Source organism: Actinoplanes subtropicus, from assembly GCF_000721705.1.
In the GTDB taxonomy this organism is placed as follows: Bacteria; Actinomycetota; Actinomycetes; order Mycobacteriales; family Micromonosporaceae; genus Actinoplanes; species Actinoplanes subtropicus.
In genome coordinates this window covers 113282-159728 of record NZ_JOJL01000050.1, presented here as the reverse complement: position 1 = coordinate 159728, position 46447 = coordinate 113282, and the positions used below count along the sequence as shown (strand labels likewise).

At 70.0% G+C, this 46447-nt stretch carries 41 protein-coding genes and 2 tRNA genes (1 of these 43 only partly in view); 23 read left to right on the top strand and 20 right to left on the bottom strand.

Going from position 1 to position 46447, the window contains the following annotated elements; translation table 11 throughout:
* Nucleotides 1-627: 627 nt before the first annotated feature.
* Nucleotides 628-2685, top strand: coding sequence for a Shedu anti-phage system protein SduA domain-containing protein (locus IH26_RS0147420; protein ID WP_030442902.1), 2058 nt, complete (start codon nucleotides 628-630; stop codon nucleotides 2683-2685).
* 237 nt (nucleotides 2686-2922) lie between these two features.
* Here the strand turns inward: IH26_RS0147420 and IH26_RS0147415 are convergent, their stop codons facing one another.
* Nucleotides 2923-5355 carry an ATP-binding protein gene (locus IH26_RS0147415; RefSeq protein ID WP_157437772.1) on the bottom strand — a complete coding sequence of 811 codons (2433 nt, stop codon included), beginning with the start codon at nucleotides 5353-5355 and terminating at the stop codon, nucleotides 2923-2925.
* Nucleotides 5356-5683: 328 nt separating this feature from the next.
* Nucleotides 5684-5908, bottom strand: a complete 225-nt coding sequence (locus tag IH26_RS0147410) for a hypothetical protein (RefSeq protein WP_030442900.1) — start codon at nucleotides 5906-5908, stop codon at nucleotides 5684-5686.
* A 181-nt stretch (nucleotides 5909-6089) separates the two neighbouring features.
* On the opposite strand from IH26_RS0147410, the gene IH26_RS0147405 reads away from it, so the two are divergent.
* The 4 genes from IH26_RS0147405 to IH26_RS59025 all read left to right on the top strand — a co-directional run bounded on the left by IH26_RS0147405 (nucleotide 6090) and on the right by IH26_RS59025 (nucleotide 9655).
* Nucleotides 6090-6287, top strand: a complete 198-nt coding sequence (locus IH26_RS0147405; protein ID WP_051809814.1) for a helix-turn-helix transcriptional regulator — start codon at nucleotides 6090-6092, stop codon at nucleotides 6285-6287.
* 590 nt (nucleotides 6288-6877) lie between these two features.
* Nucleotides 6878-7750, top strand: coding sequence for a replication-relaxation family protein (locus tag IH26_RS0147400; RefSeq protein WP_030442898.1), 873 nt, complete (start codon nucleotides 6878-6880; stop codon nucleotides 7748-7750).
* A 98-nt stretch (nucleotides 7751-7848) separates the two neighbouring features.
* The gene (locus IH26_RS54915) at nucleotides 7849-8073 is read left to right on the top strand and encodes a hypothetical protein (protein ID WP_034217648.1); all 225 of its coding nucleotides are present in this window, start codon (nucleotides 7849-7851) and stop codon (nucleotides 8071-8073) included.
* Between the two features lie 16 nt (nucleotides 8074-8089).
* A complete protein-coding gene (locus IH26_RS59025) occupies nucleotides 8090-9655 on the top strand; it encodes a recombinase family protein (RefSeq protein ID WP_084599775.1) in 1566 nt (521 codons plus the stop codon).
* On the opposite strand, the gene IH26_RS0147380 is transcribed toward IH26_RS59025, so the two are convergent.
* Nucleotides 9615-9688, bottom strand: a tRNA-Ile gene (locus IH26_RS0147380). The two genes, IH26_RS59025 and IH26_RS0147380, sit on opposite strands and share 41 nt — an antisense overlap.
* Before the next feature lie 47 nt (nucleotides 9689-9735).
* The gene (locus IH26_RS0147375; RefSeq protein ID WP_030442895.1) at nucleotides 9736-10998 is read right to left on the bottom strand and encodes an FAD-dependent oxidoreductase; all 1263 of its coding nucleotides are present in this window, start codon (nucleotides 10996-10998) and stop codon (nucleotides 9736-9738) included.
* A 185-nt stretch (nucleotides 10999-11183) separates the two neighbouring features.
* Here IH26_RS0147375 and IH26_RS0147370 point away from each other — a divergent pair, with 185 nt between their 5' ends.
* Entirely contained in the window at nucleotides 11184-13079 is a 1896-nt protein-coding gene (locus tag IH26_RS0147370) for an ABC transporter ATP-binding protein (protein WP_030442894.1), read from the top strand.
* Here IH26_RS0147370 and IH26_RS0147365 read toward each other — a convergent pair.
* Complete coding sequence (locus IH26_RS0147365; protein WP_030442893.1) at nucleotides 13076-13333, bottom strand: type 2 periplasmic-binding domain-containing protein; 258 nt, start codon at nucleotides 13331-13333, stop codon at nucleotides 13076-13078. The two genes, IH26_RS0147370 and IH26_RS0147365, sit on opposite strands and share 4 nt — an antisense overlap.
* Before the next feature lie 237 nt (nucleotides 13334-13570).
* Here IH26_RS0147365 and IH26_RS0147360 point away from each other — a divergent pair, with 237 nt between their 5' ends.
* Nucleotides 13571-18709 (top strand): LamG-like jellyroll fold domain-containing protein, encoded by a 5139-nt coding sequence (locus tag IH26_RS0147360; RefSeq protein WP_030442892.1) that lies wholly within the window; start codon nucleotides 13571-13573, stop codon nucleotides 18707-18709.
* A gap of 63 nt (nucleotides 18710-18772) precedes the next feature.
* Here IH26_RS0147360 and IH26_RS0147355 read toward each other — a convergent pair.
* Nucleotides 18773-18845, bottom strand: a tRNA-Asn gene (locus IH26_RS0147355).
* A gap of 183 nt (nucleotides 18846-19028) precedes the next feature.
* Here IH26_RS0147355 and IH26_RS0147350 point away from each other — a divergent pair.
* Nucleotides 19029-19319 (top strand): hypothetical protein, encoded by a 291-nt coding sequence (locus tag IH26_RS0147350; protein ID WP_030442891.1) that lies wholly within the window; start codon nucleotides 19029-19031, stop codon nucleotides 19317-19319.
* A 126-nt stretch (nucleotides 19320-19445) separates the two neighbouring features.
* Complete coding sequence (locus IH26_RS0147345; protein ID WP_034217675.1) at nucleotides 19446-20006, top strand: class I SAM-dependent methyltransferase; 561 nt, start codon at nucleotides 19446-19448, stop codon at nucleotides 20004-20006.
* Between the two features lie 3 nt (nucleotides 20007-20009).
* Here the strand turns inward: IH26_RS0147345 and IH26_RS56765 are convergent, their stop codons facing one another.
* Together IH26_RS56765 and IH26_RS64820 are read right to left on the bottom strand one after the other, a co-directional pair.
* Entirely contained in the window at nucleotides 20010-20540 is a 531-nt protein-coding gene (locus tag IH26_RS56765; RefSeq protein WP_051809812.1) for a hypothetical protein, read from the bottom strand.
* Nucleotides 20537-20920, bottom strand: coding sequence for a hypothetical protein (locus IH26_RS64820; RefSeq protein WP_425394464.1), 384 nt, complete (start codon nucleotides 20918-20920; stop codon nucleotides 20537-20539). The genes IH26_RS56765 and IH26_RS64820 overlap by 4 nt, the downstream gene beginning before the upstream one ends.
* A 252-nt stretch (nucleotides 20921-21172) precedes the next feature.
* On the opposite strand from IH26_RS64820, the gene IH26_RS0147335 reads away from it, so the two are divergent.
* The 9 genes from IH26_RS0147335 (at nucleotide 21173) to IH26_RS0147290 (ending at nucleotide 30979) form a co-directional block, all read left to right on the top strand.
* Nucleotides 21173-22519: a cellulase family glycosylhydrolase gene (locus IH26_RS0147335; protein ID WP_030442888.1), complete on the top strand. Its 1347-nt coding sequence runs from the start codon at nucleotides 21173-21175 to the stop codon at nucleotides 22517-22519.
* A gap of 230 nt (nucleotides 22520-22749) precedes the next feature.
* On the top strand, nucleotides 22750-23202 hold the full coding sequence (locus IH26_RS0147325; protein ID WP_245666012.1) for an RNA polymerase sigma factor: 453 nt from the start codon (nucleotides 22750-22752) through the stop codon (nucleotides 23200-23202).
* Between the two features lie 89 nt (nucleotides 23203-23291).
* Nucleotides 23292-24485, top strand: a complete 1194-nt coding sequence (locus IH26_RS0147320; RefSeq protein WP_030442886.1) for a type 2 periplasmic-binding domain-containing protein — start codon at nucleotides 23292-23294, stop codon at nucleotides 24483-24485.
* Nucleotides 24482-25072 carry a hypothetical protein gene (locus IH26_RS60675; RefSeq protein WP_030442885.1) on the top strand — a complete coding sequence of 197 codons (591 nt, stop codon included), beginning with the start codon at nucleotides 24482-24484 and terminating at the stop codon, nucleotides 25070-25072. The genes IH26_RS0147320 and IH26_RS60675 overlap by 4 nt, the downstream gene beginning before the upstream one ends.
* Before the next feature lie 31 nt (nucleotides 25073-25103).
* Complete coding sequence (locus IH26_RS56760; RefSeq protein WP_030442884.1) at nucleotides 25104-25289, top strand: hypothetical protein; 186 nt, start codon at nucleotides 25104-25106, stop codon at nucleotides 25287-25289.
* Nucleotides 25282-25851 (top strand): flavoprotein, encoded by a 570-nt coding sequence (locus tag IH26_RS0147305; protein WP_051809808.1) that lies wholly within the window; start codon nucleotides 25282-25284, stop codon nucleotides 25849-25851. The genes IH26_RS56760 and IH26_RS0147305 overlap by 8 nt, the downstream gene beginning before the upstream one ends.
* Complete coding sequence (locus tag IH26_RS0147300; RefSeq protein WP_051809806.1) at nucleotides 25848-27527, top strand: glycoside hydrolase family 3 protein; 1680 nt, start codon at nucleotides 25848-25850, stop codon at nucleotides 27525-27527. Before IH26_RS0147305 ends, IH26_RS0147300 begins: the two co-directional genes overlap by 4 nt.
* A gap of 35 nt (nucleotides 27528-27562) precedes the next feature.
* Nucleotides 27563-30121: an ATP-binding protein gene (locus tag IH26_RS0147295; RefSeq protein ID WP_030442881.1), complete on the top strand. Its 2559-nt coding sequence runs from the start codon at nucleotides 27563-27565 to the stop codon at nucleotides 30119-30121.
* Between the two features lie 48 nt (nucleotides 30122-30169).
* Nucleotides 30170-30979, top strand: coding sequence for a class I SAM-dependent methyltransferase (locus IH26_RS0147290; protein WP_030442880.1), 810 nt, complete (start codon nucleotides 30170-30172; stop codon nucleotides 30977-30979).
* 4 nt (nucleotides 30980-30983) lie between these two features.
* On the opposite strand, the gene IH26_RS0147285 is transcribed toward IH26_RS0147290, so the two are convergent.
* Both IH26_RS0147285 and IH26_RS0147280 read right to left on the bottom strand, forming a co-directional pair.
* A complete protein-coding gene (locus IH26_RS0147285; RefSeq protein ID WP_051809804.1) occupies nucleotides 30984-31484 on the bottom strand; it encodes an SRPBCC family protein in 501 nt (166 codons plus the stop codon).
* Between the two features lie 84 nt (nucleotides 31485-31568).
* On the bottom strand, nucleotides 31569-31973 hold the full coding sequence (locus tag IH26_RS0147280) for a protein-tyrosine phosphatase family protein (RefSeq protein WP_245666011.1): 405 nt from the start codon (nucleotides 31971-31973) through the stop codon (nucleotides 31569-31571).
* 201 nt (nucleotides 31974-32174) lie between these two features.
* On the opposite strand from IH26_RS0147280, the gene argS reads away from it, so the two are divergent.
* Nucleotides 32175-33863 (top strand): arginine--tRNA ligase, encoded by a 1689-nt coding sequence (argS, locus tag IH26_RS0147275; protein WP_030442877.1) that lies wholly within the window; start codon nucleotides 32175-32177, stop codon nucleotides 33861-33863.
* 55 nt (nucleotides 33864-33918) lie between these two features.
* Nucleotides 33919-35700, top strand: a complete 1782-nt coding sequence (locus IH26_RS0147270; RefSeq protein WP_030442876.1) for a bifunctional metallophosphatase/5'-nucleotidase — start codon at nucleotides 33919-33921, stop codon at nucleotides 35698-35700.
* Between the two features lie 167 nt (nucleotides 35701-35867).
* On the opposite strand, the gene IH26_RS0147265 is transcribed toward IH26_RS0147270, so the two are convergent.
* The 4 genes from IH26_RS0147265 to IH26_RS0147250 all read right to left on the bottom strand — a co-directional run bounded on the left by IH26_RS0147265 (nucleotide 35868) and on the right by IH26_RS0147250 (nucleotide 39154).
* Nucleotides 35868-36710: a MerR family transcriptional regulator gene (locus tag IH26_RS0147265; RefSeq protein ID WP_030442875.1), complete on the bottom strand. Its 843-nt coding sequence runs from the start codon at nucleotides 36708-36710 to the stop codon at nucleotides 35868-35870.
* A 43-nt stretch (nucleotides 36711-36753) separates the two neighbouring features.
* Complete coding sequence (locus IH26_RS0147260; RefSeq protein ID WP_030442874.1) at nucleotides 36754-38088, bottom strand: serine/threonine-protein kinase; 1335 nt, start codon at nucleotides 38086-38088, stop codon at nucleotides 36754-36756.
* 73 nt (nucleotides 38089-38161) lie between these two features.
* Nucleotides 38162-38731, bottom strand: coding sequence for a YdeI/OmpD-associated family protein (locus tag IH26_RS0147255; protein WP_030442873.1), 570 nt, complete (start codon nucleotides 38729-38731; stop codon nucleotides 38162-38164).
* A 75-nt stretch (nucleotides 38732-38806) separates the two neighbouring features.
* On the bottom strand, nucleotides 38807-39154 hold the full coding sequence (locus tag IH26_RS0147250; protein WP_030442872.1) for a hypothetical protein: 348 nt from the start codon (nucleotides 39152-39154) through the stop codon (nucleotides 38807-38809).
* Nucleotides 39155-39473: 319 nt separating this feature from the next.
* On the opposite strand from IH26_RS0147250, the gene IH26_RS0147245 reads away from it, so the two are divergent.
* The gene (locus tag IH26_RS0147245; RefSeq protein ID WP_030442871.1) at nucleotides 39474-39836 is read left to right on the top strand and encodes an STAS domain-containing protein; all 363 of its coding nucleotides are present in this window, start codon (nucleotides 39474-39476) and stop codon (nucleotides 39834-39836) included.
* A 54-nt stretch (nucleotides 39837-39890) separates the two neighbouring features.
* Here the strand turns inward: IH26_RS0147245 and IH26_RS0147240 are convergent, their stop codons facing one another.
* From IH26_RS0147240 to IH26_RS0147220, 5 genes are all read right to left on the bottom strand, one after another.
* On the bottom strand, nucleotides 39891-40220 hold the full coding sequence (locus tag IH26_RS0147240) for a hypothetical protein (protein ID WP_157437771.1): 330 nt from the start codon (nucleotides 40218-40220) through the stop codon (nucleotides 39891-39893).
* Between the two features lie 462 nt (nucleotides 40221-40682).
* Nucleotides 40683-41522 (bottom strand): 5'/3'-nucleotidase SurE, encoded by an 840-nt coding sequence (surE, locus tag IH26_RS0147235; RefSeq protein ID WP_030442869.1) that lies wholly within the window; start codon nucleotides 41520-41522, stop codon nucleotides 40683-40685.
* Entirely contained in the window at nucleotides 41519-42451 is a 933-nt protein-coding gene (locus IH26_RS0147230) for a 1-phosphofructokinase family hexose kinase (RefSeq protein ID WP_245666010.1), read from the bottom strand. The genes surE and IH26_RS0147230 overlap by 4 nt, the downstream gene beginning before the upstream one ends.
* Nucleotides 42452-42514: 63 nt before the next feature.
* Nucleotides 42515-42823: a hypothetical protein gene (locus IH26_RS0147225; protein ID WP_030442867.1), complete on the bottom strand. Its 309-nt coding sequence runs from the start codon at nucleotides 42821-42823 to the stop codon at nucleotides 42515-42517.
* A gap of 44 nt (nucleotides 42824-42867) precedes the next feature.
* Nucleotides 42868-45105 (bottom strand): HelD family protein, encoded by a 2238-nt coding sequence (locus tag IH26_RS0147220; protein WP_425394463.1) that lies wholly within the window; start codon nucleotides 45103-45105, stop codon nucleotides 42868-42870.
* Between the two features lie 46 nt (nucleotides 45106-45151).
* On the opposite strand from IH26_RS0147220, the gene IH26_RS0147215 reads away from it, so the two are divergent.
* Nucleotides 45152-45475, top strand: a complete 324-nt coding sequence (locus IH26_RS0147215; protein WP_245666008.1) for an ArsR/SmtB family transcription factor — start codon at nucleotides 45152-45154, stop codon at nucleotides 45473-45475.
* Complete coding sequence (locus IH26_RS0147210; protein ID WP_030442864.1) at nucleotides 45472-45915, top strand: SRPBCC domain-containing protein; 444 nt, start codon at nucleotides 45472-45474, stop codon at nucleotides 45913-45915. Before IH26_RS0147215 ends, IH26_RS0147210 begins: the two co-directional genes overlap by 4 nt.
* Here IH26_RS0147210 and IH26_RS0147205 read toward each other — a convergent pair.
* Nucleotides 45912-46447: the 3' portion of an alpha/beta fold hydrolase gene (locus IH26_RS0147205; protein WP_034217640.1), read on the bottom strand. The gene runs 430 nt beyond the window's last position; only the last 536 of its 966 coding nucleotides appear in the window; its start codon lies off the right edge, out of view — the gene reads right to left on this strand; the stop codon is at nucleotides 45912-45914. The genes IH26_RS0147210 and IH26_RS0147205 overlap by 4 nt on opposite strands.

The following is a 46447-nucleotide window of genomic DNA, read 5'->3' as shown; positions in this document are numbered from 1 at the left end:
GGAAATCCTCGTTGTACTTCGAAGGGCGGGGCACCGGAACATCCTTCCCCCAGACCACTGTCTGGTTTCAAGGTGTCCGGTTCGAGGGTGGAACTTCAGGACATCGACCTGCCGACCGCAACGAACTGAGCGACCCACCGCCTGGGCACCGACCAGGCAACGGCAACGTTGACCTGCCGTTACCCGACCCCCGGAACGGAGGGCCGACGGCCGCGACCCCTCCGTTTGGGTATCCGTTTCGGGTGGGCCCGCACCCCCAGAATGCGAAATCCTTTCTGAGCGTGGTCGGTGATCCACTACCTGTACGGTCGGCCAAGTCGATCAAGCGTTGATGTCGCATCCTGACAGAGATCGGGTTGTTTCGGACCCGAGGTCGTTCGGACATTTGATGGACGGCCTTCCCGGTCACGGACCTAGCTCGAAGCCGCATGCCTCCATCCGTCTCCGGAGAAAATCATCAAAGCACTGTCCAGCCTGCGGGCCGACCCGCGAACCACCGTACAGACCCGGCCATGCCCGGCGTCAGTCGGAATTGGCGCTCGCCTGACCTTCCAAACGATCCCTGCCTCTGAAGTTCCAAGCCGTTCACACCTGCCGGATGAGTCGACGAGCCTCCATCCTGAGTGCATGACGCAGTCAGCCGCCTCTCCGAGACCACTGAGCACGCAAAGGATCACGACAATCACAAGGCGTGACCTCTTCGAGTACATGTGCGGTGAGGGCGGCCCCTGGTGGGGAAGGCTCGACGAGATTGGCTTCTTAGAACCGCTGTACGCCTTGGATAGGCTGGCGTCGACGGACGACCGCTTCACGACGGCGCGGGAAGACATCATCCAGCACCGGATCAACAACCCGCTCGATTGGCCCGACCACTGGGTCTTCGAATACCCGCAGTTCCGGCTCCTCGAGGGCCCTGACGAGATTGTTCTCGGCTTCCTAACGCGGTCCGTGCATCCCGAGGTACAGCTTGACCTTGATCAGTCCTCACGACGTGTCGCGGAGCTGAATCGCCTCCTCGGGCCAGACGGCTGGACCCTCCGCCCCTTCGAATTCATATCGGGGCGGCCGATCTACTCGGCCGTTCCGGCACCGCCCACCGGTCCTTTGGTCTCAGTGCCGCTCGAGGACGACGACGCCGGCAGACTCGACCTCGTCCTCGGACAGACGTACAGCCTCCTCGAACACGACGGCGAGGAAGTCGCCCGCGATCTCGTCCGCGCGGCTGTACTGACGCTGCGCCGCGACGGCGGCTACTACCACCCCATTCCCGGTGACAGGTGGACCGACGCCACATATGAGGCAGTCCTAACCGTGCCTTCGGACGCCTTGCCAGCGTACACGGAGGCGGTCACCGACGTGATCTGGCAAAGACTGGAGACTGTACTTGTCCGTTTCGAGCGTAAGGATGTCCAGTCCCTCGCCATCGAGGGCGACGTAGTGCCGCTGCCGAGCGTCCCACAGGACTGGAGGAATCAGATGACGGAGCTCGACATCCCGATCCTGCAGCACTTCCGTCTCGGCAGCCCGTCCAAGGAGTTCGACGTCACAACGCAGGACCTCTCGGATCTCGAGATCCGCGGTCAAGGGTTTCCTTACTTCTACGACACACGCAGAGGTCGGCTGATCACGGAGTTCCGTCTCGACGACCGTCCTCAGGTGGCAACATTGCTCCATGTCGCCCTCATCAATAAGGATGGTGCTCTTTCGCCACGGATCAAACTCTGGAAGAGGGACAAGACCAAGTTCTTGAAAATGGCTGCCATGGAAGCAATTCCCGGGACCGAGGTCCCGCAGATCGTCAAGGCACTCGTCGACGTCAGCGATGTCCACGAAAACTTCTGGAAGGTCATAGACTTCCTCCAAGGCTGCATAGCACTGGACACCCCTCAGAACAGCTCGCGGTTGGTCGTCGGCGACGAAGCTGAACTGGCCCGGCTCCTGGCCGGCCAAGACCGTACGATGCTCCTCGAAGCCGTCAAGACGGCCGTCGGCGGCACTCTCACGGAGAAAGACATCAGGCTGATCAGCAACCGCAAGGCGCAACTCGATCGATTCCGACAACTCCTGACCGATCCGGACTACTTCGAGCAGAAACGCCAACGGGCTGCGGGTCCTGAGGCAGTCTGGCAAGGCCTCTTCGAAGAGAATCCCTGGATCTTTGGGTACGGACTCAACCTTGTTGCGAGCGAACCGCTGAACGAAGGCAAGCTGGAGCGCATCACGACCGGCGCCAGCATTTTCACCGGTGCAGGAAAGCGCAGTGACGCGGTCATGCGCTCCAAGGGTTTCATCAGTAGTCTACTACTCTGCAAAATCAAGACCCACAAGACGCCTCTACTGGCCAGCACGCCATACCGGCCTCCAGACGTCTACCAGGTCTCTAGGGACGTCGTCGGCGCGGTAGCGCAAGTACAGAAGACCGCTCACAAAGCCCTGCGCCTCGTAACCGGCGAACTGCACAAGTTCTACAAGGACGACGGCACCCCAACCGACATCGAGATTTCGACCACTCGCCCACGACAGGTAGTGGTGATCGGAAGCCTCACCGAGTTCTCCGAACGCGGCTCGACGAACCCCGAAAAAATCACTTCATTTGAGCAGTACAGGCGATCCATTCAAGACGTCGAAGTCATCACGTTCGACGAGCTCTACGAACGCGCCTGCTTTATCGTAGAGGATCGCTGAAGCGTACAGCGGCAATGCGCACACGTTGACCTCAAAGACGCGGGCAGCCGCGTAGCCCAACTGACGCACATCCGGCTAAGGTCGTTCGACCATGCGAACAGGTGACTCAGGTTTGCGTAGGTCGGGACTATCAGTGGGCCCGAGACCTCGGAATGTGAAATTGGTTCTCAGTGTCGTAGGGAACCCATTGCCTGTAGGGACAGCCCGGTCACGCAAATGCTGAGGCGAGGTTCCAAACTAGTCCCGATGCCTCCAAGCATCCGGGTCAGCTACGCGACCGACTCTAGTGATGTCAGACGCGAGCTGACCGCTGACGCTTGGCCAATCCCACGTCGTTGCACCGCGAGGAATGCGGGACCATTGCTTGTCGAGGTACAGCCGGAAGTATTCCGTCCGTGTTACTCGATCCGTGAGAGAGTGTACGTCCTCTATAAGTCGACGGTACTGCTCATCCACGATCGGCGTATCCGTGATGACGGCATCAACATATGCAAAGTACGCCAACAATACCTTGGTCGTGTAGGCGCCAACGGTCGTGATCCGATAATAGATCGCCTGACCATCAGAGGTGAATCGAGGTGTGGCGTCAAGAAGACGGTGAACCAATGCGTAATCGAGCGCAGCGACGACCTGGTCGGAGTTGAAGCCAATCTGCTGGCAGTAACTGTGTATGGCGTCCGCAGCAACATAACCCTCCTGCTGGAACTGCTCTCCCAGAATTTTGGTCTGCGTGAGGAGGACTGGCAGAAGGAAGTGCTCTCGACCATCCGGCTGCGAGATTCTGAACAGGTTAGCAATCGGAGAAGAGTCCGGATCATAGTATCGATAATCACCGAAAAGTAGAGCCCGCAGAAACTCGTGCACGGCAATGACGTACCTGCCTTGGTCCCGGTAGATATCGATGATCTTGCCGGTATGCACGTGTCCGCTGCCGATAAACTCCTTAACGAACGTCAGCGCATGGCGCATGTTGCCGCCAGCGATGTTGTCAATAAGAGCTATTAAAGGCTCGTTCCTTCGGAAATTGTCAGAAAGCACTTCCAGGAAGTCGATGAGGTTCTCGCTGTTGACCGTGACACCGATCGGAAATGAGCCGAGTCGGCCGGTCTCGTTTAGCTGCTTCAGGGCGAAGTCCACTCGCCGCTGAAGCATTACGTCGGCCCTGGGCGGCGAGATCGTAAACACTCGGGGCTGGTACCCGGAAAGCGCACCTCGCCGGCTTGAGGCGTAGAACGTTTCTGGCCGCAGGGTAACGAAGACGGTGGCTGGCCAACTCTGGGCAAGTTCGTTGGCTATCAAGAAGACCTGTTCTTGATCCTCGTCGCTGCGTTGATCGATGTTGTCCAGGAAAACAACGATCTGACGCCGTCTACTGTTTCGCAACCTTTCAAGGCTCTTGCTCAGGTGTTCGGCACGGTTCTCTACCAGCCGCTGCAGAAACATCAAGCGCTCGCGTTCGTACATTACGGGATCGACATCACGGAGCCTGCCGAGGAAGCGCTTTTCCTGTAGCCTCAACTCGTCACGATAGACGTCTTCAACGAAGTCAAAATCCTCGATATCAACGTCATGTCTGCTTAGCAACTGGCGCCCGGACTCGTCGATCACGAATCGTCGAAGGTCGCCCAGATTCGTTGATGCGCCGAAGTCTATATAGATAGTGAAGGCGTTCTCAAAAAGCTCCGGCGCCTCTACATAAACCAGGCGCTGAATGAAGGTCGTCTTCCCGACACCCACGTCTCCGAGTAAGACGATAGGGCGCGAGGCGGCCGCAGCAGCTAGCATGTCCTGAGTCAGCGCTGGCGAAACGCCCTTCTTTGTCATTACTGGCGTAGCCTGAGGTCCTTGCTCTTCTTTGAGAAGCTCGTACCGCGATTGCAGGATTTGCTTACTAACCATTGCATACTGCGAAAGCGCTCCGCTGCTGGCATAGCAATCTCGGAGGAAGTCTGACCGGAGCTCCTCAAGCCTTGCAACGTCGATTAGGAATAGATCTCCCAAGATGTCAAGGCTTGATTGCAAGTCGTTCCGGCGCTGCACGCCAGGATAGTTGGCTAGGTGTACCGAAAGTGGCGCGGGTGGTGGGACGGGCGTTACTCGGAGCGTCGAATATAGGCGCTTAGCGTCGATGCCATACGGTGACACGCTATCCCATAGCCTCCTGAAGTCTGTGCGCATGTCTTCGAGGGAGGTGTAAACGAGCGCTCGTCCCTTGCGCGGCTGAATATTGTCCGTGCGGACGGCTAGAAAGATGACGAGTTGCACCCCATTGCTGACTGCAGCGGGAGCGATGCCTTCGTTGGCTGCATAGCGAGTGACCTGCTCCATCGCGTCACGGAGAGCCTTACCGCCCGCGCCGTCCGTAATGCTCTGGATTGAGTGCACGCCGGTAGTTGTCCCTGCAGGTAGGTCGAAGTAGGTTCCTTGTCGTTTCGCCTCTACTATGAACTTCGGACCAGGGCTTCCGAGAACATAATCCATAAAGCCCGCGCCTGACGGTTCCTCGGTGCGGATTGAAGCTCTCGGCCAACAAAGGACTTTTTCGAGGAGGTCGTTGATTAGCTTCAGGCGCGTGTCTGACTCGTTGAACCGGCCGTCTGCCGCATGCACGTCGGCCCACTGGATGAGGTCATCCAGTGCAGCCTTGCCAGCGTCATACTCGTTGGGCACTTTGACCGGCCTTCGGCTCGTTCGACACGTCGACTCCAGCATCTGTGACGGTTGAGGACCGGCGGACGAGGGATACGTCAGCCATTGGTGCCTCGTAGGTTGATGTTAGGACGAGACGGTGGCGGCGTTGTAACGGGTGGATCGGGAGCTGTTCGCCAGTGGGCTTCGGGTATCGCTGTACGGGTGTCTTGACCTCTGGCTCGCCGAGCGTGACCTGGCCGAGCGCTACGGTGTGCGATTCGACTCGGAGAAGGCCGCTGACCCGGCCCCTCCTTCGGCCCCCAAGCCTGGGCCTGACCTCGGCTAACGTCTGTGCGCGTTCCGTGCCTCAACCGCTCAGGTAGTCGGTCAGTGGATATCGGCGGCCGGCGCAACCTTCGGCGTTGTACCGGCCGTTAACCGGGATCTCCGCGTCCGCTAGGAACGAGGTCAGGACGGCGGCTAGCGCTTCTAGCTTGTCGTCTTCGACGAAGGCGTAACCGCTCGCGGAGAAGCAGTCCGCGACTTGCTGAGTGATGCGCCGCATCGGGTCGAAGTTCTGGTCACTCGACATGTTGGCCTCCCGAAACTTCAGTTCGGCTCGCGTGGTGCAAGATCGGCGACGGTCGGGCTGTACCCACCGACGGTGCGGCGTTGAATCGCACGCGTATCCGGAACAGTGCCATATCCGTTGTCTAGTAGACAACCCCCCGATTGTCAGGCCGACAATGCCTGTGATCGGAGGATCGGCATCGATGGACGAAGTCATGGCCGCCGCCGAGATCGCCGACTATCTCGGCGTGACTCGCCAGCGTGTGGCCGTGCTGGTCGACCGCGCCGACTTCCCGGAGCCGATCGCGCACCTTTCCGTGGGCAGGATCTGGCGTACCTCCGATGTACGCAACTGGGCGGCCAAGCGGCCGAACCGGATCCAAGAGGACGAGCGGCAGTAGGACGCGTGTCCGACCCTGACGAGCCGGCCACCGCGGTCTGACAAGAGCTGACAGGTTCTAACAGCCCTGCTCAACGGCTCGTTGCCTGTGCGTAACCTCGTTGACCCGGATTGCCTCCGCGACCTACCGTGGATGTCTCGTTCCGACCCAGCCGAGCACCGTCCAAAGGTGGGCTGCCGGCTTTGACCTGGCCGCCGTCGGCGGGCCGGGAGGGAGGTCCTCCAACACCCGCGCGATTCACGCGCTGCGTTCGACTCTCACAGCTGTGAGGAACTCTGTGTTGGAGGACAAGACGCCGTCAACGGGCGTCGCCGCCCGCGAGCTCATCGTTCCTGTTCCACCTGTTGTGAGCCGTCGCGTCGTCTGGTCGCGCAACGGCTCTTCGCCCATGCCCCCTGGATCGGCTCCGCGTCCGATCCGCTGTGCTCAAGCGGGGTACCAAGGCGGTCCTGCTTCAGAGTGACCCCCTTGAGCGCCATGCAACGGCCGACAGACCTGGTCACCGGCTCGCCGGGCGGATGACCAGGACGCCGAAGACCCAGGGGGTCTTCTTCCCCAAGGGCACGAACGAACTGAAGGAGGCGATGCTTATGACCACACCCCCAGATCAAGTCCTCGCAGTCCAGCACCAACTCACCGAACGGGACTGGCGACTGCTCGGCTGGCTGCACGACCACGGCGTGCTGACCAGTTTCCAGATCGCCCACGCCCTGTTCCCGAGCCTCAACTACGCCCAGCGCCGCCTCACCACTCTCACCGAGCTGCGCCTGGTCGAGCGGTTCCGGCCGTTCCGTCTCTCGGGCGGCAGCTACCCGTACCACTACGCCCTCGCCCACCTCGGCGCGCTGATCGTCACCGCATCGAGGGGACAGGCGCCGCCGAGGCGGGGCGACAGCACCGCTCGGCTGCATCGGATCGCGACCAGCCGTAACCTCGACCACCGGCTTGGCATCAACCAGTTCTTCACCGACCTCGCCGGCCACGAACGCACTCACCCCGGCACACGCCTGCACCAATGGTGGCCCGACACCCGCCTGCAATCCTTCAGCCCGCCCGGCACCATGACTATCGCGACGATCCACGCCGACGGGCTGGGCGTCTGGTCCGAGCAAGACACGACAGTGGCGTTCTACCTCGAACACGACACCGGCACCGAAGCCCTGCCCGTCCTGATCGACAAGCTGCACGGCTACCGGGAACTCCGCCGCCGCGGCGGTCCGGCCTGGCCGGTGCTGTTCTGGCTGCACTCCACCACCCGCGAAGCCCACCTCCATGAGCGCCTGACCGGCACCCGGGCAGCCGTGCCCGTCGCCACCGCCGCCCGCGACCGCACGACCAACAACAGCCCCGCCGACGCGATCTGGCACGTCCACGGTCACCCTGGCCCGCCGCTACGCCTGTCCGACCTGCCGATGCCCGACCCCGTGAACCTGGCCGCGTTCGACGACCCGGCCGTGGCTTGACAGAACCGGCGGATGGAGCGGGGATCGACCGACATCCGCCACCGCAAGATCAACGAAAGGGGGATCCCGATGCCGCACACCACGACACGAGGAGCCCTATGCCACCAACCCCCGAACACAACCCGAAGAAGAGCCGGGCCACGCGAGACCGGCACGGCCGCCGGACCCGCTCGACCACAACCGGCAGCACCCGAACCGGACCCCGGCACACGCTCGGCCCGCCGAAGACCATCCCGATGACCGAGCAGCAGTACCAGCAGGCCGTCCAGCTCTGGACGGTCCTGATCGCGCAATGGCTGACCGATCACCCGCCCGAGCCGTAACCGGAGACCGAGCCTGATGCCCAGCAAACGCACGAAGAGGACCCGCCGCCGCGAGCCCATCACCCCGGACACGCGGCTGCGGGTCGCCCTCTACACCCGGCGTTCCACCGACGACGAGCACCAGCCCTACACCATCGAAGCCCAAACCGACCGCCTCACCGCCTACGTCACCTCGCAGCCGGGCTGGCAGATCGTCGCCCGCTTCACCGACGACGCCTCCGGCGCCACCATGAACCGGCCCGGCCTCACCGACGCGCTCAACGCCGCCCGCAACGGCGAGTACGACCTGCTGCTGGTCTACCGCCTCGACCGGTTCAGCCGCCGCATCCGCGACCTGGCCACCCTCATGGACGACCTCGAAGACGTCAGCGTGCACTTCCGTTCCGCCACCGAACCCTTCGACACCGCCAGCGCCGCCGGGCGGCTATTCGTTCAGATGCTCGGCGCGTTCGCCGAATTCGAACGCGAAGTCATTATCGACCGCGTCATCGCCGGAATGGAGCGGAAAGCCGGGAACGGCGAGTGGACCCATGGACCACGACCCTATGGCTACCTGATTGACCCCGAAACCCACCGGCTGCTCCCGCACCCCGACGAACACCACGTCGTGCGGAGCATCTTCACCACCTACGCGCGCACGCGGATGGGCACCCGAGCGATCGCCGATCGGCTCAACGCCCAAGGCGTACGCACCAAGCACGGCAAGCCGTTCTCCGGGCACACCATCAACGCCATGCTCAGCAACCGGCTCTACCTGGGCGAGACCTTCTTCCGCGACGTCGTCACCCCGGACGCGCACGAGCCGCTCATCGACCCGGACACGTTCGAGGAATGCCAGCGGATCCTCACCGCACGCGGGCAACCCGGCTCGTCGCGGGCGTCGTCGAACTCCAGCTACTTCCTAACCGGCCTGATTACCTGCCCGGAGTGCGGCAGCAAATTCATCGGCGCCTCCGCGACCGGCAAGCTGCCCCGCTACCGCTACTACACCTGCTTCTCCCGCACCCGCTACGGCCGCGCAGGCTGCCAAGCCCCACGCATTGACGCCGACCTGCTCGATCCCGCCGCCGCAGAAGCGCTTGTCGCCTTCTTCGCCCGCACCGACCTGATCACCACCGCGATCGCCAACCAACACCGCCTGCGCGCAGAAGAAATCGCTCAGCACACGGCCGAACTCGACAGCCTCACCGGAAGAGCCGCCGCGACCCAGGCCGCGATCGACCGCTACCTGACCGCCTTCGAGAACGGCACCCTCGACGAAACCACCTGCGGCCGCCGCGTCACCGACCTCACCACCCAGCTCGACCAGCTCCACCAACGCCGCGCCGAGTTGACCGAGGCCACCGTCCTACCGCGGGCACCCGACGCAGCCGAGATCGAGCGGATCCACCGGCACCTCACCGACGTCCTGAACAGCGGCACCCTCGGCCAACGCAAAGCCGTCATGGAAACCCACATCGCCGAAATCCGGTTCGACGGCGACCGGCTGGTCCCGATCTACCGCATCCCGGCGGACGCGTTTCGCGCACGGGGTCAGGTTGTGGGGCGGACGGGACTCGAACCCGTGACCGATCGATTATGAGTCGACTGCTCTAACCCGCTGAGCTACCGCCCCTTACCGGCGGCGATCCTAACCCGCCAATCAACTCGCAGGCCACCGATCTACGCCGCCACCCGTGCGCCCAGCCAGGCGAGTACCGCTCCGGCCGTGCGCCAACCGCCCGCCAGCGCCCCCTGGATGGACGGGCTGTCGCGGTGGTCGCCGGCCACGAAGAGGCCGTCGCCGAGGTCTACCGGCTTGCGCAGAGTCGCCTGTGGGACGCGGGCCGAGGGTAGCGCCTCGGGGATGCTGGCGACCTTCAGGAGCTGCCACGAGCCGGTCGGCCGGCCGTACATCCGGGCCAGTTCCACGCGGATGACGGCCTCGGAGGCGCTGGAGGGGGCCGAGACGCCGACGACCGTGGCGGCGATGAGTGACCTGCCGCTGGGTGCGTACTCGGGCGCGGCGTTGCTGACCACCGCCGTGTTGGCGATGATCTCGCGGCGGTCGCCGTCCAGCAGCACCGTCGGCTCGTCCAGCGGGGCGCGGTCGGCCCCGAAGTAGAACGTGGTCAGGCCGTGCATGTCGGGGGGCGGCAGCTGGGGCAGGAGGGTGGACGCGGTGGACGGGTCGGTGGCTACCACGACCGCCCGGCAGCGGATCTCGCCGCCCTCGGTGATGACCGTGCCGGGGCCGATCGAGAGGGTGCGGGCGCCGATCAGCAGTTGCGGGTAGGGGAGTGGGCCGGCCACCGCGGCGGGCAGGGCGGCCATCCCGGCCGCGGGCACGCCGAAGCGGCCCCGGGTGAAGGATCGCAGCAGCATCGCGAAGACGTGGCTCGACGTGTCCAGGGAGCGGTCGGCGAAGACGCCGGACAGGAACGGCCGCAGCACCTCTTCGATCATCCGGTGGGACAGGCCGGCCCGCCGGAGCATCTGCTGGGTGGTGGTCTCGCGCTCCTGCAGCAGCCGGGCCGGCGGGGTGGTCGCGCAGCGGGTGGCGAGCGCGGCGAACTTGAGCCGGTCGCTCAGCGTACCCACGCCCGAAGTCAAAGCCCCGGCGGCGGAGAACGGGTTGTGCAGCGGGTTGTCGAGCCGGCGCAGGTCGCCGCCGTGCCGGACCAGCACGCCGGAGGTGAAGTAGCGCATGTCCAGCGCGGCGATGTCGATCAGGGCGGGAATGCGGGGGTACGCCGTGTTGAGCACCTGGAAGCCACGGTCGAGCCGCCAGCCGTCGATGATGTCGGTGGTCACTCGGCCGCCGATGCGGTCGGCCGCCTCGACGAGCAGCCACTCGACGCCGGCGCGGTCCAGCCGGCGCGCGGCGGCGAGACCGGCGAGTCCGCCGCCGACGATGACGACGTCCACCTCCACGGGCTGCGACACGGTCACCTCACAAGGGGACGAAACAGGCAATGCCCAGCCTAACGGCGGTCGCTGGCCCAGGAGGCGAAACCTTGCACCTGGATGAACCGGACTGAGTGCCGCGCATTGATGACGGTCGGTTGAGTCGCCGTCGACAAAAGGTGATGGTGTGAAGGGGGCGAGCCAACCACGAGGAGGACCGGAAAGTGAGCGCCAGCACAGACCAGAACGACCCGGTGCTGCCCGAGTTCCGGCCCTCCTGGTGGGAGACCGGGCTGCGCCGGCGCGCCGAGACCGGCCTGCTGGGGGTGTTCACCGAGCTGCCCGGTCTGGTCGTCAAGGCGGTCCTGGTCGCGTGGCGCGCCGACCGGTGGCGGACGGCGGCGGCGACCGGCGCGACCCTGGTGTCGGGGGCGATGGCCGCGTTCGGCCTGCTGGCCACCCAGCGGGTGCTGATCCAGCTGTTCGCCGGCGGGCCGACCCCGGACCGGGTCCGGGCCGCGCTGCCGGCCCTGATCCTGCTGGCGATCGCCACCGCGACCCGCGGCGCCCTGGGCATGGCGATCGGTTACGCGCTGAACGGGCTCACCCCGCGGGTGCATCAGGCGGTGGAGCGCGAGTTGTTCGAGCACACCACGGCGGTCGAGCTCGCGGCGTTCGACGACGAGGCGTTCGCGGAGGGCATGGAACGGGCGACCCGCGGCACCGAGGCGGCGATCGAGCTGGTGCAGAACACGATGAACCTGTTCGCCGGGGTGGTGTCGCTGCTCGCGGTCACCGTCGCGGTCGTGACGATCAACCCGTTTCTGCTGCTCGCGCTGCTGGTGGCGACGGTGCCGACCGGGTACGCGGCGCTGCGCGCGGGACACGAGAAGTTCAAGAGCTATCTCGCCAGCTCGACCCGCCGGCGGCGGCAATGGGTGCTGCAGACGCTGATGGCCGAGCGGAAATCGGCGGCGGAGCTGCGCTCGTACGGGCTGCGGAAGTTTTTGCTTGGTCTTTACGACCGGGTGATGGGGGCGCAGATCGCGGTCGAGCTCGCGGTGGCGAAGCGGGTCACGACCACGACCAGCATCGGCGCCGCCGTCGGCGGGATCGCGCTGACCGGCGTGTACGTGCTGCTCGGGGCGCTGCTGCTGGACGGGCAGATCCCGCTGGCCGCGGCGGCGACCTGCGTGGTGGCGGTGCAGGCGGCCCAGCGGGCGCTGTCGTTGCTGACGTTCCAGATCGACCGGGTGTACGCCAGCGGCCAGTTCTTCAACGAGTACGTCAAGTTTCTGGGTGCCGCCGAGGACTACCTGACCCTGGGTCTGGAGCGGGACCGGCCGTCGCCCGGGCGGCTGGTCGAGCTCGGCGTGCACGGGGTGTCGCTGCGCTATCCGGATCGGGACCGGCCCGCGGTCGACGACCTGACGCTGACCATCCGGGCCGGCCAGACCATCGCCCTGGTCGGCGAGAACGGCTCGGGCAAGTCCACGCTGGCCGCGATGATCGCCGGGCTTCGGGTGCCGACCGGCGGGCGGATCACCTGGAACGGGCGGCCGCTCGCCGACTGGGACCCGGCGCAGCTGCTCGGGCAGATCGCGGTGGTGCTGCAGGACCACCACAAGTGGCCGTTCAGCGCGACCACGAACATCGCGATGGGCGACATCGACACCGACGCCCATCCGGTCCGGGTGGAGACCGCGGCCGGCCTCGCGGCGGCGCACGAGATGATCCGGGAGCTGCCGCACGGCTACGACACCCTGCTGGATCGTACGTTCAAGGACGGGCAGGACCTGTCCGGCGGCCAGTGGCAGCGGATCACCGCCGCCCGCGGTTTCTACCGCGACGCGCCGCTGCTGATCATGGACGAGCCGTCCTCGGCGCTCGACCCGCGCGCCGAGGACGCGTTGTTCCAGGCCCTGCGCGGCCGGCAGGGCGACAAGACGACCATCCTGATCACCCATCGACTGGCGAACATCACCCACGCCGACCAGATCTACGTCCTGCACGAGGGCGCCCTCGAACAGGCCGGCACCCACCTCGAGTTGATGGCCGCCGCCGGGCGGTACGCGGAGCTGTTCACCTTGCAGGCGGCCGGCTACCAGATCGACCGTTAGTTCGTCACGTTCTCGAGGGCGGCTCGGACCTGCGCGCGCAGCCAGGAGTGCGGCGGGTCGGCGTCGTACCGCTGGTGCCAGGTGCAGACGATCGGCGGCCGCTCGACCGGGAGCGGCAGCGGCTCGGTGGTGAGGCCGAAGGCGTCGATCGGCGGGCGGCACATGGCTTCGGGGGCGGTCATCAGGCAGTCGCTGCGGCTGAGCACGTGCAGCGCGATCGCACCCGGCCTCGCCGGGCAGCTCACCGGCGTCATCGGTTGCCTTAGACAACTACCTCGCCGGAGGCAAGTAGCCGGGCGGCCGGTCCGCCCGGCTGAACGATCGGCGCAAGGCCCCTGGTCAGAGCGTTGCGTCGAGCACCTCGGCCGATGCCCGCGGGTCGCGGTCCTGCCGAGGATGACGGGGACGGCGCCCGACGCCGCGAGGTCTGCGAGAGGACATCGATGCATCCCCGCCACGGGTCCGTCCGAGGCCGCCAGGCGTGGCGGCGGTTGATCGCCGCCGCCGTCGTGCCGGTCGTCACCATCGCCACGGTCGCGGTCGCCACCATGCACGCGGAGGCCGCCACGGCGACCTACGCCTCGGTCGTCGAAGCCGACAAGCCGGCCGCCTACCTGCGTCTCGACGACGCCGGCGGCACGGCCGCGGACTCCTCGGGCCACGGCCACGACGGGACGATCGCCGCCGACGTGACGCACCTGCCCGCCGGCGCGTTGGCCGGCGAGACCGACGGCGCGGTGCGCACGGGGCCCACGATCCCCGCGGTCACGTTGCCCGCGGACGGGCTCCCCGGGGCGGCCGAGTCGCAAACCGTGGAATTGTGGGTCCAGGGCCAGCCATCGGACCTCTCCGGCTGCGGCTCGGCCCGGTACCTCACGGTCAACGGACTCTCGTTCTACGCCGACAACGGCTGCGTCGGCGGGGCGGCCCTGCGCCTGTCCGACGCGACCGGCAACCGGGCCGAGGCGCCGAACCGACTGGCCGGCCTCAGCGACGGCGCCTGGCATCAGATCGCCTTCTCGTACGACGCGGCCGCCGGCAAGGTCGTCCTCTACGTCGACGGCGTGGCGGTCAGCACCACCGCGGGCGTCACGCTCTCCGGCGCGGCGGCGCCGCTGCGCACCACCTTCGGCGGCGGCCTCGACGAACTCGCCGTCTACCCCTCGGCGCTGAGCCCGGCCCGTCTCGCCGCGCACTTCTCCGCCGCCCTGGCCGGTGGCGGTTCCTGCGCGGCCACCCCGTCCTCGGCGTACGAGCAGAGCGTGCTGGCCGACACGCCGGCCCGGCTGTACGCGCTGGACGAGCCGAACGGCGGCCGGGTCGCGCTGGACGCCTCGGGCAATTGCTTCAACGGGTCGCGCGCCACCGCCGCGGTCACCACGACCGGCCCGTTCGTCGCCGGCGACCAGGCGCTGCGCGGCGACGCGGCCGGCAACGGCCTCGAGGCGTCCTCGGCCGGACTGCCGACCCCGGCCGAGTCGCAGACCGTCGAACTGTGGGTCAAGGGCGACCTGATCGGCACGACCTGCGGCTCCGCGTCGTACCTCAAGATTGACGGGCTTGCCCTGTTCGCGGACAACGGCTGCGTCGGCAGTGGGGCGCTACGGCTGGCCGACGCCAACGGCAACCAGGCGGCCGTGCCGGACCAACTCGCCACGCTCACCGACAATTCGTGGCATCAGATCGCGTACGAATACGACGCCACCACGCGCACCGTGACCTTCTACGTCGACGGCGTGGCGGCCGGCGCCACCACCGGCGTCTCGCTGGCCGGCACGGCCGCCCCGCTGGAGACCACCTACGGCGGGACCGTCGACGACGTCGCCGTCTACCCGGCGGCGCTGCCCGCCGCGCGGATCGCGGCCCACTTCACCGCCGCGCTGAACGCCGGCCCGGCCTGCGCCACGCCGCCCGCCACCGGATATGCCGGCGCCGTGGCCGCCGACTCGCCGGTCCGGTACTACCCGCTCGACGAGCCGACCGGCGCCCGGGTCGCGCTCGACCTGTCGGGCAAGTGTCTCAACGGCTCCCGGGCGACCGCGGCCACCTCGGTCCAGGGCGCGACGGGCAGTGACCAGGGGCTGCAGGGCGGCCCGGCCGGCGACGGACTCGCCGCCTCGCCCGCGGGCCTGCCGGCCGCGACCGAATCGCAGACCGTGGAGCTGTGGGTCAAGGGCACGCTGGCCGGCACCATCTGCGGCGCGGCGACCTACCTCAAGGTCAACGGCCTTTCGCTGTACGCCGACAACGGTTGCGTGGGCGGGGCGGCGCTGCGGCTGTCGGACAGCACCGGCAACAAGGCCGAGGCGCCGAACCAGTTGGCCGCGCTCACCGACGGCGCCTGGCACCAGGTCGCGTACACCTATGACACGACGACCCGGACGGTCGTCTTCTACGTCGACGGGCACGTGGCCGGCACGAGCACCGGCGTGACGCTGACCGGCGCGGTCGCCCCGCTGCGGACGACCTACAGCGGTGCGATCGACGACGTCTCCGTCTACCCGGCGGCGCTGCCGGCCGACCGGATCGCCGAGCACTACGGCCGGGCATTGGCCGGGGCGAGCGGCGCGGTCCTGGAAGGCACCGTCAGCTACGGCGGCCACGGGGCGGCCGGCAGCCGGGTACAGGCCTGCCGGGAATCGGCGGGCTGCACCACCGCGGTCACCGACGGCGCCGGCGCGTACCGCATGATCATCAGCCCGGGCAGCTACGGCCTGACGGCGTTCCCGCCCAGCTCGGGCGACGCCTCCGGCGGTGCCCCCGTGACCGTGCCGCTGACCGTGGGCGCGGACGAGGCGCACAGGACCGCCGACCTCACCCTGCCGGTACCGGCCCTGCCGCCGGGTGCCTCGCTGACCAGCCCCAGCCTGGGCACCCAGACCGGCGTGCCCACCGTCTTCTGGGGCGAGCCGTCGACGCTGAGCCTGACCGGCTGCGCCAACGGGACCGGCTTCGTCTACCTCGAGGCCACCGACACCGGCACCGGCCAGGTGCGGCAGCGGTTCTTCCCGCTGCGCGAGCAGCCCAAGGGCTCCGGCAAGTACCTCGCGCTGATTCCGGCGCTGGCGCCCATGCACGGCACCGCCAAGGTCATCCCGGTGATCAACTGTGCCGCCCTGCCGCCCTTCACGCCGACCGGCGGCGACGGCGCGGGCGGCACGCCGGTGTTCGTCGCGATCACCGAGGACACCGCGGTCACCGGCTTCACCTTCGGCGGCAAGCCCGCCACGTTCCACCGCAACCAGCCGCACGTCTACACGCTGACCAGCCCGCCCGGCTCCGGCGACGTCCCGGTCGTGGTCACCTTCGCCGACGGGACCAGCCGTACGCTCGGCACCTTCCACTATTCGCACGTCACCGCGATCACGCCCGGCGACAAGGCCGGCGACGTGGTGAGCGTGACCGGCACCGGATTCACCCCGACCACGCAGGTGATCGTGGGCGACACCCCGGCGCCCAAGGTCAGCTACGTCTCGGAGACCCGGATCGACGTCACGCTCCCGGAGAGCGAGTTCGCCACGAGCCGGGTCCTGGTGACCTCGGACGGCGGCGTCGCCGAGGGCCCCGCGGTCAACTACAAGACCGTCTACAAAGACATCAAGGACACTCAGGGCGGGTTCTCCATCATCAAGATGGCGGCGGACGCCGTCAAAGCGGTGACGACCGGCGGTATCACCGAAGAGGGAGGCGCCGAGGCCGGGGTGACGATGGTGCAGGCGCTCCTCGAGGGGTCACTCGGTGGCATCGACGCCTCCATGCTGCTGCCGGAACTGGCGCTCGGTCCCGAGGCGATCATTCCGGTGCTCTGTGCCGTGACCATCGCGATCCTGCTGAACAAGATGCTCGACGAGCTGGTGGACGGTTTCAGCGAGAAGATCGATCCGAGCGGGACGGTGGTGGACAGTCGCGGCACGCCCGTCGCCGGATCGACCGTCACGCTGCTGAGCCGGAACGCGTCGGGCGGGTTCGACCCGGTCCCGAACGGCAGCGACCGGATCTCGCCGACCGACAATCCCGAGACCACTGGCGACGGCGGCGCCTTCCACTGGGACGCGGTCGCCGGCACCTACCGGGTCTCCGCGAGCTCGGACACGTGCCGTACGGCATCGGGGGAGTCCGCCACCGCGACCACCGAACCGTTCGACATCCCGCCGCCGAAGGTCGGGCTGGTCATCGCCCTGCCGTGCACCGGGCCGGCGGCACCCACGCCGTCCGTGAGCTCGGTGAGCCCGCCGGCCGTGCCGGACACCGGCGGGTCGGTGCTGACCGTCGGCGGCGCCAACCTGGGCGGGACCACCGCGGTGGCGGTCGGCGGCAAGCCCGCGACCTTCACGGTGCTGTCGCCCTACGCACTGAGCGTCACCGCGCCGGCCGGCGCCGATCTCGCCCACGTGCTGGTCACCACGCCCGCAGGCACGTCGACCGCGAGCGATGCCGACACGGTCCGCTACTTCACGAGTCCCACCACGCCCGCCCTCTCGCCCTCGGCCATCACCGCGACGGCCGCGCCCAACCCGGTCCGGTACGGCGACCCGGTCGCGATCGCGGCCAAGGTGACCCGGACGACGGGCACCCCGGCGGCGACCGGGGCTGTCACGGTCGGCGAGAACGGCGTCGAACTGGCCCGGGCCGGCCTGGACGCGGCGGGCGCGACGACGATCGCCATGCCGCTGCTGCCGGTCGGCACGCACACCTTGATGGTCGCGTACCCGGGCGACGGCGTGACCCAGCCGAGCCAGGCGAGCCTCGCCCTGACGATCGGCCAGGCCGCTCCGGCGGTCACGGTCACTGCCGACAAGCTTCCCGCGTACGGCGATCCGGTCACGATCACGGCCGTGGTCGGCGGCGCGGGCGGGGGCACGGCGCCCACCGGCTCGGTCACCTTCACCGAATCCGGGCACGCGCTGGGCCAGGCGCCGATCGTCGCGGGCGGCCGGGCCGCGATCATCCTCGACCGACCGGCCGTCGGCGAGCACACCATCACCGCCGCGTATGCGGGCGACGCCAACTATGCCGCCGGGAGCGCCGTGACCCGGGTGGTGGTGGGCCCGGCGCGGACGACGACCACGCTGGCGGTGTCGCCGAGCCCGGCCCGGGAGAAGACGCCGGTCACCCTGCTGGCCCGGGTCACGTCGCCGGCCGGCGTGCCGCGCGGATCGGTGACCTTCACCGGCGACGGGGTCCTGCTCGGCCGCAAGACGCTGACCAGCGGCGGCACGGCGACGCTGACCGTACCCGGCCTGTCGGCGGGCACCCATCATCTGACCGCCAGCTACATCGCCGCCTTGCCGTACGCGTCGTCGAGCGGCACGGCAACCCTCGTCGTCACCGGCCGAGCCCTGAGCCTGACCGCCGGCACCACCCATCCGAAGTCCGGTCAGAAGGTCACCCTCACCGGCCACGCCACCGGCTTGTGGCCGTCCGGCACCACCCTGAAGATCACGACCTACCGGGACCGCAAGCTCACCGTCATTTCGTGCGGCAAGACCATCGCATCCTGCACGGCGACCGTGTCGCACTCGGTGGGCGCCTGGACCTACCTGCTGGTCGCCTTCGACCGCGCCGGCCGCCCGATCCAGCGATCGGCACCCATCACCGTCACCTGGACGCGCTCCGGCGACAAGAGATGACCATAAGAGGGGGTTGCGGACCGGCTATGCTGGTCGGCGACGAAGAGGACCCCTGGTAAGAAGCTCCCCGAATAGGACTCGAACCTATAACCTGCCGGTTAACAGCCGGCTGCTCTGCCAATTGAGCTATCGGGGATCGTGCAGCACCCGTCTTGCCCGGTGCCGGAGAACAGAGTACATGACCCCCGGCCCCCGGCGCGAAGGGGATACCCGGCGCGCCGCAGCGGGGTGAAACACCTGGTCCAGGAGTACCAAACGGGCAGGATGGGTATGGCACCGCAGAGACGCACGCGCGTCACTATCGGAAGGAGCCGCCACCATGCGCGGAAAGCTGATGTTCCTCACCGGCCTCGCGGCGGGCTTCGTCCTGGGCAGCCGCGCCGGCCGGGAGAAGTACGAGGAGATTCGGGACAGCGCCAAGAAGCTGTGGGAGAGCCCGTCGGTGCAGGAAGCGGCCGGCGTCGCCCAGGCGCAGGCCACCAAGCTCTACTCGGAGGGCAAGGACAAGCTGCAGTCCTCCAAGCTGGGCGAGAAGCTGCAGGCCACCACGAACTCCACCCCGGCCGACTCGCTGGCCGGCTCGAACAACAAAGGCTCCGGCACGGTCTGAGGGCAAGATGGGAAACGGCCGCTCCCGGCTCGGGGGCGGCCGTTTCCCGTTTCCCGTGAACGACCGTGTACGACGTGAACGAACCAGAGGAGAAGCGCGGTGACCGACGAGAATCTCTGGCGGCGGATGGTCGCCGAGAACCCGGAGCATTCGCGGCGGTACATCCAGCGGTTCCGGGATCTGGCGGCCGGCGGCATGGACCTCGGGGGCGAGGCCCGGATGGTCGACGCCATGGTGGGGCGTGGGTCGCGGATTCTCGATGCCGGGTGCGGCACCGGGCGGGTCGGTGGGTTTCTCGTCGACGCGGGGCACGAGGTGGTCGGGGTCGATCTCGATCCGGAGCTGATCGCCGTCGCACGGGAGGAGCATCCCAAGGGCGAGTGGCTAGTCGGCGATCTCGCCGAATGGGACGTGCCGGGCGAGTTCGATGTGGTGGTGTGCGCCGGCAATGTGATGACCTTCGTGGCGCCCGGCACGCGGGTGGAGATCCTGCGCCGGCTGGGTGGTCGCCTGCGGGAGGGCGGGCGGCTCGCGGTCGGCTTCGGCGCCGATCGTGGGTACGAGTTCGATGCCTTCCTCGCCGATGCCGCGGCCGCCGGCCTCCGCCCCGACCTGCTGCTGAGCACCTGGGATCTCCGCCCGTTCACCCCTGGGTCGGATTTCCTGGTGGCGCTGCTCAGGGCGTGACGGTCACGTCGTCGACGAGCCGTTCTGGGTGGTGCCCTGCGGTATCGTCCCGGCCTGTTGCTGCTGGGTGGTGCCGGTGCCGGTCCCGTTCTGGGTGGTGCCCGTCCCGCCCTGCTGGGTGGTGCCGGTGCCAGTGCCGCCCTGCTGAGTAGTGCCGGTGCCGCCCTGCTGGTTGCCGAAGCCGCCGCCGGGGCCGCCGTTGCCGCCGCCCGGCATCCCGCCGCCCGGGCCCTGCTGGGTCGAGCTGCTGCTTCCGCTCTCCACCGCCATCCCGATCCCGAACCCGGCCCCGCCGGCCAGCGCCGCGGTCAGCGCCACCGCCGCGATCACCTTCTTGGCGGTCCACTTGCCCTCGGCGGCCGGGGCCGCCGGGGATACCCCGCCGCTCGGCGTCCCCGCCCACGGGTCCGTGGGCGGGGCCCATTCCCCGGAGATGGGGGCCGTGACCGGCTCCGGCAACGACGTGGGCTGGCCGTAGGGGGCGCCGTACGACGGCTCGCCGTGCTGCCGGGGTGCGACCTGATCAGTGGTCATCTTTCGTCCTTCCCGAGATCAGTTGCTTCTCGAAAAGGTGCGGGAGTCAGCTGTCGGCAGGCTATGCCCGACCCATCCGCCGACTGAGACTTACTCGGCGCGGATGGTGTCACCCCGACGTCGGTCAGCGCGCCGGCCCGGCGATTCACCACGGTGCTGGTCCGCGGAATCCCGGTCACCGGGACCACCATGCCCGTGCTCCCGCCCACCGTCACCGCGGGAGCGATCGCCCGCGGGTCACCGGCCGGCCGTACCTTGTAGACGACCGTCCCGTGCGCCGGAACCGCCCCCTCGATCGTGTCCCGGGCCTGCGTCACCCCGCCCGTCCACACATCCCCCAGCCGATAGGCCGAGGCCGGCGGCAGTCCGGTGCTCGCCACCGGTCGCGAGCCGGTCCGTCGAGTTGTACAGCGCGATCGCGTGTTCCCCCGAGGCGAGCGGCTTGTCCAGCACTACCCGCCCCCGGGTCCCGAGCGGGTCCGGATCGATCCCGACTATCAATGGGAGCGCTACCGATTGACGGTGGCCGATGCGGTCGGTAGGTTTCCGCTTGTCGAGAGACATCCCGAGGGCGAGCGCGTTGCCGACTGGCGACGGGCTGGGGTGACGATTCCCCCTTCCCGAGGCAGGTCATGAAAAGACAGCTCACTCTCATCGGCGCCGTTGTCCTCGCGCTCGTCGCATCGGTGCTCACCTTCACCGGCCCGGCGTTCGCCGCCACCGGGCTGCACATCAGCGGCACCAATATCGTCGAGTCCAACGGCTCGACGTTCATCATGCGCGGCATCAACCACGAGCACACCTGGTTCACGAACCAGACCAGCTCGTTCGCCAACATCAAGGCGACCGGGGCGAACACCGTACGGGTCGTGCTCAGCGGCGGCCGGTGGACCGCCAACAGCGCCACCGACGTGGCCAACGTGATCGCGCTCTGCAAGCAGAACAAGCTGATCTGCGTGCTCGAGGACCACGACACCACCGGGTACGGCGAGGACGGCGCCGCGTACACCCTGGACCAGGCGGTGAACTACTGGATCGGGCTGAAGAGCGTGCTGGCCGGCCAGGAGGACTACATCGTCATCAACATCGGCAACGAGCCGATCGGCAACACCAACCCGGGCCAGTGGACCGCGGCCACCGTCGCCGCCGTCCAGAAGATGCGCAGCAACGGCTTCCAGCACATGCTGATGGTCGACGCGCCGAACTGGGGCCAGGACTGGCAGTACACGATGCGGGACAACGCGCAGACCGTGCTCGACGCCGACACCCTGCACAACACCATGCTGTCCATCCACATGTACTCGGTCTTCAACACCGCCTCGTCGATCACCTCGTACCTGGACACCTTCGCGTCCAAGGGCTGGCCGCTGGTGATCGGCGAGTTCGGCTGGCAGTACGACTCCAGCCAGGTCGACGACCAGACCCTGATGTCCGAGGCGGTCAAGCGCGGCATCGGCTACATCGGCTGGTCCTGGGCCGGCAACAACGACCCGATCCTGGACATGACCAACAACTTCGACCCGAACTCGCTGACCACCTGGGGCCAGCGGATCGTCAACGGCGCCAACGGGATCAAGGCGACGTCGAAGCAGGCCACCATCTACGGCACCCCGCCGACCACCCCGACGACGGCGCCCACCACGCCGCCGACCACCAGCCCGACGACGACGCCGCCGACCGGTGGCTGCACGGCCACGTACTCGATCGTCGGCAGCTGGCCGGCCGGCTTCCAGGGTGAGGTCAAGGTGACCGCCGGCAGTTCCGCGATCAACGGCTGGACGGTGACCTGGACGTACGCCAACGGACAGGCCGTCGCCCAGGCCTGGAACGCCACGGTGACCAGCAGCGGCTCGGCGGTGACCGCCAAGAACGTCAGCTACAACGGCAAGCTGGCGGCCGCCGGCAGCGCCACGTTCGGCTTCCTCGGCTCGTGGACCGGCACCAACTCCGTGCCCACGCTCGCCTGCGCCGCGAGCTGAACCAGCGCCATCCCCTCCGCGCCCCCGGGGTCGCTCGGGGGCGCGGTTCGCTGCTGTCCGGTTGTCATCGTCGGCATCCGAGCCCGGCGTACCAGAAGCAGGACTGCTACGAGTGGACCGTACGCACGATCTCGTCGGTGAGGTCGGCGTCGCCCACCTGCTTGACCTGCAGGTAGACGCCGCCGGTCAGCACCTCGCTGAACGAGCTGCTCACCGCGATCCGGCCGGCGGTGCTGCGCCGCTGTGGCCGGTTCCTGCCGTGCTTCCAGGACGCCGAGGAGGCGTGCCAGGACGCGCTGCTCCAGGTGGCCCGCACGATCGACCGGTTCGAGGGCCGGTCGCTCTTCTCCACCTGGCTGTACGTGGTGGTCGCGAACAGCGCGCGGCAGACGTACCGCTCGCTCAAGCGGCGCGCGGCGGAGGGCTACGGCGAGCCGCCGATCGACCGGCCCGACCCGCGCACCACCAGCGTCATCGCCGGCTCCCGGCTCGACCTGCTGGACGCGCTGGAGCGGCTCGAGGCGCGCCGCCCGGACCTGGTGGCGCCGATCGTGCTGCGCGACGTCTGCCAGCTCGACTACGCCGAGATCGCCACGCACCTCGGCATCCCGGTCGGCACGGTCAAGTCGCGCATCCACCAGGCCCGTGCCGACCTCCGTGAATATCTGCTGGCGCCGATGTAGGCCGGGCTTGTGCGGCCGTGTACGATTCCTCCACCCTCTACTGACCTGTGTCCGAGCACGGTCTGGCGTCCATCGAGTACGGTCAGTGAATGGCCGAGCTGTACTCGCGACGCTCGTTCCTGGCGGGGGTGCTCACGGCGGGCATGCTGTCCACGTCCGCCGGCTACTTCCTGACCAGACGCAAGAAGATCACGCTGACGCTGGCCACCGGAGCCGACCCGACCGGCGGCCGGCAGTTGCTGGTCAGCATGTGGAACCGGCTGAACCCGAACACGCAGATCGCGGTCTCCGAGGTCAACAGCTCCACTCAGGACCAGTTCCTCAAGTTCAATCAGACGCACGCCGACATCTTCAACCTCGACGTGATCCACATTCCGCGGTTCGTGGCCGAGGGCAAGATCATTTCGATCGACCCGCACAACGACCTCTCGCTGCTCGCCCCGGTGCAGCAGCTGTGCCAGCGCACCGGGACCGATCAGTTCTGGGCGGTGCCGTTCAACTCCGATGTCGGCATGCTGTTCCGCCGGGTCACCGACAAGCGCTCCGACGTGGCGCCCTCGCTCAAAGCGGTGATGACGGCGTCGGTGCGGGGACCGGCTCAGTTCGTCGGGCAGCTCGACACCGTCGGCAGCCAGACCGACGAGGCGTTCGTCTGCAACGTGCTCGAGCAGGCGCTGGCCCAGGACGAGTCGATCCTCGACGACAGCGGCACCCTGTCGTACAGCCTGGGGCAATGGGTGAGCGCGCTGGCCCCGCTGGCCGACGCGATCCGGCGCAAGCGGGTCGTCGCGGCGGCGGGCGAGGACGACACCACCCGCGACTTCGAGCAGGACAGCCTGCGGTACATGCGCAGCTGGCCGGTCCGGTACCCGCCGATCGACCGGGCCGAGCGGGTGAAGCCGGCCACCGCGGAGATCCGGATCGGGCGCCTGCCGCTCGGCATCCTGGGCGGCCAGAGCCTCGCGGTGGCGAAGGACAGCCCGCACCGGTCCGAGGCGATCCGGGCGGTGCACTTCCTCACCGACATCCCGGCGCAGAAGCTGCTCGCCTCGTTCGGGTTCGCGCCGACCGGGGTGGACGCGTACATCGACGACGCTCTGCAGCAGGCCCTGCCGCAGCTGAGCCTGATCCGCAACGCGGTCGAGGGCTCCCGCCCGCGCCCGATCCACGCGAACTACGCCGAGTTCGCCCGCCGCTTCGCCGGCCACCTGCGGGCCTACCTGCACGACAACGAGCCGCTGACCCAGCAGTTCATCGCGGACATCCAGGGGGCGTTGCGGTGACCGGCTCGGGCATCCAGGCGTGGCAGCTGTCGCTGATCGTGACCCTGCTGATCGTGGCGCTCGAGCCGCTGGCCCACCTGCTGCTGAGCCGCCGCCCCAACCTGGCGATCAGCCGCTGGTTCCGCACCGCGATGCTGTCCCTGCTGGTGATCCTCACGGTGGTGGTGGCGGTCGCGGCCCTCGGCCCGGACCTGGCCGACAAGCTCTCCAGCGTGGCGGCGGGCGTGGTGGCGGTGATCGCGTTCGTGCTGGCGCTGCGCTCGTACCAGTCCCAGGACGCCCCACCCAGCGGTACGGCCGCCCCCGACCCGCCCACCGCCGCTCCCGCGCCGCCACCCGCGCCGCCGGCCGTCGCGCCGCCGCCCACGCCCCCGGCGATCAGCTCGTCGCCCGCCGGCCCGTCGCCCGCCGGCCCGTCGCCCGCCGGCCCGTCGCCCGCCGGCCCGTCGCCCGCCGGGCCACCGTCGGGCGGCCCGCCGCCCGCTGAGCCGCCGTCGCCTCGACGCACGCCGCCGGCCTGGCGGCAGCCGTTCCTGTCCGTGCTGATCGGCCGCTGGCTGTCCGGCCGCAAGACACCGCGTCGCTGAGCCCGGCCGGCGCGACCCACGAAGGACGACGATGACCGGGTTCCATGACTGGCAAGAGGTTCGTGCCGAATTGCGCGACGGCGACGAGGACGCGGTCGCCGCCGAGCGGGCCCGCGCCGAAGCGAGGATCGAAGAATTCCGCCGGGGCGGCGAAGGTGACGAAGCGTTGGGGCGTGCGGAGGCGAGATCGTCCGGCAAGATGGGGAACTATGGGTGATTTGCGGGTGGTGGTTTGTGGGGGCGGCGCGGCCGCCGGCGTCGGGAAGCTGATCGTCGTGGCGATCGCTCGTGGGTGGTCGGTGGAGGTGACCGCCACGCGGAGCGCGCTCGAGTTCATCGAGCCCGCCGAGGTCGCCCGGCTCAGCGGCAAACCCGTGCGCACCACGTACAAGTTCGCCCCGGACGGTCGCCGGATCTCGCCGGCCGCCGACGCGCTGATCGTGGCGCCGGCGACCTTCAACACCGTCAACAAGCTGGCGTTGGGCATTGCCGACACGTACGCCCTCAGTTCGGTCGCCGAGGTGATCGGGCGCGGTGTGCCGACGGTCGTCGTGCCGGCTGTCAACTCCGCGCTCGCCGCCCGGCGGCCGTTCCGGAACGCGATCGAGAGTCTGCGTGCGGAGGGCGTACGCGTCCTCTTCGGTCCGGAGGACGACTTCGAACCACTGCCGCCCGGCCGCAACGACCCCGAGCTCTTTCCCTGGCTGCTGGCGCTCGACCTGGTCGAGGAGGCAATCGGTTTGACATCCGTCGATCGAGGCGTTCCGATGAGGTCATGACGAAGCGGCTCGCGGCGGTGATCGCGGTGACCGCGCTGGGGTTGAGTGTCCCGGCGCAGGCTCAGGCACACGGGACCGACCCCCTGAAGGACATGACCCTGGCCGAGAAGGTCGGGCAGATGTTCGTCTCGTATGTCTACGGCGACAGCGCTACCGCGCCCAGTGCCGCCGACGCCGCCGCGAACCAGGCGAAGTTCGGCGCCGACGTGAGCACCGGCGCGCAGGCGGTCGCCAAGTATCACCTGGGCGGCGTCATCTACTTCACCTGGAGTCACAACCTCAACAGTCCGAACCAGATCGCCGGGCTCTCCAACGGGCTGCAGGCGGCGGCGATGGCGGACACCGGCATCCCGCTGCAGATCAGCACCGATCAGGAGGGCGGGGTGGTCAACCGGATCGGCGCCCCGCTCGCCGTCTCGCCCGGCAACATGGCGCTCGGTGCGACCTTCGACCCGCGCACCGCCGAGAGCGCCGCGAAGGTCAGCGGCGAGGAGCTCAAGGCCCTGGGCATCAACACGGTGGACGCCCCGGTGGTCGACGTCAACACCAATCCGAGGAACAGCGCCGACGGCGTCCGATCGTTCAGCGACCGCACCAACCACGTCTCCCTTTTCACGAAATTTGCGGTTAAAGGCTACGAAGCGGCAAAAATCGGGACCCAGGCCAAACACTTCCCGGGCCTGGGCGACACCACCGTCAACACCGACAACGGCGTAGCGATCACCAACGAGACCCGCCAACAGATCTTGGCCACGCACGTACCGCCGTTCCGGGCCGCGATCCGACAGGGCGTGACGAGCGTGATGGCCGCCCACATCATCGCCCCCGCGCTCGACCCCACCAACAGGCCGGCCAGCCTCTCCAAGCCGATCATCACCGGCCTGCTGCGCCAACAGCTCCACTTCAACGGCGTGGTGATCACCGACGCGCTCGATGCGGCCGCCCTCCGGGACTACACCGACCAGCAGATCGTCGTCGACGCGGTGAACGCCGGCGTCGACGAGTTGCTCATGCCGCGCAACGTCCCGCTGGCGATCCAGTCCCTGCTCGACGCGGTCGCCGACGGCACCGTCCCCGAGCAGCGCATCGACCAGTCCGTGCGGCGCATCCTCAAGACCAAGACCTTTCCGCCGTACGTCTCGGACACGCCGACCGTCGGCACGCCGGAGCACCTGGCCACGATGGCGGCCGCCGCGGCCCGCTCGATCACCGTGTTGCGCCGGGACGCCACGCTGCCGCTCCGGGCCGGCCAGCACGTCCTGGTCACCGGCTGGGGCGTGACCACCACGACCAACCTGGCCGCCGCGCTCGGCGCCACTCGTTTCTACACCGGCTCGCCGTCCGACGCGGTGATCGCCCAGGCGGTCGCCGCTGCGCAACAGGCCGACGTCACCGTGGTCACGACGTACAACGCCTGGAGCGACACCACCCAGCAGAAGCTGGTCGCGGCCCTGCTCGCCACCGGCCGGCCGATCGTCGTCGCCGCCGTGGGCGCGCCCTACGACCTGGCCTCCTTCCCGTCCGCACCCACCTATGTGGCCGCCTACGACTACCAGCCCGTCTCGGTCACCGCCCTCGCGAACGTCCTGCAGGGCAAAGCGCGGGCGACCGGTCGTCTGCCGGTGACGATCGACGGTCTTTACCCGTACGGGAGCGGTTTGTCCGATAGGCGCTAGGCCCTCGACGATCACCGGCTTAGCCTTTTCGCGACATGGACTTGCTGGAACGCGCCGACGAGCTGACCACCCTGCACCGGCTGCTCGCCGAGACCACCGCCGGCGGCCGGGTCGCGGTGCTCAGCGGCGAGGCCGGCGCGGGAAAGTCCACGCTGGCCACCGCGTTCGCCGAGGCCGCCGGCCCGCGGGCGCACGTGCTCTGGGGCGCCTGCGACCCGCTGCTGACCCCGCGCGCCCTCGGCCCGCTGCACGACATCGCCCGGGTGCTGGGCGGCCGCCTGCGCGACCGGATCGCCGACGGCACCCGCAGCGAGGTCTTCGACCTGCTGCTGGAGGCGCTCGACCGCCCGCCGCAGTCAGCCCGCCCGGTCGTGGTGCTGGAGGACCTGCACTGGGCGGACGAGGCCACGCTGGACATGGTCTCGTTCCTCGGCCGCCGGCTCGCGCTGTGCCGGGCGCTGCTGCTACTCACGTACCGCGACGACGAGCTCGCCCCCGACCACCGCCTGCGCTCGGTCCTCGCCGGACTCCCGGCCGACCGGACCCGCCGGGTGATCCTCCCGCCGCTGTCCCGGGCAGCGGTGGACCGGCTGGCCGGCCGGCACCGCCCCGAGGTGTACGAGGTGACCGGCGGCAACCCGCTGCTGGTCACCGAGGTGCTGTCGGCCGCGTCGGAGGGCATCCCGCCGACCGTCCGTGACCTCGTGCTCTCCCGGCTCGCCACGCTCGGTGAGCCGGCCCGCGCGGTGGCCCGGCTGGTCTCGGTGGTGCCCGCCCGGGCCGAGGCCGACCTGCTGGCCGGCCGGGCCGAGGCGGTCGACGAGTGCCTGGCCCGGGGCGTGCTCACGATCAGCGGGGACGGCGTGGCCTTCCGGCACGAGCTGCTGCGCCGGGCCGTCGAGGGCGCTCTCTCCCCGGTACGCCGCCAGGCCCTGCACGCCGAGGTGCTGGCCGCCCTGATCGAGCGCCCGGGCGTCGACCCGGCCCGGCTCGTGCACCACGCCCACCACGCCGGCGACGCCAAGTCGACCCTGCACTGGGCGCCGATCGCCGCCCGCCAGGCCGCCCAGCTGGGCGCGTACCGGCAGGCCGCTGCGCACTACGCGCTCGCCCTCCCGCTGGCCGCCGAGCACCCGGCGGAGGAGCGGGCCGAGCTGCTGGAGGAGTATTCGCTGGCCGCGTACCACGGCGGGCTGGGTGCCGAGGCGATAGACGCCCGGCTGGCCGCGCTGGGGCTGCGCGAGGAGCTCGGCGACCCGCTGCGGATCGGCGACGACCTGCGCTGGATGGCCCGGCTGAGCTGGTGGAACGGCCGGCCGGACGACGCCCGGCAGTACGCCTGGCGGGCGGTCGCGGTGCTTGAGGCGGCGCCGCACGGGCGGGAGCTGGCCGCGGCGTACAGCAATCTCTCGCAGTTGTTCATGCTCGGTAACGAGGAGCCGGTCGCGATCGAGTGGGGCCGCCGCGCCCTTGACCTGGCCCGGCGGACCGGCGACCTGAACACCGAGGTGCACGCGATGGTCAACATCGCCTCGGCGCAGCAGCAGGTGGGCGACCCGGAGGGCGTCGCCGGGCTGCAGGCCGCGCACGACCGGGCGATCTCGGCGGGGCTGGACGACCACGCCGGCCGCGCCCTGGTCAACCTGGGCACGGTCGCCGCCGACCGGTACGACTTCGACCTCGCCGAGGACACCTTCCAGCGGATCCTGCCCTTCCTGCTGGCCCGCGACCTGGACGGGTACGCCCGGCACCTGCTCGGGCACCGGGCCCGGGTGGAGCTGATCCGCGGCGACTGGCAGGCCGCCGACGAGGACGTCGAGCAGTCGCTGTCCGGCGTGCCGATGCCGGGCGCGTTCCTGGTGCCGTCGATGACCGTGCGGGCCGTGCTGCTGGCTCGGCGCGGCGAGCCGGGCGCGCACGAGGCGGCCGACGCCGCGGCCGAGCGCGGTTACCGGACCGGTGAGGTGCAGTTCGTCGTCCCGGTGGCGATCACCCTGGCCGAGCTGCACTGGCTGGACGGCGATCTCGACCGGGCGGCGACCGAGGCGCGGCGCGGCTACGACCTCGCCATCGAGGTCGGCCAGCCGTGGTTCCTCGGCGAGCTGGCCTTCTGGCTATGGCGGTGCGGCCGGCTCGAGGCGGCGCCGGAGAACGCCGCCGAGCCGTTCCGGCTGCTGATCGCGGGTGATTGGCGGGGCGCCGCCGACGCCTGGACGGCACGTGGCTGCATGTACCCGCGGGCCGAGGCGCTGTCCTACGGCGACGCCGACGCGACCGCCGAGGCGCTGCGGATCTACGAGCGGCTCGGCGCGGTGGTGCCGGCCCGCCGGCTGCGCGGGCTGCTGCGCGAGCGGGGGATGCCGGTGCCGCGCGGGCCGCGGCCGGCGACCACCACCGACCCGGTCGGGCTGACCGGCCGGCAACGGGAGGTGCTGGCGCTGCTGGCCGAGGGGCTGAGCAACGCCGAGATCGCGGCCCGGCTCACGGTGTCCACCAAGACCGTCGACCATCATGTGTCGGCGGTGCTGGGCAAGCTAGGCGTACCCAATCGGGGCCAGGCCGCCGCCGAAGCCCGGCGGCGCGGCCTAATATAGGGAGCTTTCCCCATGTGGACCTAGGGGTCCACTTCCTACCGTCGAGTCATGACCGAACTTGCGCTCGACGGCCTGAAGACCAAGCAGCAGCGGACCTGGAGCAGCGGCGACTACGGGGCCGTCGCCGCCCTGATCCAGCCCATCGCGGAATACCTGGTCCAGGCCGCCGACCTGTCGGCCGGGGCGCGGGTGCTGGACGTGGCGGCCGGCACCGGCAACGCGTCGATCGCCGCGGCGCGCTGCGGGTGCCGAGTCACCTCGACCGACTTCGTCCCGGCCCTGCTGGTCCGGGGCCGCGAGCGGGCCGAGGCCGAGCGTCTGCCGATGGATTTCGACATCGCCGACGCCGAGGACCTGCCCTACCCGGACGGCTCCTTCGACGCCGTGATCTCGGTCGTCGGCGCGATGTTCGCGCCGAAGCAGGAGCGGGTCGCGGCCGAGCTGGCCCGGGTGTGCCGGTCCGGCGGGACGATCGCGATGGCCAACTGGACGCCGGGCGGCTTCATCGGGGAGATGTTCCGCACCGTCGGCCGGCGGGTGCCGCCCCCGGCGGGCCAGCGCGGGCCGGTCGAGTGGGGCAGCCCGGCCCGGCTGCAGGAACTGATCAGCGACCGGGCGCTGGAACTGCGGGTGCTGCCGCGCACGTTCGTCTTCCGGTTCGCCTCGACCGTGCACTTCGCCGACTTCTTCCGCGCCAACTACGGGCCGACGGTCAAGGCGTTCGAGGCGCTCGGCGAGCGGGACGGGAAGCTGCTCTACGACGATCTGGTGGACCTGGCCGCCCGGTGGAACGTGGCGACCGACGGCACCGCCAAGATCCCCGCTGATTACGTGCAGATGCTGGCGATTCGCCGGTAGCTGCTCATCCGGTCTCTTCCAGGGGGGCGGTGAGCCGGTTCGGCGCAATGGGGGCGCCGAACCGGTGCCGGATGGTCGATCCCGCCAGCGCGGCGGTGACCACCGCGACCCCGGCGCCGGCCAGCTTCTCCAGCTCGGGCCGCAACAGCGGGGTGGCCAGCTTGGCCAGCCCATGCATCTCCAGCTCCACCCGGTAGGTGACCTCGGTGCCGCCCGGGACGGGCCGCACGAAGACGGTGTCGACGCAGGTGGCGCCCTCGCTGCGGCCGTGCAGCACGAGCCGCCCGGGGTCGCTGCTGATCAGCGTGTAGGTCAGCTCGGCGGTCACCCCGTACAGCTTGCGGACGTGCCGCCAGTGCGCGCCGGGCGCGATCGGGCCGGCGTCGAGACGGCTGGTCCGCACGCTCGACCGGTCCCATTCCTGGGCGTTCGCGAAGTCTTGCAGGTAGGCCAGCACCGCCCCCGGGGCGGCTGTCACGGCGAACGTGCGCTCCACGACGATCATCGGACCCCCAGGCGTCGGCGTGCTGTCCCAGCGTAATGGCAGCTTCTGATCAGCGCCCATGTTTCGCCCGCGAGGCCGACACGCCTATCGATTCCCGTCGAATCCGCGCACAAACCGCTTCTGCCACGGCGTCTCCACCGCGCGCGGGTGATAGCGCGCCCGCACATAGGCCACCGCCTCCGCCGGCGGCACGCCGTCCAGGATCGCGAGGCAGGCCAGCGCGGTTCCGGTGCGCCCGCGGCCGCCGCCGCAGGCGATCTCGACCCGCTCACTCTCCGCGCGGTGCAGGCTTTCGAGCAAAACCTTGCGGAGGTACGCCGGATCCGCCGGCAGACGAAAGTCCGGCCACTTGACCCAGCGCGACGGCCACCCGAACTCCGGCGGCTTTTCGCCCAGCAGGTACACGCCGAAGGCCGGTGCATGCCCGGACGGCATCGGGTCGCGCAGGCCCCGCCCGCGCACCAGCCGCCCCGACGGCAACGCCAGCACCCCGGCCTCGCCGGTCGGCCAAAGTTGCTCGTTCCGCACCGCACCATCCTGCTACAGTCCGGCGCATGCACAGCTTCAGCGACCGACGCCGGCGATCAGACGACCGCCGCTGCTGAGTTGTGCCCTTCTGCCGGCGGGTCGAGCCCGCCGGTCTGCGTGTGACCGGTCGACCCGCTTTCCGCGTACGTCGATAGGTTGCCGATGAATCTCGAAGCTCTCCTCGCCGATCGGCTCTCCGCGGCCCTGGCGTCGGTGGCCGGCGGACCCGTGGACCCGGTCGTGCGGCAGTCGCAGCACGCCGACTTTCAGTCCGGGGCCGCGCTCGCGCTGGCCCGGCGGCTGGGCCGCCCGCCGCGCGAGGTCGCGACCGAGGTGGCGGCCAAGGCCGACCTGGCCGGCCTCGCCACGATCGACGTCTCCGGGCCCGGCTTCCTCAACCTCACCGTCGACGACGCGGCGCTGGCCGCCGGGGTCGACGCGCTCGACGACGACCGGCTCGGCGTCCCGCCGGTGGCCGCGCCCGAGCGGATCGTCCTCGACTACTCGGGTCCGAACGCGGCCAAGGAACTCCAGATCGGGCACCTGCGGTCGACGATCATCGGGGACGCCCTGGCCCGGCTGCTTGAGTGGCTGGGGCACGAGGTGATCCGGGCGAACCACCTCGGCGACTGGGGCACGCCGTTCGGGATGCTGCTCGAGCACATGGCCGACCTGGGCGGCGGGGAGAACGAGCACTCGCTCGGCGACCTGACCGACTTCTACCGGGCCGCGCGGCGGAAGTTCGACGAGGATACTCAGCCTTCAGTCCGGTCAGGGGCGGTGGCGGGGCGGTCGGACGGGGGATTCAAGGCCCGGGCGCGGCTGCGGGTGGTGGCGTTGCAGGCCGGGGACGAGCCGACCCGGGCGTTGTGGCGGCGGCTGATCGAGCAGACCGAACGGACCTTCCTCGACGCGTACGGGCGGCTCGGCGTCACCCTCACCAGGGGCGACTTCGTCGGCGAGAGCTTCTACCAGGAGCAACTCTCGTCGGTGCTGTCCGAACTGGACGAGCAGGGCCTGCTGGTCCCGAGCGAGGGCGCGTTGTGCGTCTTCCCGGCCGGGTTCGCCGGGCGGGACGGCGAGCCGCTGCCGCTGATCGTGCGCAAGAGCGACGGCGGTTTCGGGTACGCCGCGACCGACCTCGCCGCGCTGCGGCACCGGGTGCGGACGCTGGGCGCGACCCGGCTGCTCTACGTGGTCGGCGCGCCGCAGCGGACCCACTTCCGGATGGTCTTCGAGGTGGCCCGGTCGGCCGGCTGGCTGCCCGCCGGGGTGACCGCCGAGCACATCGAGTTCGGCTCGATCCTCGGCGCCGACGGCAAGATGTTCCGCACCCGGGCCGGCGACAACGTCACGCTCGGCGCGCTGCTCGACGAGGCGGTCGAGCGGGCCAGTTCGCCGGCCATCGGGATCGGCGCGATCAAGTACGCGGACCTGGCCGGCGATCGGCGCTCCGACTACGTCTTCGACTGGGACCGGATGCTGGCCAGCACCGGGGACACCGGACCGTACCTGCAGTACGCGTACGCCAGAATCCGTTCGATCTTCCGGAAGGCCGGCGCCGAACCCGGACCGGTCGTCCTCGCCCACCCGGCGGAACGCCGGCTGGCCCTCGCCCTGCTCGGCTTCGAGGCCGCGGTGCACGCCGCGGCCGGCCGGCGGGAGCCGCACCGGCTCGCGTCCTACCTGCACGATCTCGCGGTCGCGTTCACCGGCTTCTACGAATCGTGCCCGATCCTGCGGTTGGCGGGACCGTACCGGGCGAGCCGGCTCACGCTGGCCGACCGGACCGGCCGCACGCTGGCCCTCGGCCTGTCGCTGCTGGGTATCGATCTCCCCGAGGAGATGTAGCAAGCGGGATGGCGACGTTCTTCTTCGTCGATGCGTCGGCGGTTAGGGTGCCTGGATGACCTCACCCACCGGTGTTTCACGGCGCGCAGTGATCGCCGCCTCGGCAGCTGCCGCCGCGGCCCCGCTCGCCTTCTCGCAGGCCGCGCAGGCCCAGGAAAAGGGCCCGCAGACCTTCCACCTCACCGTGCTGGGCACGTCGGACACTCACGGCAACGTCTACAACTGGGACTACTACCGGGACGCCGAGTACGACGATGCCGCGCACAACGACGTCGGGGTGGCCAAGCTGGCCGCGCTGGTCAACAAGATCCGCGCGGAGGCGACCGGGGCGACGCTGGTGCTCGACGCCGGCGACACCATCCAGGGCACGCCGCTGGCCACCTACTACGCCAAGCAGGAGCCGATCACCACGACCGGTGAGAAGCACCCGATGGCCCGGGCCATGAACGTCCTGCACTACGACGCGGTGACGCTGGGCAACCACGAGTTCAACTACGGCCTGCCGCTGCTGAACCTGTGGATCCGCCAGCTCGGGTTCCCGGCGCTCGCCGCGAACTGCGTCAGCGCGACGACCGGGCGGCCGGCGTACACCCCGTACATCATTAAGAAGGTCTCGCTCGGCAGGCACGCGCCGACGTTGCGGGTGGGCATCCTGGGTCTCACCAACCCGGGCGTCGCCATCTGGGACCGCGCCAACGTCGAGGGCAAGCTGGAGTTCCTCGACATGGTGAGCACCGCGGCCAAGTGGGTGCCGGAGATGCGGAGCCGCGGGGCCGACCTGGTGATCGTCTCGGCGCACGGCGGTGACTCGGGCGTCTCCAGCTACGGCCCCGACCTGCCGAACGAGAACCCGGCCGCGCTGATCGCCGCGCAGGTGCCCGGGATCGACGCGATCCTGTTCGGCCACGCGCACCTGGACATCCCGCAGCGGTTCGTGGCCAACATGACCACCGGCGAGCAGGTGTTGATGTCCGAGCCGTCGAAGTGGGGCCAGCGGCTGACCAGGATGGACTTCGACCTGGTCCGCGACTGCGGCCGGTGGAAGATCACCACCAAGGCGGCGACCACGCTGAACACCAACACGGTCGACGCCGACCCGGCGGTGCTGGCCGCGGTGCGGGCGCAGCACGCCAAGACCGTGGCGTACGTGAACCAGAAGGTCGCGACCTCCACCGAGGAGCTGTCGGCGGCCACCTCGCGGTACCAGGACACGCCGATCCTCGACTACATCAACAAGGTGCAGACCGACGAGGTGACGTCGGCGCTGGCCGGCGGCGCCTACGCCACGTTGCCGGTGCTGTCGATCGCGGCGCCGTTCAGCCGGACCGCGGTGTTCCCGCAGGGCGACGTCAAGATCAAGGACGTGGCCGGGCTGTACATCTACGACAACACGCTCGAGGCGGTCGTGCTGACCGGGGCCGAGGTCAAGGCGTACCTGGAGTACTCGGCGAAGTACTTCGTGACGCTGGCCCCGGACGCCCCGGTCAACCCGGACACGATCACCGACCCGGCGGTGCCGGACTACAACTACGACACGCTCTCCGGCGTCGACTACGACATCGACATCAGCAGGCCGGTCGGCTCGCGGATCACCCGCCTGCAGGTCAACGGCGCCGACGTCGACCCGGGAGCTCGGTTCGTGGTGGCGGTGAACAACTACCGGCGCTCCGGCGGCGGCAACTTCCCGGGCATCGTGAAGACCCAGGTCTACAACGAGCAGAAGGAGATCCGCCAGCTGCTCATCGACTGGGCCCAGGCCAAGGGCCAGATCAACCCGGCCGACTTCTACGTCGAGAACTGGCAGCTGGTCCGCAACGGCGTACCCATCCAGTTTTAGGCACGCCGCTGTTGCCGTGGACGCTGAAACCACGGGGCGGCCCGCGCGATCGCCTGTCAATGAGATGGGCCCGGTTTTTGGCTCCGCGGGGTTTGCGGTGCCGAAAACCGGGCCCATCTCATTGACCTCAAAAGGCGATCGTCGCCCGCGAAGCGAAGCGGAGCCAGCTAGTTCTGGACCGGGACCTGCATCTCGGTCACCCACTTGTCGAACTCGCCGGGCGGGCAGTCGAGGTAGACCTCGCGGGCGTAGCCGGGGTCGACCGTGCGGTAGCCGTTGTCGTCGATCCAGTTGGCGATCTTCTGGCCGGTGCGGAAGGCCTCCGACATCGAGCCCTCGTGCAGCGCCGTCGCCGCCTGCTCGACCGCCGGCAGCACCGTCACCGCGAAGCCCGGGTCGGACCCGACCGCCACCTCGCCGATCGGGAACGCCGCGTGCACGGTGATCGTCTCGTCGCCCGGCCCGGTCGGCGCCGGCAGGTAGTAGGCGATCGGCGACCCGGTGATCGGAATGCCGCCCTTCTCCATCAGCTCCATCAGCCGCGGATAGAGCGGAGTGAGATTCTCGGTGATCGACGTCGGATCGTCGTAGCTGGTCGCCGTCGCGGACAACTCCGCGACCCGCAGCGGCGGCAGGCTCTTGAGGACCACGTCCCCGGTGTCCATGTGTCCCTCGCTCTCGATCAAACGGAGACGGGCGTCGACCAGCGCCAGCCGCACGGAGTCCCGCTGCACCTGCGCCTCCAGCTCGGCCCGCCGCAGGCGCAGCATGCCGCGCAGCTCACCGGCGTCGACCTTCTCGTCGATGAGCGTCTGCACCTGCTGCAGGGAGAAGCCGAGATCCTTGAGGGCGATCACCCGGTTGAGCAGCCTCAGCTGGCTCGCCGTGTAATACCGGTAGCCGGTGTGCGGGTCGACGTGGGCGGGCGGCAGCAGGCCGATGGCGTCGTAGTGGCGCAGCATGCGCACCGACACCCGGCCCAGGCCGGCGAAGTCTCCGATAGCGAACATCGTCCTCGTACCTTCCGGCCTGACACGGTGTGAGAGTCAACCGCTAATTCGTCCCCGCCGGCGGGGTCGTCGTCGGTGCGGTCGTCGGAGTCGTCGTCGGCGGGGTGGTCGGCGGCGTCGTGGTGGGCTTCGTGGTCGGCGGCGTCGTGGTGGGCTTCGTGGTCGGCGGCGTCGTCGTCGGCTTGGTGGTCGGCGGGGTCGTCGTGGGCCTGATGGTCGAGTTGGTCCGGGAGTTGTGCGGCTTCACACTCGCCGAGGGCTGCTGGATCGGCGCCACCGATTCATGCTGGGTCGGTGGCTCGGTCACGCTGATCGGATTGCCCGTCTCGTTCGGCGAGCCCTTCGAGTGGAAGATGATCGCGAGGGTCAGGCCGAGCGCCAGCACGGCCATCGCCGCGATCGCCACGGCGAGCGCGGTCTGGCTGCGCGGGCGGCGGGCCGGCGGCGGCGGAGAGGACCGCGGCAGGTCGCGGGGGATCGGCACGGTCCGGCTCGGCGCCGCCGGGCTGAGCGGGGCGACCATGGTGGTGCCGGTCATCCGCTTCCAGTCCAGCGGGCCGGCCGCCTCGAACGCCGCCTCGGCGAACTCGGCGGCGGTGGCGAACCGGTCGGCCGGCTGCTTGGCCATCGCCCGGGCGATCAGGTCACGCACCTGCGGCGGCACGTGCGCCGGCAGCGGCTCGGGCTCCTCCTCCAGGTGGCGCAGCGCGACCTGGAGGGCGTTGTCGCCGTCGAACGGCGGGTGGCCGGCGATGCAGTGGTACGCCACCGCGCCCAGCGCGTAGATGTCCGTGGCGGCGGTGACCTTGCCCTTGGCGACCTGCTCGGGCGCCATGTAGAGGGCGGTGCCGACGATCGCGTTGAGCTGTGTGACGCTGGTCACGGCAGCCGAGCGGGCGACGCCGAAGTCGACCAGCACGACCGCGCCGGTCGGCCGGACGATCAGGTTGCCCGGCTTGACGTCCCGGTGGACCACGCCCACCTCGTGCGCGGCGTGCAGCGCGTCGGCCGCCTGGGCCACGATCGACATGGTCTCGGTGACCGGCATCGGGCCCTGGCGCACCCGGGCGGAGAGCGGCTCGCCCTCCACATACGCCATCACCAGGTAGGCGACCTTTTCCTCGCCGGCCTCGTCGGCGCCGGCGTAGTCATACACCTCGACGACGCCGGGGTGGCGGAACGACGCCATCATCCGCGCCTCGCCGTAGAAGCGGGCGGAGAACTCGGGGTCGCTCAGCATCGCGGTCTTGAGCACCTTGACTGCGATGACCCGGCCGAGCACCACGTCGGTGCCCTTCCACACCTCGCCCATGCCCCCGGTCGCGATGCGCTCGTCCAACCGATACCGGTTGCCCAGGAGGAACCCCGCTGACAGCACCGCTGGACCTTATCTAATCGGGTGGCATAGCCACAGCACACGAACGTCGCTCAACTCTACAGACGCCCCTCCGCTAGCGGGGGGCCAGCGGGGGCACCCTCTTGCCGGCCGCCGAATCCGCGATGAGCTGGGCCAGCCGCCGCTCCCGGGTCTCCGGGCGCTTGGCGCTGATCACCCAGTGGGTGGCCGCCCGGCGGTAGTAGGCGGACTGCCCGGAGAACCATCCCCACGCCTTCGCGTCGGCCTGGAACCGCGCGGTCTGCTCAAGATCAAAGGACCCGGCCTGCTCGTACGAGTAGGCCGGCGCCTGATCGACTTTGCGGTGCTCGAAGGCCGTCACCCCGGCCGGCGTCATGAGCCCGCGCTCGGTCAGTTCGGCGATCTTGGCAATGTTGACCGCGCTCCACACGCTGCCCTTGCGGCGCGGCGTGAACCGCACCCGGTAGCGCTGCTCATCGAGGCCGCGGGCGACGCTGTCGATCCAGCCGAAGCAGAGCGCCTGCTCGATCGCCTCGGGGTGGCTGACCCCGCTCCGCCCCGAGCCCTTCTTCCAGTACCCGACGAACAACTCGGGCGCGGAGTCATGATTCGCCTCGAACCAGACCCGCAGGTCGGCGGCGGTCTCGAAGAACAGTGCGTCCACCGGGACAGGGTAGGGCCGCCGGGCGACAAAGGGACTCCGCCCGGCGGCCGATCGCCCTTCGCTTTCGGGCGGCGGTCAGCCCTGGCCGGTGACGATCACCGCGGTCTCGGCCAGCTCCTGCTCCTCCTGGGCGGCCTCGCGGGCCAGCGCCCGGCGCCCGTACGCCCCGGCGGCCCAGCCCACGGCGGCCCCGGCCAGCGCGGTCAGCACCAGCAGGCCCCACGGCCGGCCCGGGCGGCGCCCGGCCAGCGCGTCCGCGGCGGCGTTGGCCCGTCGCCAGGCCTCGCCCGCCCAGTCCTGACCCTTGTCGCCGGCGATCGACGCCGCCTTCGTGGCGCTGTCGCCGGCCGTCGACATGGCCGAGGAAAGGTACTCCCAGGCCTGATCGGCGGTTCGCTCGGCTTTGCTCTTCGTCGAGAACATCGTCGGTTTTCTCCCTCGCGCTCGCCGGTACTTCGTTCACCTGCCCCTATGCAGCATGCGGCAAACCCGTCCGCTGTGGACGCCATCACGTTTCGGAAACGACTGGACGGACCCCGGTAGTCTTGATGCGGTTCACACGGGTCACTCAGGTGGCTAACAGGTTCAGGGCCTAACCTTCTGGTCAGTCTCACCGAACCTTTTGGGGGTGGTCTTGCACCCCCGGCGTGACACCGCGCACAGTTTTGCACTACGCTGCGTCGCGGCCCGCGCACAGAGGAGCTGACGCCCGGGTGAGTCCGGGCGGGTGGAGGGAATTGGCGTGACGCTGTCGATAATGACGTCGACGCTTGCCGACGGTGTGGTGGAGGTCTCGCCCAGCGGCGAGATCGACGTGGAGAACGCGTACGAGATCCGCGAGGCGGTGGCGGCCCAGCTGGGCGATGTTCAGCTCGCCCGCATCGAGCTCAACCTGCACGACGTAACCTTCATCGACTCGGTGGGCATCAGCGCGCTCGTCGCCGCCTTCCAGCTGGCCGCGGTCAGCGAGGTCAAGCTGATCGTGACCCGGCCCAGCCGCTTCGCCCACCGCCAGCTCTGGGTGACCGGCCTGCTCGGCCTCTTCGGCAACCCGCAGCCGTTCGACGACGGCGCCGAGAGCGAGCGGCCCGCCTTCTCCGCCTGACCCGCCCGCGACCGCCACGCCGTCCGCCGGGCCGGCGGAGGGTCACCGCGTTGGCTACGCGACCGCGCTGCCACAGCGGCGGCTTGGTTGCGGCGCACGGCCACGGCGGCGCACGGCCACAGCGGCGGCCTGGGCGCGGCGCACGGCCACAGCGGCGGCCTGGGCGCGGCGCACGGCCACAGCGGCGGCCTGGGCGCAGGCGGTGGTCTCGTCACCCCGCGCGGTCAGAACGTCGTAACGGCGCGCGGTCACGGCAGCGGTCTCGTCACGGCGCGCGGTCACGGCAGCGGTCTCGTCACGGCGCGCGGTCGCTGCGACGACCTCGGCTTGGCGCGCGGTCGCGGCGACCTTGGCGCGGTCACGGCGGCGGCCTGGGCGTGGCACGCGGTCACAGCGGCAGCCTCGGCGCGGCCGTGGTCTGTCACGGCGCGCGGCCACCACATGGCGTGGTCTGTCACGGCGCGCGGCCACCACATGGCGTGGTCCGAACGTCGGCGCGACGCGCGGTCACGGAGGCCTCGGCGCGGCCGTGGTCTCGTCACGGCCCGGCCTGGGCGTGGCACGCGGTCACGGAGGCCTCGGCGCGGCCGTGGCCTGTCACGGCGCGCGGTCACGGCACGGCGTGGCTGAACGTGCGCGCGACGCGTGGTCACGGCGGGCCCCTCACGGCGTGTGGTGACGGCGGGTGCACGGGTGCACCACGGTGCGCTGCGACGGCGGGCCCCTCACGGCGTGTGGTGACGGCGGGCGCCTCGCGGTGCGCTGCGACGCCGGGCGCCTCGCGGCGCGTGGTCACAGCGGGCGCCTCGCGGCTTGTGGTCACGACGGCCGCCTCGCGGTGCGTGGTCAGAGGGTTGACGCGTGTACCTCCACCGTCTCGAGGTTGAAGCGGACGTCCGCGGCCTCCACCGGGGCGCGCAGCGGCGTCACCACGGCGAAGTGCTCCGCCAGCGCGGCCAGGTCCGTCTGCGGCTCGAGCAGCTCGTCGGCGGCCTGCACGGCGGTCCGTACGAAGCCCTCGCCGGCCTCGGCGATGCTCATCTGCACCTGGCCGAACTGCGCGAGCGACGCCCGGCGCAGCCCGCGGATGCCGTCCAGGTGCAGGTCGGGCACGTTGAGGTTGAAGACCGTGCCGCCCGCCGTGTGCTGCAGCGTCGGGATCAGCCGCACGGCCAGCTCGGCGGCGCTGCTCCAGTGCCGTTTCTCGTCGTCCGCCTCGCTGATCACGTCCATCGCCGCGCCGCCGGTGCGGGACGCGGCCACCCGGGGGGAGAGCACGTCCAGCGAGACCGCCAGGCCGTGCAGTCCCGCGTACGAGGCGGTCAGCGTGGCGCCCACCGTCCCCGAATGCACCACCGCCGACCCGGCGTTGGCCCCCCGGTTGATGCCGGACAGCACCATCGCGGGCGCCTCGCCGAACGCCTCGCGCAGCGCCAGCAGCACGATGTACGCCGGGGACGCCGCCACCGCGTACGCGGGAATGTGCCGCGCCCCGGTGAGCTCGCGCTTGTGCAGAATGATCTTGCCTTGCTCTTCGATCGCGGTCATCGCGGCGCTGCTGCCGCTCGACTCGGTGACCGGCGCGGCCACGACCACGTCATGCCCCTCCCGGGCGGCGGCCCGCGCCAGGTAGCGGAGGCCGGGCGAGTCGATGCCGTCGTCGTTGGTGACCAGGATTCGTGTCATCGTGCCTTCTTGATCGGGGTGAGCTTGATCCGCTCGGTGAGCACCTGGACGGCGTCCAGATGTCCCGTGCCGAGACCGTGCCGGGTGACGTTCAGCGCACCGGCGGCCGCCCCGGTGCGGACCGCCTCGCTCATCTCGCCGCCGCGGGCCAGCACCGCGGCCACGCCGGCGGTCATCGAGTCGCCGGCGCCGCGACCGTCGGTGGGGGTCAGCTTGGGCGTGCCGACCCGGTAGATCTCCTCGTTGATCAGCGCCAGCGCGCCCATGCCGGCCCGGGAGACCAGCACCGCCTCGGCACCGTCGTCGTGCAGCTTGACCAGCGCCTCGGTGAGGTGCTTCTCGGAGTCGTCGGGGGAGAGCCCGTCGGCGATGAGCTCCTCGTGGCTGACCTTCACGACGTCGAGCCCGGCCGACAGCACGGCCCGCAGGTGGTCGCTGCACAGGTCGGCGATCACCTTGCAACCGTTGGCGCGCAGGTCGGCCGCGAGCCGCCGGTAGACGTCCGGCCGGATGACCGAGGGGTGCGCGGGGCCGCTGAGGATGGCGATGCCGGCCCGCAGCCCCTCGGCCAGGGCCAGGTTGTAGAGCTCGTCGAGCTCGTGGCGGGTGAACGGGGTGCCGGCGATCTCGGCCAGCGAGCGGCGCTGGCCGTCCCGCCGGTCGTGCACGTACCAGCCGCTGCCGGTCTCCCGCGGGACCGTGCGCAGGGTGACGCCCTTGAAGTCGAGCAGCGGCTTGAGGACCCGGCCGACCTCGCCACCCACCGCCGCGCAGAGGATCACCTCGGCGCCGAGCGAGGTGATCATGCGGGTCTGCCAGATGCCCTGCCCGCCCGGGTGGACGTGCAACTCCGGCAGGTCATGCTGCTGCTCGATGGTCACGGTGAGTTGAGGTGCCGGCGCGAAGACCATGACCCGAGCGTCGCTCATATCCGACATTGTCCACTTTTACGGGCGGCAGGGTCTGGCGAATCCCGCAAAAGCGATTAAATCTCAGAGCTCAAACGCCTCGCCCGTCAGGTCCAGCACCGTCGCGGTGAGCTGGGGCTTCCGCCGCAGCAGATCCTCCAGCCGCACCCGCCACTTGCCGGCCTCGACATCGGCGGCGTACCGGTCGCCCCCGGTCTCGACCAGCGCGGTGAGCAGACGCTGCCGGGTGTCGGCGAACTGGCCGTAGGCCTCGCTGCCCAGCCGGCTCAGCACCAGGGCCGCGAACTGCTCGGAGCGCGGGCTGCCGGCCGCCTGGACGAACGCCCGCGCCCCGTCCCAGGCGACGCGGGGCAGATGGACGGTCTGCGTCATGACAATGTCCTCCCGTGATGGCTAAGCCACTCAGCGTAGGGCGATCACCGCGACCGGGTGGCCAGAGTGCGATCAGGATGCACTCGATCTGTGATGATCGCCATACCCCGAGTGGGCAGCCAGTCCGCGCGGGTGCCGACCGTGGTCAGGCGCTGGGTGGCCCGGGAGAGCGCGACGTACAGCGTGCGGATCCCGGCCGCGTCCCGGGTCAACGACGCCGGCTCGACCAGGACCACCGCGTCGTACTCCATGCCCTTGGCCTCCAGTGCCGTGACCACCTGGACCCGCTCGGGCAGCCCGGCCACCCACGCGGCCATCTCGTCCCGGCGCGGCACCGGCGTGATCACGCCGATCGTCCCGTCCACCTCGGTGATCTGCTTCTCGGCCAGCTCGCGCACCAGGCCGGGCAGGCCGGGCCGGTCGGTGACCACGTCGACCGGGTCGACGCCGGTGCTGCGGACCGCCCGGGGCAGCGGCAGGTCCGGCATGATCGTGCGGATCACCTTGGCGGCCTCCGCGAAGATCTCGGACGAGTTCCGGTAGTTGGTGGTCAGCGCGTAGCTGTTGCGCTTGCGCGAGCCGAGTGCCCGGTCGCGGGAGCGGTCCAGCTCGGCCGGGTCGCCGGCCCACGCGGTCTGCGCTGGGTCGCCCACGATGGTCCAGGACGCGTACTGGCCGCGGCGCCCGATCATCCGCCACTGCATCGGCGAGACGTCCTGCGACTCGTCGACCACCACGTGCGCGAAGTCCCGGTAGTCGTCGTCGCGCTGGACCTGCTGGGCCCGCGCGGCGGCTTGGCGGTCGGCGTAGGTGCTGACCTCCTGGATCCCGTCCCGTACGTGGAACGGGTTTCTGGTCTTCTTCTGGGGCTGACGCGGGCGGCCCATCAGCTCGTCGAGCTCGTCCAGCAGCGCCACGTCGGCGATCGTCGGGCCGTGCTCGCCGAGCGCGTCGAACGAGCCCTGCAGCGTGGCGATCTCCTCCCGGGAGAGCAGGCCGTTCGCGTACCTGCGCAGGCGGCCCGGATCGGCCAGCCAGCGCAGCACCCGCATCGGGGTGAAGCGCGGCCACCAGGCCTTGAGGAACTCGCGGAAGTCGCCGCGGTCGGCCAGCTCGGCCTCGAAGTCCGCCTTCTCCGGCAGGCCGGTGATCTTCATCTGCCGGGCCTGCGCCCAGAGCGCGTCGAAGACCCGGTCGAAACCCTGGCCGCGCACCTCGTTGCGGCGGGCGCCGCGGGGCAGCGCCTTGCGCCGGAGCTCCTCCAGGTTGCGCGCGTCCAGCCGCAGCAGCGTGCCCCGGTAGAGCAGGCGCAACTCGTCGGGGCCGCCCGGGACGGCGTCGTGCGAGGCCCGCTCGAGCACCCGGCGCATCCGCAGCGAGCCCTTGATCGCGGCGACCGGGCCGGGGTCGACCCGGGTCGCGTCGTAGCCGACCACCAGCGAGCCGAGCGAGCGCAGGGTCGCCGTGTCCTCGCCGAGCGAGGGCAGCACGGTCGCGATGTAGTCGACGAACACCCCGGACGGGCCCACCACCAGGATGCCGCCGCCGGCGAACCGGCTGCGGTCGGAGTAGAGCAGGTACGCCGCCCGGTGCAGCGCCACCGCCGTCTTGCCGGTGCCCGGCCCGCCGGTCACGATCGTCACCCCGGAGGCGGGGGAGCGGATCGCCTCGTCCTGCTCGCGCTGGATGGTCGCGACGATGTCCCGCATGCCGCGCCCGGTCGCCTTGGACAGGCTGGCCAGCAGCGCGCCGTCGCCGACCACCCGCATGCCGGGCGGTGCGGCCTCGGGGTCGAGCAGGTCGTCCTCGATGCCGGTGACCCGTTCCCGGCTCGACTGGATCATGCGGCGGCGCACCACGCCGAGCGGCTCGGCCGCGGTGGCCCGGTAGAAGGCGGCGGCCGCGGGCGCCCGCCAGTCGACCACCAGCGGCTGCGAGCCCTCGTCGCGGATGCCCATCCGGCCGACGTAGTGGGTGGCGCCGGTCAGCAGGTCGAGCCGGCCGAAGACCAGTCCCTCGTACTCGGTGTCCAGCGCGTGCCGGCGGCGGGCGGCGTGGAAGACCATCGCGTCCCGCTCGACCAGCGCGCCGTACGTGCCGACGCCGGCCAGCTGGTAGCCCTCCTTCTCGGCCCGGGAGGCGTCCCGGCGCAGCTCGGTGAGCCGGGCGTAGACCCGATCCACGTGCTGCTGCTCGATGGCGATCTCTTGTTGGAGGACGGTGTCGCTCAAGGTGAGTCGTTCTCCCTGCAATAAAAAGGGGGCAATCGAATCTACTCCCATGGGCCAGGTGCTTGACAGGTGGGTTGCGGCGCGGATACTTAAGCGAGTGCTTAACCATCAGCTCGACCTGATGTACGCGGCCCTGTCCGACGGCAGCCGCCGCACGATGGTCGACCGGCTCAGCCGCGGCCCGGCCACCGTCAAGCAACTGGCCGAGCCGCTCACCATGTCGCTGCCGGCCGTGCTCCAGCACCTGCGCGTGCTGGAGGAGAGCGGCCTGGTCCGCTCGGAGAAGGTCGGCCGGGTCCGCACCTGCCGCCTGCAGCCGGCCGCGCTGCAGGCGGCCGAGCAGTGGATCGCCGACCGCCGGGCCGGATGGGTGAGCAGCCTCGATCGACTCGAACGATTTCTGCAGGAGGAAGAGCAGTGACCGAGCGTTCCGCAGTCCACGACACGTTCCGCATCGACCGGCACTTCGACGCCGAGCCCGCCCGGGTCTTCCGCGCCTTCGCCGACCCCGGGGCCAAGGCCAAGTGGTTCGGCATCCCGGAGGCGACCAGGCGAGAGTCGTTCGACTTCCGCGAGGGCGGACGCGAAACGATGGAGACGGTGTTCGACACCACTACGTACGGATATATCGCGACTTATACGGACATCGTGCCGGAGCAGCGCATCGTCTACACGTACGAGATGGCCATGAACGGGCAGCGTATCTCGGTCTCCGTCGCCACCATCGAGCTGCGCGCCGGCGCCGGCGGCACCGACTTCACGCTCACCGAGCAGGGCGTCTACCTGGACGGGCTGGACAACCCGGCGCAGCGCAAGCAGGGCACCGAGGACCTGATGGACGCCCTGGCCAAGTCGCTCTAGGCGGCCCTCCCGCCCACCTCGCCGCCCTTGCGCGCCCGCTTGGCCCGGCGGTGCCGCTCGCCCGGCGTGCTGGCCCCGGCCCGCTCGACGATGCCGGCCAGCGTGGCCGACACCTGGGCGTGCCGCTCGAGGATCAGCATGTGCCCGGCCCCGGGGAAGACGGTCAGCTCGGTGCCGGGCAGCGCGTCGGCGATCCCCTCCGCGCACGGCGGCGGAGTGAGCCGGTCCCGATCGCCGACCAGCACCGCGGCCGGCACGTCGCCGAGCCGGGCGAGCGTGTCGAGCCGCTGCTGCTCGCCGATCGAGGCGCGGAAGCCGCCGATCGAGCGCAGCGACGTCCGGCCCACGCACTTGATGGTCATCCGGAGGGCGGCGTCCTCGTACTCGTCGCCGAACAGCAGCCAGCGCAGGGCCGGGCGCAGCGCCGGCAGCAGCGCGCGATGCGGCCGCCAGGCGCCCGAGTGGGCCAGCACGCCCGCGCCCAGCGTCTCGCCGGCCCGCATCAGCGCGGCCAGCCGCGGCGGCAGGCCGT

Bases quoted from the DNA above. Each gene is read 5' to 3' on its own strand.
- IH26_RS0147420 (WP_030442902.1), top strand. From the start codon at position 628: ATGACGCAGTCAGCCGCCTCTCCGAGACCACTGAGCACGCAAAGGATC.
- IH26_RS0147410 (WP_030442900.1), bottom strand. From the start codon at position 5,908: ATGTCGAGTGACCAGAACTTCGACCCGATGCGGCGCATCACTCAGCAA.
- IH26_RS0147405 (WP_051809814.1), top strand. From the start codon at position 6,090: ATGGACGAAGTCATGGCCGCCGCCGAGATCGCCGACTATCTCGGCGTG.
- IH26_RS0147400 (WP_030442898.1), top strand. From the start codon at position 6,878: ATGACCACACCCCCAGATCAAGTCCTCGCAGTCCAGCACCAACTCACC.
- IH26_RS54915 (WP_034217648.1), top strand. From the start codon at position 7,849: ATGCCACCAACCCCCGAACACAACCCGAAGAAGAGCCGGGCCACGCGA.
- IH26_RS59025 (WP_084599775.1), top strand. From the start codon at position 8,090: ATGCCCAGCAAACGCACGAAGAGGACCCGCCGCCGCGAGCCCATCACC.
- IH26_RS0147365 (WP_030442893.1), bottom strand. From the start codon at position 13,333: ATGACGCCGGTGAGCTGCCCGGCGAGGCCGGGTGCGATCGCGCTGCAC.
- IH26_RS0147350 (WP_030442891.1), top strand. From the start codon at position 19,029: ATGCGCGGAAAGCTGATGTTCCTCACCGGCCTCGCGGCGGGCTTCGTC.
- IH26_RS0147345 (WP_034217675.1), top strand. From the start codon at position 19,446: ATGGTCGCCGAGAACCCGGAGCATTCGCGGCGGTACATCCAGCGGTTC.
- IH26_RS56765 (WP_051809812.1), bottom strand. From the start codon at position 20,540: ATGACCACTGATCAGGTCGCACCCCGGCAGCACGGCGAGCCGTCGTAC.
- IH26_RS0147335 (WP_030442888.1), top strand. From the start codon at position 21,173: ATGAAAAGACAGCTCACTCTCATCGGCGCCGTTGTCCTCGCGCTCGTC.
- IH26_RS0147320 (WP_030442886.1), top strand. From the start codon at position 23,292: ATGGCCGAGCTGTACTCGCGACGCTCGTTCCTGGCGGGGGTGCTCACG.
- IH26_RS56760 (WP_030442884.1), top strand. From the start codon at position 25,104: ATGACCGGGTTCCATGACTGGCAAGAGGTTCGTGCCGAATTGCGCGAC.
- IH26_RS0147305 (WP_051809808.1), top strand. From the start codon at position 25,282: ATGGGTGATTTGCGGGTGGTGGTTTGTGGGGGCGGCGCGGCCGCCGGC.
- IH26_RS0147300 (WP_051809806.1), top strand. From the start codon at position 25,848: ATGACGAAGCGGCTCGCGGCGGTGATCGCGGTGACCGCGCTGGGGTTG.
- IH26_RS0147295 (WP_030442881.1), top strand. From the start codon at position 27,563: ATGGACTTGCTGGAACGCGCCGACGAGCTGACCACCCTGCACCGGCTG.
- IH26_RS0147290 (WP_030442880.1), top strand. From the start codon at position 30,170: ATGACCGAACTTGCGCTCGACGGCCTGAAGACCAAGCAGCAGCGGACC.
- IH26_RS0147285 (WP_051809804.1), bottom strand. From the start codon at position 31,484: ATGATCGTCGTGGAGCGCACGTTCGCCGTGACAGCCGCCCCGGGGGCG.
- argS (WP_030442877.1), top strand. From the start codon at position 32,175: ATGAATCTCGAAGCTCTCCTCGCCGATCGGCTCTCCGCGGCCCTGGCG.
- IH26_RS0147270 (WP_030442876.1), top strand. From the start codon at position 33,919: ATGACCTCACCCACCGGTGTTTCACGGCGCGCAGTGATCGCCGCCTCG.
- IH26_RS0147265 (WP_030442875.1), bottom strand. From the start codon at position 36,710: ATGTTCGCTATCGGAGACTTCGCCGGCCTGGGCCGGGTGTCGGTGCGC.
- IH26_RS0147250 (WP_030442872.1), bottom strand. From the start codon at position 39,154: ATGTTCTCGACGAAGAGCAAAGCCGAGCGAACCGCCGATCAGGCCTGG.
- surE (WP_030442869.1), bottom strand. From the start codon at position 41,522: ATGACACGAATCCTGGTCACCAACGACGACGGCATCGACTCGCCCGGC.
- IH26_RS0147230 (WP_245666010.1), bottom strand. From the start codon at position 42,451: ATGAGCGACGCTCGGGTCATGGTCTTCGCGCCGGCACCTCAACTCACC.
- IH26_RS0147225 (WP_030442867.1), bottom strand. From the start codon at position 42,823: ATGACGCAGACCGTCCATCTGCCCCGCGTCGCCTGGGACGGGGCGCGG.
- IH26_RS0147220 (WP_425394463.1), bottom strand. From the start codon at position 45,105: ATGGGAGTAGATTCGATTGCCCCCTTTTTATTGCAGGGAGAACGACTC.